This window comes from Actinocorallia lasiicapitis (assembly GCF_054778695.1).
In genome coordinates this window covers 1-42,428 of record NZ_BAAGZI010000009.1, presented here as the reverse complement: position 1 = coordinate 42,428, position 42,428 = coordinate 1, and the positions used below count along the sequence as shown (strand labels likewise).

The following is a 42,428-nucleotide window of genomic DNA, read 5'->3' as shown; positions in this document are numbered from 1 at the left end:
GTCACGATCGTGGGACCGCCCGCCGGACTGTCCAGGGCGAGGGTGCCGCCGAGGACGCCGCGCTGCTGGCCGCCGCCGAGACCGCCACGGCCGAGGCCGAGGAACGCGCCACCGTCGCCGAGGGCCAGGTCACCGAAGCCCGCGCCCAGGCCGAGCCCGACGTCGCCGCCGCCCAGGCCGAACGCGACGAGACGATCACCGAGGTTCGCGGGGAAGCCGCCCGGACGGTCGAGGCCGTGAACGCCGCCGCTGACGTCCGGGTGAAGGAGGCCGAGGAAGCCCGCGACACCGCGATCGCCGCCGCCCGCCAGCAGGTCGAGGAGATCACCGCCAGCACTCGCCGCGAGATCGAGGAGGTCCGCGCCGCGGCCGCCCGCGAGGTCGAGGATGCCCGTAAGGTCCAGGCGCTCGCCGAGCAGGGCGCCGCCCGTGCCGGGCAGCTCGCCGAGGACGCCACCCGCCGGGCCGACGGCCTGGAGACCCGCCTGACCGAGCAGCGCGGCACCTACGAGGAGCGGCTGGGCGAGCTCACGCTGGCCCGCGACGACAACCGTGACCGCGCCATGCGCGCCGAGCGCAGCCTGGACAGCGTCGAGACCGCCCTGGCCGAGCAGAAGGCCAAGACCACCGAGCTGGAGGCCGAGGTCGAGCGGCTCACCCTCGAACTCGCCGCCCGCCCCGCCGTCCGCAAGCCCGCCAAGGGAGAGTGATCTCATGACCCGCATCAACCTGACCAGCGTCCCGCCGATCCCCGCCCGGCTCGTCCTCGACCTGCACGCCACCGGCGACATGTGCGCCGCGATCGTCTACGAGACCGGCAGCGGCTACCGGGTCGCGCTGCCCGGCAGCTGGGGCGGCGTCCCCGAAGCTGAAGGCCGGCAGCTCGCGGTCCTGTTCGCCGAGGAGCTGCACATCGCCCTGGCCGCCGAGCAGGGCGTCACCGCCCCCGCCGTCACCGCTCCGCCCACCGAGGAGTGGGCGCAGGCCTACGCCGCCGGCGAGCTGGCCGCGCTGTTCGTCCGCGAGCTCGACCGCTCCACCGCCTACCGTCTCAGCGACGATCAGTGCCCCACCTGCGCCATGCGGCTCACCGTCGTCCCGGCTCTGGCCGCCTATGGGCCGCTCTGCCTGGCCGAGTGCCTGCGGCCGACCCTCGGCACCGTCCAGATCCCCGAGGTCCCCACCGAGGTGATCGCCGACCTGTGGAAGCAGGAAGAGGCCGACGTCGACCAGAGCCACCATCCCGTGCTCGTCTACACCGCCGCCGGGGAGTTCCGGATCACCAGCGCGGCCGCGCCCCGCCTGTTCACCGATGAGACCGTGATGTCGGGCGCCCACCTGCAGGCGGTCGCCGACCGGGACATGCAGGAGAACAACCTGGAGCGGGGCTACCTGCTCACCGACGAGGCCGGGTGGCTCGCCTACCAGGCGGCCGAGGCCCGCAAGCGCGTCAACCACCCCGACGAGCACGCCCAGGCCGACGCCGCCCGCGCCGAGCTCGCCCGCGCCCTGGCCGCCCTGGTCTCGCTCGACGGCCCCACCAACGACCCCGACCGCGCGCCCGAGATCGTCGTCGACCTCCACAACCGGAACACCGTCGGCGACGAGGACACCGTCTCCGGACTGCAGGCCGGGCACCTGACCTACATCGCGTCCCTGATCCGCCAGGACCTCGAAGAGCGGTACGGCTACGCCGCCGCCCACGGCCACGAAGGGAACCTGCGGTGAGCAGCCGCGGCGGCCACCCCGGAGACCTCGGCGAACAACTCGTCCTCGGGTTCGACGACGGCCAGGACGACGAGCCCGAGACCCGCCCGGTCCGCCCCGCGTCGAGGCCGATCGTCCCCGCGCCGGCGGCCGCCGACATCGTCGAGGAGGTCGTCGAGCGGGTCGCCGCAGTCATCGAGGAGTTCGGGCAGCTCGGCCTCGACAACGTCCCGCGCGGACGCCAGCGCCGCCCCGCGATCAGCAGCGAGGTGTGGGCCGCCCTGCTGGCCGACCCCGCCACCCGCGCCAGCTACGACAGCAAGATCTACCGCGGCACCTACGCCTGCCAGCCGTTCCTCGGCGCGATCTCAGATTCGGGTCACGGCAAGCTGCGCATCTCCCGCAAGCTGCGCACGTCCGTCCAGGTCGTCACCGCCCACGTGTACGGGTGGCAGCTGCACCACGGGATCATCGCCGCCCGCCCGGGCGAGGACCTGGTGATCGCCCACAAGTGCGACGAGGCCAGCTGCCAACGCCCCGACCACTGGGAGCTCCTCCCCCGCGGCGACAACGCCGCCGACTACATGAACCGCCGCCACGGCGGCCCGCTCGCCGACGTCCGCGGCACCCACGGCCGAGCCGTCGCGATCCGCAACGCCATCCTCACAGCCCACGCCACTGGCACCGACGTCGACGCCGCGTTCGCCGCCGCCCGCGCCGCCGGCCTCGACCCCACCCCCGGCCTGTTCTGAACACTGACCCGATCTCGCGGAGCGACGCCCTGGGTATCCGCGCGTGCCCGCGATATAGTATCCACATGGATACTGGAAGCGGGCCGGAGATGGCGGGCCCGACGAACCCGCTCAACGACCACCGGTACAGCGAGCACGGCTGCTGCGCCGAGTGCATCCAGTGGTGGGACAGCCCTGGCGGCCGCAGCGTCTACCGCATGTGGGAGGACCGGCGGGCCGACATCGAGGCCGACCGGGTGGCGCGCCAGCGCGAGCCATGGCGGCGCCGGGAGGGCGAGCTTCACGGCCAGGACCACGCCGACATCGAGCGCGCGGCCCGCGAGGCCGAGCTGCTGCCCGAGGGCTCCCTCGACGACGAGGAGAACGACGACGGGTTGACGACGGGGTATGTGAAGCCGCCGTCGTTCTCGACGGGCCGGTTGACGACGCGGCAGGCCGATGCGGTCGGGGCGTGGCGGGAAGCGCTGATGGCGGGGGGCGAGGAACGACCGAAGGCCTCGACCAGCGACGTGATCGCCGCGGCGATCGAGGAGATGCTGGCCGTCGCCCCGCCGACCCCGGGCGAGGTCGCCTGGTACACCGTCCGCACCAAGCAGGGGCACCGCGCCGCCCGCAAGCCCGCCGCCCAGGGCGGCACCGGCCGGACGTCCCTGGACGTTCCGCGCCACCACCCGGTGACGTTCTTCCTGCCCCAGTGGTTCGCCGACTCCTTCAACGCCTTCCGCGCGACCGTCACCACCGCGGCGGCCGCGGTCTACTTCGACGCCGTGGTCGAGGCGCGCGAGCGGTACCCGCTGCGCCCGATGGCCGCCGAGCGCAACGCCCTCATCGCCGAGCGGATGGCCGCGGCGAACCTGCCCGAGCACCTGCCCAAGTGCCCGCCCGGCATCATCGCCCGCATGGCGATCGACCGGTGGGTCGACAGGCCCGTCTACGGGGTGATCGCGGATGCCGCCGCCTACTCCGCTCGCGTCCACACTCAGCAGCACCGGGCCCGCCAGGACATGCGCAAGGTCAAACGCTGACCAGCCACACTCGTCTCGCCCGCCCCCCCCTTTGAGAGGATCACCCCCTGATGGATCTGTCCGGCTACTTCGGAATTCACGCGGCCGCGGGCAACGCCGGCGCCGAGCGAATCCACGCCGCGATCGCCGAGGTCAAGCGGACCGGTGACGCCGCTCCGCTGTTCGCGCTCATCGATGTCCTGGCCGTCGAGTTCTCGACCGACGCCAAGAGCCAGGCGCAGGTGAAGGAGGACCTGACCGCGTTCGTCTTGTTCCGCGCGTTCTCTGACGCCCAGAGCAAGGGCGACCAGGAGGCCGCGTCCATGCTGGCGTTCACGATGAAGCTGATGGTCAGCGAGGAGACGATCAACGAGGTCATCAACGCCGAGATCGTCGGCGCGGCCGTCCGGGAGGGGACGCTGCCCGCCGACCGGTACGACAAGCTGATGGCCTACTACCGCGAGCGCGACGACCACAACGTCCTGAGCATGATCCGGGAGAACGTCCGCCGCGTCGAATAGCGCGGCCGAGTCAGACGGCCGGGTCGACGTAGGGCGGGAAGCGGCGTTCGCAGGCCGCGACGAGCAACTCGACCTCGGCCGGGCTGTACACGGCGGGCAGGTCACGGATCCAGCTGCGGACCTTCCGGCCGCCCTGCAGCATCGGGATCCCAGAGACCTCCCACCGGTGCCACGGCGTCAACTTCGTCCCGTGGACGACCAGCGCGGCGGGCACCGCGACGTCACGACCGAGCTCGACGGCCAGGATCCGCGCGACCCGGTCCCGCTCGTACACCAGGCCCTGGACGGTCTTGCTGCCGTGGGTGCGGCCGATCCACACCTGCCCGCCGCGTTTGCGCGCTGTGCGCGACTTGCTCCAGTTCTTGCTGTCGGCGACCAGCACCCCGTGCGGGCCGACGATCAGATGATCCAGGTTCGCCCTGCTGTTACCAGCGAGGGCCCGGTCGTGCATGATCACGTAGCCGCGCCGGGCCAGGGGCTTGAGGAGGGCGGCGGTCGCGGCTTCGCCCTCGGCGCCCTGCTTCCACAGCTCGGAGTCGCTCTTGCGGGCCGGGCGGCCGCCGGTCACCAGGACGAGGACGGCGAGGACCAGGACGCCGCCGCCGACACCGATTCGCCACGAGGTCGAGGCGATCGTGAGGGCCAGGGCGACGACGACGAACGCCGCTGCGTAGCCGGCGACCCGACGGCCGAGGCCTCGACCGGTGCGGAGCTGGCGGGCCATCGCCGAGGCGGACGCGCCCGCCTCATCACGTCGTGCGCTCATGGGGTGTTCCTCCGAGGGTCGAGGACCCTAACTGGCGAGTATTGGCGCTAAGGGGTTAGCGCAGGTCAGCGGGGGTTTCTCTGCCACAGGGTGATCGAGGGTTGAGGCTGGTTCTTGGGGTTTCAGGAGTGGACGATCAGGATGGCGCTGTGCTCGTCGGTGTTGGGGTCGAGGGTGTGACTGATGGGTTGGACGGTGAAGCTGAAGCCGGAGGCGAGCAGGACGCCGGCCATGGATTCGATCATTAGGGCGGCGACGCGGTGCAGGAGTGCGTCGTCGCGGCCGTCGTGGATGCGGTTGCCGTCGAGCTGGTCGGCGTCGAGCTGGTAGAAGACTTCGACTTTGTCGCCGCGTCCGCGCAGCCGGAATCCGCCGTCGCTGGTCGATTCCCGTGGTAGCGGGGGCAGGGTGGTGTCGATGCCCTTGAACCCGGCGGAATCGAGCACGGCCCACACGCTGGTGGCGAGTTCTTTGCCGGTGGGGGTGAGGAAGCCCATGGTGGTGTCCTTGGTCAGCGAGTGGCGGGGGCACCGAGGGCCTGCAGCACGGTCCGGGCGTCCAGGGCGTCGCCGAGGGCGCGGTGGCCGCCGCCCAGCGGGAGCCACCGGCCGATCCTGAGCCAGGTCGACCGGGCGTTCATCAGACAGCCCCACCGGTCGGAGCTGGGCAGGAGGGTGGTGTCGAGGCCCGCGTGGCGGTGCGTCGCGGAGATGCGGCCTTTGTCGAAGTCGCTGTTGTATGCGGTGATCTTCTTTCCCTCGACGGCGGCGAGGAACCGCGGGAACACCTCGGCCCACGAGGGCGCGCCCGCGAGCTCGTCATCGGAGATGCCGTGCACGAACCGTGCGCCGTCCTCGACCTCGACGCCGCCAGGGTTGACGAGGGTGTTCAACAGGCACGCGCCGGTCGAGGCGTCGACGACCGCCAGCTCGATCACCACCCCGCCGAGGCCGGTCGTCTCGGTGTCGACCACGACGGCCGCGCCGGGCTCCAGGCAGGCCCGCGCCCACCGGATCACTTCACCGACGGCCGTCGACAGGACGATGTGGTCCCAGTGCTGGGACGCGCCGTAGTGGTCAGAGAGCGCGGCGGTCACCTCGGCTTTGGTCGGGTGGCCATCGGCGGTGTACTCCCAGTCGATCTCCCATTTGTCGCCCGCGTTCCAGAAGTGCGGCCACACCTCGACCGCGTACCGGTCGCCGAGCTCGGCGCAGAACGCGCGGATCACCTCGGCGCGGGCCGCGGGCAGCCGGGTGTACTCGCGGAGCGGGGAGACCTCCCCGGGCTTGACGGCGCGGACGGCTTCCCAGTCGACGCCGGGCACCTCGGCGATCACGTTCTCGAGGTCGCCGACGGAGTACAGCGGGATGTCGACGGTCTTGCGGACGCCAACTTCGCGGGTGACGTGGGTCGCGGCGGTCAGCCAGCCGGCGGCGAGGACGTAGTCGAAATCGCGGCGGCGGATCTCCATGTGCGCGGCCGCCTGATCGGGGCCGAGGAGCTGCTCACGGCGGACCCGCTCGATCAGGTCCTCATCGGCCGTCAGCTCGGCGATGATCGTCCGCTCCCAGCGGCCGAACCGGCCGGGCTTGAGGCCCCTCTCCTTGGTGATCCGTTCCAGGTCGGATGGGTGCCAGTCGAGCCAGCGGGCGGCGTCCTGCGGAGTGATGGAGGCGGCGAGCCAGGCGAGCCGGTCGGCGACGATCTCCTCGACGACCTGGCGGCCGTCGTCGGTGGTGCCGAGGGCGCGGACGGCCGCGACGTCGTACAGCGCCCACTTCTTGTAGTAGTCGACCTCGGCGACCAGCTCGCGCTTGACCAGGGCCCGGATGTCGTCCTCGACGACGGGCAGCCCGGTCAGCTCGGCCAGGAGCTCGGCGCAGCGGGTCAGGCCGAGCGGCTGGGGCGGGATCGCCGCCCGGAGGGCCGCGGCCCGGGCGGTGAGGTCGTCGACGAGCGGGCGCGTCCAGAACGCGCCGAGGTCCGGGTCCGGGATGACGGCGGCTTCGCGGCCGCGGTGCCAGTCCCCGCGGGACAGGCCGAGCGCGTCCTGCAGCTCGGTTTCGGAGTACAGGTCGGGCAGCAGCGCGGCCAGTTCCTCGGCGCGGCCGACGAGGGCGTCGACGGTGGCGCCCTTCCACCGCGGCGTGCTCAGGTCGTATGGGGGGAGGATCCCGCCGGCCGTGACGGCCTTGTCGACCTGGGTGTGGGTCCAGCCGAGCGCGGCGGCGAGCTGCCCGTGGTCGTGGGCTTTGGTGCGCGGTGCCGCAGCGGCGGGCGTGCCGTCTTGGGTGGCCGTCATTTCGCCGGGTCCTTTCCGTGAGCGTCGAGCCGAAATTGCGCGGGCCGGTGGTGTCGAGAACGACGGTAGTCGGCGGCACCGACATTCTGCCGCCGGTCGCCGAAACCCGTGAGCGGTAACAGTCCGCGCGAATCGACCGCCCGCCGGACGGCCATTCCACCCGCGCCGGGAAAGGCAACCGGTAACAGTCCGCGCCGAAAAGTCCTCGGCCGCCTGGCGGCGACCATCGTGGCGGCGCGGCGAGACCCGCGCGGGGGCCGGGGCGGCCGGTTCGCCGACGGCGAGGCGTCCGGCTGATCTTGAGGCCGCTTCGCGCTCGCGCGAAAATCTCCACTGCTGATCTTGGTCCGGATCTCTCCCGTCTGCCTCTGCTGACCTCGGCTCGCTCCGCTTCGCCCTTCACAAGCCTCAACCCCCGTCGCCGTCCCGTCTCCTCCTACTGCCTCACCCCTCCACAAGCTTCACACCGAGGCATTACAATGTTGATGGTTTGTCGATCTTGCTCGCTTCGCTCCGCAAGATCTTTTATGCCCGCCCGCTTCGCGTGCTGGCCAGGGGGTATCCCGCACGCTGCGGGGGTTCGGCCGAGGCCGGGAAGGGGGTGAGGATCATGAGCGTGGTCGCGTCCGTCGCCCGCGGCTACGACGTCGAGTACTACCTGAAGTGCGCCGGGAAGGGCGCCGAGGGCTACTACCTGTCAGCGGTCGCCGAGATCGGCGAACCGGCCGGAATCTGGAACGGCCGAGGGTGTGCGGAACTGGGTCTGGACGTCGGCGCTGAAATCGACGACGAGACGATGCGGCTGCTGTACGGACAATTGCTCGATCCTCGCGACCCGAATTTCCGGGACAAGAACATCAAGGCGGAGGACAAGGCCGCGCTGGGGAAGCCGCCGCGCACTTTCAAGACGAAAGAGGAAATCTTCGCGGCGAAGATGGCGGCTAAGCCGGACGCCACCCCCGAGCAGATCGCCACGATGGAGATCGAGGCCTCGAACGAGGCCCGCAAGGCGCTGCTGTTCCTGGACTTCACCATCTCGGTGAGCAAGTCCGTGTCGGTCGTGCACGCCGGGTACGAGGCCGCCGCCCAGGAGGCCGAGCGGGCCGGGAACATCGAGGCCTCGGAGTTCTACCGCGCCCAGGCCAAGACGGTCGAGCGGATCATCATGAACGCCGTCGAGGGCGGCCTGGAGATGCTGCAGGACGAAGCCGGCTACGCCAGGGTCGGGTACCACGGGGCGATTCCGAGGGATCCGGTCACCGGCCGGAAGCTCACGGAGTTCTCGACCGGCAAGTTCGTGAGGGCCAAGGACTTCATCGTCGGATCGTTTTTCCAGCACACTTCTCGCGATGGTGACCCTCAGCTGCACGTTCACAACTTGATCTTGAATCGGGTGCTGTGCCCGGACGGGCAGTGGCGGACGCTGGACTCGCGGGCGATCCACAAGTGGCGTGCCGCGGTGTCCGAGTACGTTGGCCGCCAGGTGGACGAGGACATGACCACTGAACTCGGCCTGCGGAGCACGGTCCGCAGCGACGGGAAGGCCCGCGAGATCGTCGGGGTGAGCGAGCAGATCCGCGACACGTTCTCGACCCGGCGGATCGGGATTGCCCCGGAGATCCGCAAGCTGGCGGATGAGTACGAGGTCAAGTGGGGCAAGAAGCCGAATGCCCGGGTGCTGTTCAGCATGGGGCAGTGGGCGACCCTGGATCGGGCGAACCGCAAGGCCAAGAAGAAGCACGCGCAGCCGCGCGAGGTATCCCTGGACGTGTGGGAGCAGGCGATGCGGGCCGCGGAGCTCGGCTCCCTGGCCGATATCCCTAACCGCATCGAGGGGCATCTTGACCTGGAGACCCTTCAGGGCATCGCCGGGAAGACGCAGGAGGAGATGCGGCAGGTCATCGACGTCGCGGTCGCCGAGCTGGAGGCCGCCCGGACGTGGTGGACGCGCCCGCAGCTGATGGCCGAGATCTCCAAGGCGCTGCCGGACTACCTCGGTGGCCTGGACAAATACCAGATCCGGGACGTGCTGAACGAGCTGACCGACAACGCTCTGGCGCCCGGGGCCGGGCACGGGGTGTTGCTGCTCAACGCGCCGGAGCTGGTCGCTACCCCGCCCGAGCGGGTCCGTGAAGAGGACGGCCTGTCGATCTACGAGGCGCACGACGTGCGCCGCTACAGCACTACTACCCAGATCGACCGGGAGGAACAGATTCTGGGGGCTGGCCGCCGTCTTGGTGCGCCCTCGGTCGAGAAGGAGAAGGCCGCAGCCGCGTTTGGCACGTCCGCCGAGGAACTCGACTTGCTGCTCCACGGGACCCGCTCCCGGAAGCCGATCGGCGAGCGCGTCGAGGGCGAGCAGGGCGCGGAAGCTCCTGGCACTGCCGAGGAACCAGCGGGGGCACTGGCAGGCACTGGCGACGTTGCCGGGGCACCGGCCAGCGGGACCGCTGAGGCCCCCGGAGGCGGCTCCGAGGTTCCTGGCACAGAGACGGCGGGCGCGGCGGAGCCGGGCGAGGTTCCTGGAACTTCCCAGGTCGGGGGCACTGTGGCACCCGTCGAGGGGGCGCAGGCACCGGCGGGCACCGGCGAGGAACTGCCGCAGGAACCGGCGGAGGTTCCTGACACTGCCAGCGAGGCACCGGCCGAGGTTCCCGGGTCCAGCGCAGAGGCTCCCGGCACCGTCGAGGCGTCGGCGGGCGCGCCGGGTGCGCAGGGCGAAGGACCGGCCAACGCTGATCCTCATGGGGAGCAGGCCGCCGCCGCGGCCACCGAGGTTCCCGACAGCGCCACCGACACACCGACGGCGAGCACCGGCGATCTTCACGAGGCACCGGCCGACGCGGCGGCCGGGAGTCCTGGGGCCAGCGCTGACGGAGCGGCGGGGGCTGGCGAAGTACCGGCAAGCCCCGTTGATCTTGCCGGGGCGTCTGCCGCCGAGGCGGCCGAGGTTCCCGGCAGCGGGTCGGTTGGTTCCGAGGCACTGACGCAGGAACCGAACCAGGTTCCAGACACCGAGACAGGCGGCACCGAGGAACCTGTCGAGGCACCAAACGAGGTTCCAGGCACCGAGACGGCACCCAAGACGGCACTGGCCGCCAGTGCCACGGGCGCCGAGGCACCGGCCGTCGAGGCTCCCGAGATCGCGGCAGCCGTGACGGGCACCACTGAGCGGGCCGAGACGGAACCGGCCGAAGGGGTTGACAGCGAGGACCAGGAAGTTCCTGGCACCGCTGAGGAGACAGCGGGAGACCGCCCGGAACCGACCATGGAACCGCTGCCGTTGCTCGGCGACGGCTCGGCGATCATCGACCCCGCCGACCTGGTGTACGAGGTGAACGGCGAGCGGTTGCGCGGCGACCAGGCCGCGGCCGCCTACGGTGTCCTGACCTCGGGCAGCGAGGTCGATGTGCTGGTGGGGCCCGCAGGCACCGGCAAGTCGATGACCATGGGCGTCTTGTCGGATCTGTGGCGGCAGGAGACCGGCGAGAGCGTCGTTGGGGTGACGATCTCCCAGAACGCCGCCGACGTTCTCGCTGGTGAGGGCTGCGACGAGACATACAACATCGCGGCGTTCCTGTCCGCCTACGACCGAGGCCAGGGAGGCCTGCGGCCGGGCCAGCTGCTGGTTGTTGACGAGGCGTCCATGGTGGACACCGCGCAGCTGTCGGAGCTGCTGCGGATGGCGCAGGTCGCTGGCGCGAAGGTCTTGCTGACCGGTGACCCCGCCCAGCTGGAGGCGGTCGGGGCGGGCGGCGCGTTCCAGATGCTCGCCCGCGAGCACGGGTACTTCCAGCTCACTCGGGTCGCCCGGATGAACGAGCAGTGGGAGCGCGAGGCATCCCTCAAGCTCCGCCAGGGCGACACCGCGGTGCTGGCCGAGTACGACAAGCACAGCCGCCTGGACGAGGGCGACCTTGAGGAGATGACGGACAAGGCCTACCGGAACTGGCTCGCCGACACCCTGGCCGGCCATGACTCGATCCTGCTCGCGCCGACCGGCGATCAAGCCTCTGAGCTGTCGCGACGCGCCCGCGCGGACCTTGTCGCCCTCGACAAGGTCGACGAGAGCGACTTCCAGTTGCGCGACAAGAACTTCGTAGGAAAGCGCGACCGGATCATGGCCCGGCGGAACCACTCGGAGATCGAGAGCGTCGACGGACGCCGGATCACCAACCGCGACGTGCTCCGGGTGGTCGGCTGGGACGAGCAACGCCAGATGATCGCCCAGCGGTACCTCGGACGGGACCGCGAGACCGGCAACGAGCGGTGGGGCGAGACCTACAGGCTCCCCGAGGGCTATGTGCGCAACCACGTCGAGCTCGCCTACGCCGGGACCGTTCACGCAGCTCAGGGACGCACCGTCGACACCGCGCACGCTCTGGTGCAGGACGGCATGGTCGGCCGGGCGATGCTCTACGTGATGATGACCCGGGCACGGATCGCGAACTACGCCTACGCGGTCACCAAGGCCCGCGTGGCCGAGCCGCAGCCGGACACAGTGGAGGCCCCGGAGCTGTCCGTCGAGAAGCTCCGCGCCGCCGAGCGCGCCGTCGACGAGCTCGTCTCGGAACCAGCCGCCGGTGCCGAGGCGCCGTCGCAGGAACCAGCCGAGGCGGCGGACGGAACCGAGGAACCGCGCGAGGCACCGGATCAGGAACCAGGCACCGAGACAGGCGGCACCGAGGAACCTGTCGAGGCACCGAACGAGGTTCCTGGCACCGAGCCCGTTGGTGCCCAGGCACCTGTCGAGGAGACGGTGGCACCGGCAGACACCACCGAGGAACCCGCCACGGAACGGGCTGGGGTTCCTGACACCGTCGAGGTACCGGCCGTGGCACCAGAGCCGAGTTCCACGGAACCGGCGTGGGCACCGGGCGAGTCCGTGACCGTCCGGCGCGGCGATGGTGAGGAGATCCTCGACGCCGAGGGCCGGCCGCTGGAGACCGGGGACGTCCTGCGGGTCGAGGAGGAGCAGCCCGACATCGAGGGCCGGGTGATCGTCACCCGCGATCTCGGCGACGGTGAGTTCAGCGAGCCGTTCACCGTGGTGCCCTTCTCGCTCGACTACTGGACGGCCGTCGGCGAGCTGCCTGCCGCCCCCGAGGCGACCGCGGCCGCCGAGGACACGGCCGAGGACTCCGTCGAAGTCCGCGCCATCGGGGGCCAGGCCACCGAGGGCGAGACGGCCGGGCAGCAGCAGGGCCAGGGGTTGAACGAGCCGGTTCTCGACCGGTTCTCCGTGCTCGGCGCCGCGATGCAGGGTGCGGAGGCCGAACAGACCGCGCTGGAGGTCATCCGGGACGAGCAGATGCTCGCCGGGCACCCCGCCAAGCTCGGCGCCGTCTACAACAGCTTGGTGTCCGAGGGGGCCGAGGGGTACTACGACAACGTCCTCAAGGGCGTGCTCACCGAGGACCAGTACAACCGGCTGCAGAAGGATCCGGAACGCCCCACCCTGTTCCGTCTTGTCCACGCCGCCGACCTGGCCGGCGAAGATCCCGGGCCGTTGTTGATCGACGCGGTGAGCTCACGGGAGTTCGAGACCGACCAGTCGCCCGCCCGCAGCATCGCCGCGGTCCTGCACTTCCGGGTCAAGCAGGCGCTGGGTACCGACCAGCCCGAGCCCCGTCTGTACGAGCGGTTCGCCGACCGGCCGAACCGGATCGTCGACCCGGTGGATCGTGAGTGGGCCGAGCGGCACGAAGAGGTCCTGGACCACCAGGCCATGGTGTTCGGTGAGCAGCTCGCCGAGACCCCGCCGCCGTGGGCGCTCACGAACCTCGGCCCGGTCCCCCAGGACGACCTGATCGCACGCGCCGAGTGGGAGCGCCGCGCCGGGATCGTCGAGGTCTACCGGCAGCAGTACGGTCGCCTCGACCCCGAGGACGCCCTTGGCCGCGGCACTGACAGCCCCGAAGCCGCCGTCGGGCGCAAGGCCGCCTACCACGCGCTGGGCTGCCCGAACGAGCAGCAGGAGGTTCGCGACGTCAAGGACGGCGAACTGTGGCGGAGGACGCTCGCCTACGGTCGTCAGACCGAATGGGCGCCGCCGTCGGTCGCCGACGAGCTGCGCACCGCCGGCCATGCCGTCCGCACGCACACCAACCGCGCGACTCTCGCGGACGCCGAGGCCAGCGTCGCCGGCACCGTCGAGGAGCGGGAGCGGCTGACGGCCGTCGCCCAGGGCCACCGGGACCTGGCCGACCAGATCGAGCAGCGCCGCCAGGAGCTCGCCGAGGTCGATGCCGCCCGCGTGCGCTGGCACACCGAGACCGAGCAGGCCCGCCAGGCCGCCACCGATGCGATCGCCGAACTCGAACGCCGCCACCCCGACGCCGGGTTCGGCAGACTCCACGACGACCCCCGCCCGAACAGCCGTGCCCAGGAGGAGCGGGAGCAGGACCAGCAGCGGGAGATCGAAGGGCAGGGCGCCCTCGACCTCGGCGACACCACCAAGCAGGCCAAGAAGGATGAGAGGGCCGCAGGCCGCGACCGGCCGGTCAAGGAGCAGGCCGCCGAGAAGACCCAGGACAAGAGCGCCGAGCGCGAGCAGGTCGCGGGTCAGACCGAACTCGACCTGACCCAGGGCACCGAGCACGATCAGTCGCGGCCGGCGGTCAGCGCCGAGCTTCGAGACGCGATCGTCCAGGCGCGCAGCGCCCAGGCCGTTCTCGAAGACCGCGCCCAGAAGCAGAAGGCCAAGGAGGCTGCCGAGATGGAGGCCGCCGCCCGGGAGCACGGCGACGACGCCCGCCGACAGCAGCAGGTCGCCGAGAAGGACCGTGTCCGCCAGCAGCCCGAACGCGCCCCGGCCCCCCAGCGCGCAGCCAGCAGAGGCGAAGAGCATGGCCGTAGCCTCTGACACCACGACCGGGCTACGGTGACCGCTATGGGCGACCCACGGCAGATCGTCGAACACCGCATCGTCCGGCCGCGCGAGCACATCAACAACGTCCGCGACGCGGCGCTCAAGGTGGTCACCGACCAGTCCCGGGCGGACCTCCACACCATGGCGTGGGCTCTCGGCGAACGCACAGACGCGCCCTTCACTGGCCACACCACCACCGCCGGAGGGCCGACGCCCGCCGAGGTCACCACCGAGCTGAAGGCCGTCGACGCCGTCGCGGTGAACCGCTATGGCGACCTCCCAGAACATCCCCGCCGCCGCGCCTACGACGTGCAGCGGATCCTTCGCTGGCTGGTCGGCCAGGTCGATTGGCCGCCGATGTACGGAGCGCCGAGTGGTTCGGCCAAGGCGGGTGACCTCGTGGGTGGCCGCGGCGACATCGTCCGCACCCCGACGCAGATCCTGGCCATGCTCAGCGCCGCCCGCCGCGGCTTGGAGGAGCAGGTGCCGATCGTCTACGACGGTGCCGCCCAGGGGATCATCGCGTCTCTGGAGTTCATCCTCGGCCGCCGCAACACCTCCCCCATCAAGAGGACCTTCCATCACGAACTGCCCGACGATGGAGACCTCGACCACGTGGCCGCGCAGGACGTCGCCAACGCGAACGGCCCGTGGGCGGCCGAGTACTCGATCGGTTACGGGCTCGGCGTCATGTTCACCCACTCCTGGCTGACCGGCCGGACCATCAAGCCGCCCGTCGACCGGACCGGGGAAGTCCGCGCCCAGCTCAACGACTGAAAAACGCAGGAGGGCCCGCACCACGTGGTGCAGGCCCTCAGCTCCACAGTTGTGCATGTGGAAATGCGGTTCGTCAGTTCGCGACTCCGGGGACGTTCGCGCGGATGTAGGGGATGAACCCCTCGAAGTCGCCGTATCCGGCGTCGTGGGCGTCGCCGATGTCGCGGAGCAGCTTCTGCAGCATCGGCGGCACGGTGGGGTTGGCCGCCAGGGACGCGGCGGCCGTACGCTGCTGGGGGTTCCACGGCCGGTTCCAGGCGGTGTGCCGGAGCAGGCCGAAGGCCTGTTCGGTGGCCGGGTTGTCGAAGACCGGCATGGCGGCCGACGGGTCGGTCTGGGGTTGCCAGCCTTCACCGGGGACGGAGGGGCCGCGCCCGTGCGAGCACTGGTGCAGGACGTCCTTGATCCTGCTCAGGACGCCGGGGAGCCACCGGTCGAGCCAGTCCATCGCGTCGCGGCTGCCGCGCTCCTCATGGACGAACGCGGCTTGCCACTCGACGTACAGGGACGACAGCTCCCACACGACCGCGCGGTGCTCCGGCCAGCAGGTCCGGATGATGTTGACGGTGTAGTCGGCGTACTCGACCTGCAGGACCTCGGTGACCCAGTCGGCCAGCTCGGCCAGCCGCTGTTCGCGGGTCGCGGCGTCCATCGTGAGCCACGACCATGCGACCGGTTTGGGGGACTCCTCGCTGGCCGCTCCCCCGCCGCCACCCGCACGGCCGCCGCCGGGGGCGGACAGAGCCGCGACGGCGGCGACGAGCCCGTTGATCGTGGTGCCGAGCTCGTTGAGCGCGACGATCTGCGCGGTGTGGCTGGCCAGCAGTTCCCCGTGGCCGTTGACGGTGTCGGCGGTGTCGTTTACGACCTCGGCGACGGCCGTCAGCCGCGAGGTGAGATCACCGAGGGTCTGCTTGACATCCTGCAGCTCGGTGGCCAGGACCCCAACAGCGGGGTGCCGTCCTCCCCCAGCGGGAGAGGACGGCGTCTTACGTTCGGGCACTTACAGCTCACCTTCCGGCGGGTCCCACGGCCGACGAGGCCGGAGCGTACGCGGCGGCTCCGGATCGGCCGGGCGGTACCAGCCGGGCGTCTCGTTGACCGCCTGGGGCTGTTGTACCTGCTGCGGAGGCTGCTGGGGAGCGTAGGGCCCGTCCGGGCGCGGCGCGCCCTGCTGGGGGCCCAGGCCCAGCGGCGGGGCGACGTGCCCCTGGCGGCCGCCCCAGGACGCCGGGGGCCCCTGTTGCTGCCCACGCTGCCGCTCGCGGTGTTCCTGCTCGGCACGCCGCCGCCGCAGGTCGTCCATCGCGACGAGCTCGGCCTGCTGCTCCATCCCCGCGTTGGAGGCCAGGCCCCCGCCGACGGCGACGTCGAGGGAGATCTTCGGCGCGAGCATGAGCGGGACCCGTGCGCCGGCGGACTGCCAGGCCTTGAAGTCCGAGCGCTTCCAGAACCGCTCTTGGCGGACGATGGTCGGCTTGGCCTCCCCGCGGACGACGACGGCGTGCCACTTGGGGATCATCCGGACGGCGTGCGGCGGCAGGACCTCCATGTCGCCGTACTGCGGTTCGCGCTGCATCTTGCCGGTGACGTCCCGGGTTCTGCGCATGTGGGTCAGTACGTACTCGGTTCCCACGACCCGGTTGATCCGGTCGAGGAGGCCGTGTTCCTGGCATCCGTAGTGGACCACGACCGCGCCGACGGTGGACCACAGGGCGTTCGCGCCCCGCTCGCCGTAGCGGTCTTCGATCTGCGCCCAGGTCTGGGAGTAGATGTTCATGCGGATCCCGGACCCCGCGGAATAGGACGACCAGTCGACGATGGGGATCGGCGAGACGTTGGCGATCTCGTCGAGCTCCAGGGTGAGCGGCGGGTCGAGACGCTTGGCCTTGCTCCGGGAGCCGAGGATCACCGCGTAGTGCTTGAGCTCGGCGAGCCAGGCCGTGATGATCGGCGGCACCGGCGAGTTCGCATCCCCGGAGGCCACCAGGTAGATGGTGTCCCGCGAGCGCAGGAACTGGACGAAGTCGATGCTGTGTCCGGGCGGCGGGGTGACCATCCGGACTACGTCTGGGCTGTGCACGAACATCAGGACCTGGGTCAGGGTCTGCTTGACGCTGTCCCGGGTCTTACCGTTCATCTCGATGTAGTTGTAGATGAGGGTCGCGGCCTGCTCGGAGGGTGTGCCGCGCCGTTCTTCGGCGGTCAGGATGTGCCAGGGCTCCCAGTCGCACATGTTGAACCACCGGTAGACGTCCATGATGTTGCGGCCCGCCAGGGCGGCCGCGTGCATGTAGGCCGACAGGGTGAGGGTCGCGGCGTTGTTCCAGAATCCCTTGTCCTCGACTCCGCTGGTGTTGATGGCGTTGACCATGTTCGCGGCCCGCCGCCAGGCGGTGCGCGGGTCCTGGCAGCCCTCGACCGGGTCCCACGCGAACGTCGAGGCGTAGTCGCCGACGCCCTCGGGGTCGAAGACGTGGATCGTGCCGACCATTGCGCGCAGGCCAGCGGAGTTGCGGACCAGGTCGCCGCGGATCGAGGTCGCCACGACCGGGCCGGGCGCGTCCACGATCCTGCCGATTGCCGTGGCGGACTTGCCGCGCTGCGGACCGGCGATCGTCAGGACGATCTCGCCGAAGGTGACGTAGCAGCGCGAACGCCACACCCAGCCCATCGAGGACCAGCCGAGGAACGTCGCGTACTTCCGCCAGCTCTTGCGCTTGCGGTCTTCCTTGGTCAGCGACGGCCGCGAGATCGCGGCGTACTGGCGGGCCCGCTTGAGTCCGTAGTCGGACACCAGCTCCCCGCGGGTGGCGAAGCCCGGACCCAGCGAGGTCCGCCACTTCACCCGCTTCTTCAACTTCATCCGCGGCTTGCGCTGACCGTCGAGGCTGTTCTTGACCTTCTGGTACACCAGGCCCGCGAGGACAGCGAGCGTCAGGCCGCCAGCCGCCATCAGGTAGAACTTGGGGCCGAGGTGCCACGTCGGAAGTTCCGGGTCTCCCTGGGCCGAACCCGTATTGATACGGGATAGCGTTTCGTACACTGCCGCGACCATGTGATCGCGGCTAACGTCCAGTGCGTGGTGCATGGGGTCATCTCCCGTGTGCCAGGGCCGCGGGGGCGCCGGTCGCATGGACCCCCGCGGCCGCCTCTTTGAAGGTGTGCCGCCTCGTGCTTCCCGGGCAGCCGGAGCCGCCCGCGTCGTGCTACTTCGGTACGCCGCGCTTGGTCAGCTCGGAGTGCAACGCTTTGAGCGCCGAGGACGGATGGGCATACCCGACCTTCCCGAACAGCTCCCGCGCCATCGCGCCGACGCCGTCCCGGGTCATGTGCCGCACGTCGCCGGCCTCCCCCATCGCGTCGTACGCCGCGATCAGCTGCTCTTTCTTGGACGCCTCACCCTCACCTGCAGGTTCATCCGTCACGTCATCAATTCCTGACCCACCGTTACCGGCCGTGTCCAGGGCGCGCAGCGCCTCGGCCGAGTCGTCCGGCTGCAACCGCGCCCGCGCGGCCGCCGACCCGTCGAGGATGCCCGCCAGCTCGGGGACGGTCATGCCGTTCAGCTTCGGCAGCTCCGCACCGTTCACTGGGGCGGCCTGAGCCGGGACGAGCGGGACCCGCTCGACGCCGATCACCGGCTCGACCACGGGCGGGTCGAGGTGTTCGATGGCCTGCTCAACGGCGGGTGGTTCCACATGCGGAATTGCGGAACCATCGGTCGCAGGTTCCGCGGGGGCCTTGATCTCGGCGCGGCGGCCGGGGGCCACGGGAGCGGTTTCCTTCACCCAGCGACGGAACCCGCCGAGGGTGGAGAACGGGGCCAGGACCAGCCGCAGGAACCACATCGCGGTGCCCGCGAGCGCCGCATACGCGCTGCCCTCATCGTCGGCGCCGACCCGGTTTGACAGGGCCTGGCGGCGCACGACCGCGATCAGCCGGTCCGACGCCGAGGCGTACAGCAGGGCGGGGAGCACCCACACCACGATGCTCTTGGGGTCCGACAAATCGGCCGACAGCAGGTTCATCACCAGCGAGCCGGTGACGCACGCGACGTTCAGGAACCTTTCGGTAATCGCCGCGCGGCCGAGCCGGGCCTGCGCCAGGGCCAGCAGCGCGAAGATGACCGCTGCGGCGTCGAGGCCGAGGGCCTCCAACGTCGAGGCCAGCGGCTCGCCCTTGATGTTGTGCACGAAGTGGTACTGAGCCCGGTAAGACACGTAGCCCTGCGCCGCGGCCAGCACCAGCAGCAGGAGCGCCGCGCCGCCCAGCAGCCAGCCTCCCAGCACATCCTTGGGCGCCGACGGCTCAGCGGGCGACTCGCCGCCCTCGGCGGCCGCCGCCTTCTTCTTCCACCTCTGCGGGGGGTAGGACACCTTGTAAACCTCCACCGGCCGGCCGTCCGGGAGACGATCAGCACCAGGTCCCAGACTGTCAACGTGACTGCGGTCTGCGCCAGTGAAAAGACTGGTGATGCTCATCAGAACGCCTCTCCTGTAAGGGATGCGGCGCTCTGGGCCTTACATCCCGCGTCGCTCCAAGTACTCCTCGAGAGCGATTCGAAGGACGTCCTGGACGTCCATGTCCTCGGCGGCCGCGGCCATCCTCGCGCGGCGGCGCAGCGACGAGGGGATCCGTCCGCCGAACTGCACGACAGGGTCGTCTTTCGCCGCGGGCGCGGCGGCCACAGCTGGCATCTGATCACTACGCTCCTCCCGTTCCATACGGTCAGGGCGCTTCTCGTCGTTGGCCAATCCCCTACTCCCCTCACACGTGATCCGTTGTGAGGAGCGTACGAGCTGACAACCACGCAGTCACACCCCGCTATGTTGTTAACAATATAGCTGGGTTGGCTTGTTGACAAGTTATCTGGGTTGGGCGCACGCTGGAGGCACGCCAGCACGGGCAGCACGGCCGGGCACCGAGTGAAGGAGACGAGATGGGCCAGGCCGACCCGAAGGCCGAGAAGATCCGCCGACGCCGTGCTCGCCGGCGACATGACGCCGCAGGAGGCCGCCAAGGCCCCGGCGGCACCATCGCCCAGTTCGCCGCCGACTACGTCGACGGCCAGCAGTAGCGCGCCCAGCGCGCGACGGGCCCCAGCAGGCGGTGCAACGCCAACCGAGGCCCTCGACCACCCCGCACCTGACGAGACCCAGGAGTGATGATCTGTGAGCCAGACGAAGCCCGACCCCGACACCAAGTACGACGCCACCGGAACCGGACGGAGCGGCGACGCCGCGTCGACCAGCAGCAACTGGGATCCCCACGGCCTGCTCAAGAACGGCCGCGCCCTCGGTCAGGCCTGACCCGTGCGCCCGGACTGCCCCAACTGCCCGAACGGGAAAGGCACGCTCATCTGGTTCGGCAGCATCGGCGACGCCTTCCGCTGTCCGACCTGCCGTCACGAGTGGCTGGTCACCCCGGACGGCCAGATCGCCCCGATCCCCTGACCGCCCGATCCCCCTCGGAGCCCCGGCCCATCCCCGCCGGGGCTCCGTCGTTTCCAACACGGAGAAATGCCCGCTCGGCCCACGGCGCGCCAGACCGCGCCCGGGCAGGCGTGACCGATCAATAGGGCGATAGTCCAACCGATAGTTCGACCGATAGGGCAAAGCCTTGAAGTCGCAGGCAGGCAGGTAAATCGCCGCATCGCTGAACGGCGACTTGACCCGTTGGTTACGTGCCTGCCGAGGGCGGCGCGTGGGACACTGCCGGATGGTGCAGCCGATGAGACGGCCGCGCGAAGCCTCCACACGGAGTACCCATGACCCACGAAAGTCTCGCCACCTCGGCACTCAAAGCGGGCCTGGCCGAGGTCGTCCGGAACCTGACACGCTGCATCGTCGTGGCGAACGACAAAGGCGGCGTGGGCAAGACGAGTACCGCGTCCAACCTGGCCGCCCTCTACGCGAACCAGGGCTACCAGGTGCTGATGGTGGACCTCAACCGGCAGGCCAACCTCAGCGACGACCTGGGATACCGCGGATCGCCCATCGACGACCAAGGCCTCAACCTGCTGCTGGCCATCCAGCTCGGCCAGCCGCTCGTTGCCCAGCCCGTGCCCGGGCGGCCGAACCTCTTCGTGGTTCCCGGCGGAACCCACCTGAGCTCCCTCACCCCTGTCCTCACGAACATGCTCGCCCAGACCGGGGCGCAGGCCCTCGAAGGCCTGGCCCGGGCACTGGCGCCGATCGCCGGGCCGTACGACATCATCCTCATCGACACTCCGCCCGAGAACCCGATGCTTGTCGACCTCGCGTTGCGCGCCGCCCGATGGCTCCTGATGCCCACCCGCAGCGATGGGGGAGGCCTGGTCGGCATGAAGCTCCTCGCGGAGCGCTTCGTCATGGCGAAGGCACAGAACCCCGCTCTCGCCCTGCTGGGAGTGCTCCTGTTCGGCACCGGCCGCGGCTCCACGGCCATCCACCGCGAGGTGCGGAAAGACGTGGAGGAAGCATTCGGCTCCGCCGGCTCACCCATGCTCGCGACCGTCATCGGCTATGGAGAGGCGATCGCCCGCGCGACACGCAAGCGCGGCCGCGTCGCCCACGAACTCGTCGAGATCGCTAAAGAGCAACCCGACCGGTTCGCAGCACTCCGCCGCAAGAAGGACGGGGAAGACGAGGACGACACCGCCTCAGACGGGTTGCCCATGATTCCGCTTGCCACGGCCGAGGCCGTCGCGAACGACTTCAACAAGCTCAGCGTCGAGGTGTTCCAGATCCTCGCCCAAGCCGAGCAGGCATCGTGACCGTCGCGGGGCTCGGCGACGCGTTCGGGACGGCAGGAGCCACAGGCCTCAACAACATCATTCCGCCCAAGCAGCCCGCCGCGCCACCGGACGATGCTGGCAGCGCAGGCGAACAGGACCCAGAGCACGCACGCCAAGAGGAAGAGCGGATCGCAGTCGCGGCGGAACTTGCCCGCCAGGCGGAGATCAAAAGACTCAGCCTGGAAACCGAGGCCCAGGTCGAGCAGGACCAGGAGGAGCAGGAAGGCGACGGGGACGCCATCGTGACGGCGGCCGATACCTTCCAGGTCCCGATCTACCTCCTACCCGCCGCGATCGAGGCCGCGGTGAAACTCCGCCAGCGGCGCCGCGTCCAGAACGCAACGATCGTGTTCGATGCCCTCGATGCGCGCCGCGACGAGCTACGGCAACTCATCAACGAGCGGCTGACCTCGGCCCAGGGACGACCAGCGAACAGCTTGTTCCCCAGCAGGCCCAGCAAATCAACCCGCACGGCTGCAGCAGCCCAAGGCCGACGCCGCCTGTGGAGCATCCAGGCCACCGAGGCCGAACTCCGGATCCTCGACCAGCTCGCCGAGCAGTCCGGTGCGACGTCCCGCAGCGAACTGTGCTCGGTAGCCGTCGAGGCCCACCTCCTGCCCCGCAGGAGAAAGACCAGCTGAACCGAACCGGGGCCCCGCGATCGACCAAGATCGCGGGGCCCCGGTTCGCTGCTAAAGGTCGAGCGCGCCCTGTTTCACCCGTGCGGTGAAGCCAGCGAAGGCCGCTTTGCCGAATGCCAGGTTCGGCAGGGTCGGGTGCTTGGAGTCGCGGACGCCGACGAGGCCGGGCGCTCCAGCCAGCTCGACACACTCGCCCATGTCGCCCTGGCTATGGGAGCTTTTGCGCCAGGCGGCATCGTCGAACGGGCCCTGCGTTGATCGGGCCGGGCGGTGCTGGGGAAGAGACTGCATGATCCTCACTTCAACTTGCTGATCATGTCGCGCATGAACCGGATGGACGCATCTGGGGCCAGGGCGGCGGCCTGCAGGTGCTGGAACTTCAGACTATGGCTTTCGACATCGTCTGCTTTCTCCAGGTACAGCGCACTTGTCCCCGCTTCGATATACACGATCGCCGGGTCTTCTTCGTAGGTGAGGATCACGAACCCCGAGGACAAGCCGACGTGCAGGCCAGCGGCGAACGGCAGGATCTGCAGGTTCAGCCGGTCGATCACGTCGGTGTCGATCAGGCGCTGGAGCTGTTCCCGCTGCTCTTCCAGCGTGCCGAACGGCCTTCTCAGCGCCGCTTCGTCGATCACCATCCACACATTGGGCAGCTCCTCGAACATCCGCTGCTGCCGAATCGTCCGGAGCTCGACGCGCTTCTCGATCTCTGCGGGGTCGCGGACGAGGGCGGCCCGGGCCAGCGCTCGGATGTAGGCCGGGGTTTGGAGGAGACCGGGGATCACGAGTGGCTGGTAGACGTGCAGGCTGCTCGCTTCTTCCTCGAACCCGACGTAAGTGGCGCTTTCTGGCATCTGCCCGAACTGGGCCTCCCACCAGTCGCGCTGCTTCGCCTCGCGCGCCAACGTCATGAGGTCGGCGGTGGTTTCGGGGTCGGTGCCGTAGAGCTCGCACAGGTCCTTGACGTCTCTGGGGTTCGGCCGCTTCCAGCGGTTCGCCTCCATCCCGCCCAGCTTGCCCGGGGACCAGTCCAGACGCTTGGCCACCTCTTCGACCGTGGAGAAGCCCGCCGTCTCGCGGAGCTGCCGAAGGGCACGGGAGAGGCGACGGCGACGAACCGAAGGGCTGTAGCGGGATTCAGGCACGGTCAGCTCCAGGTCGTCGGGTGGATCCAAGGTGGCCAGCATCGTACGTCTTCCCCCGTTCGCACGTTCTGTGATCCGGACATTAGGACATCAATCAGGGCTGTATCAAACTTTGAGCTTGCAAAGTTTGATGCTACGGGACCATAGTGAGTGTGAAGCACGGCACATCCCCCCCAGCCTTAGGGCGAGCCCCCCATCCAGGAGGAGCCCCGCGTGTTGTCAGGTCGACGCCGTCTCTTTGAGACCGGCTCCCGAGCCGAGGAAGTCCCGCAGGCCTTCGATGCGCCGCGTGTGCGCTTCCGGGTGCGGCCGACGGACCCGCGCCGGGTCCGTCTCGGGGAACTCCTTGTGGGGGTCATCGACGATCAGCGCCGCTTCACTCCGTCCGGACCCGTTCGCGCGGCCGTGATCGAGGAGAGCGACGGCCCGACGCTGCGCGTCTCGAACATTCACGACCACGCGCTGACCACCACGATCACGTGCCGTGAAGTGGCGGCTGGTCTGTGGTGGCCGTACTGGCCGGACGGTGAGCCCGTTGGCCAGATTCACCACGGCGGCGACTTGACCAGCGCCGTCTTCCACATTCGGCGCCGTCTTTGGCCCGCTGGGAAGTGATCACTATGACGACTTTGGCCACGTTGAACGAGGAGTTCCCCGGCTGGAATAGCTGGTCGAGCGACGAGGGCCACCTGTATGCGACCCGCCGCCGTGCGCTGCCGCTGGCGGCCGCGAAGTTCAAGCTGTGGCGCACCCTGGACGCCATCGACCCCGAAGGGCTGCGCGCGGAGCTGCTGCTGCAGGCCGAGCGCCAGGAGCGCGCCGAGGCGATCCTGGGAGATCTCGGATGAGCGCGTCCGCACAGCCGAGGCTCCGCCCGGCACGCGCCCGCTACGTCGAGCTGATCGACGAGGCCCGCGGCGAGTACGTTCGCGGCCAGCAGCAGTGCGTCCGGCTGATGAACACGATGCCGGGATGGCTGGTCATGTGGGGATCCGGCTCCCGCCAGTTCTTCGCCTACCCCGTGAGCTGGCCCAACGTCGCGATGCAGCGCAGCGCGAAGCCGGCCGAGCTCGCCGAGCTGATGCTCGCCGCGCAGATGGCCGGTGGCTGGTCTTCCCGCAATCTCCCGGTCGCCCCCGCTGCGCTGAACGCGCGGGGACGACCGGGCCACCAGGTCTGATGGCCACCGCGACGAGCCGCTGCTGCGCCTGTGGCGCGCGGCTGTCGGCCTACAACCAGAACGCGGTCTGTGGAGTGTGTGAGCGGGCGAGCCGTCCCGAGCTCCAGCAGACCGAAGCGCCGCACCCCGTGCGACCGGCTGAAACCCAGCGGGACGCGGCGCGCACTCCGGTCGGCGAACGCGGCGTCGACCGGTTCCACCAGCCCCAGCCCGGTGAGATGACCACCGGGCTGGGGCTACGTGCTTTCCACGGCCCGCACGTCCCGTCCCGCCGGCACGCCGCCGAGACGATCGACTGGCACCGCGTCCACACCCCCGCCGAGGGCCGGCTGCTGGATTCCACGTGCAGCTGCAGGTCCCCGGTGTGGGAGCTGTGGGCGCACGGCGGGCAGCGGTTCATCCGCCGCACCGGAAACAACCAGGCGCACGAGACACATCCGATGCGGACCTCCTACGCCGATGACCTGTGGCAGCGCCTCGTCCGAGGCGAAGCCCGGTAAGACCCACCCCCTGATCAAGGAGACAGGTGTGACGATCACGCAGGAACGACCCGTCGAGTCCTACACGGACTGGATGGCCGAACTCGAGGTGACCAGGAGCTGCCAGCTGCTGTGCACTGGCTGCTACTCCAACTCCGGGCCCCGCGCGGGCACCGGCAGCATGAAGACCGCGGACTGGCTGACCGTGATCGACGAGGCCGCCGACCTCGGGATCGGGACGATCCAGCTGATCGGGGGTGAACCGACCACCCACCCGGACCTGGGTCTGATGATCCAGCGGGCGCTGATCCGCTCCCGCAAGGTGATCGTGTTCTCCCACCTGGCGGAGACCCCGAGCCACCTGTGGTCCGACCTCATCCACCCCGAGGTGAGCCTGTCGACGTCCTGGTACTCCGTCGACCCCGTCATCCACGACGCGATCACCCGCACCCCTGGCAGCCACGCCAAGACCCTCACCGGGATCAAGGAGGCCCTGGCCCGGGGGATCACTGTCCGGGGACGCATCGTCGACTACGGCCGCGACGGCCAGGACGCCGAAGGCGCCGCCGCCCAGCTCCGCAAACTCGGCGTCACCGACGTGCGGATCGGGTCGGTCCGCGAGGTCGGCCGCGCCTCCCGCAACCTGATCGACGCCGCGCCCGCTTCCTGTGGCATGTGCGGGATCGGACGGCTGGCCATCGACACCCACGGCCAGCTCATGCCGTGCGTACTCGGCGGCCGCCACCTCAAGGCCGGCGACGTCCGCAAAGGCCTGAGGCGCCTGCTGGCCAGCACCCTGTGGGAGACGACCCTCGACGCCGTCGAGCGGCCCGCGGCCGTCCAGGCCTGCCCGCCGGCGGACTCCAACGACTGCAACCCGGCCGTCTGATGCAGTGGCTGGAAGCGGCGGACCAGCTCGCCGCACACGTCACTCTCCCCGGATCGGTCTGGCGTCCGGCGATCGCCTCGATCCCGCGGCACGAGTTCGTGCCCGCGTGGTGGGACGGCACCGCCGAGGGGTGGGCCCGTCGCGTCGGACGCGATGACGAGGCCGCCTGGCGGGAGGTCGCCTACGACCCGCGCCGGAGCCTGGTCACCCAGATCTCCGGCCAGCACGCCGACACCGCCCCCGCCGGGACGCTCATCAAGGTCGGGCGGCCGACCTCAAGCGCGTCCATGCCGGTCGTCCTCGTCCAGATGTATCGGCACATGGTCGCCGACCGGGCCCGCCTCGACGGCCTGGACGTCCTCGACCTCGGCACCGGATCCGGGTACGGGACCGCGCTGCTGTCGAGCGTGTTCGGCGACGACCACGTCACCACGGCCGACGTCGACCCCGAGCTCGTGAAGGTCGCGGCCGAGCGCCTCGACCGGATCGACGTGCACCCCAAGACGTGCGTAGTTGACGGCCTGGCCGATCTGCCGGGCGCGTTCGACCTGATGGTCGCGACGTTCTCCGTCCCCGGCATCCCGACGTCCTGGCTGACCGCTTTGCGGGAGGGCGGCCGGTTCGTCACCACCCTGGCGAATACCTCGATCATCCTCACCGGCAACCGCACCGCCGACGGCGGCGCGCAAGGCTGGGTCGAGCGGGACTGGGCCGGGTTCATGACGGCGCGCCGCGGGCCGGGCGACTACCCGCCCGTCGTGCTCGCCGACGAAGCGGCCGTGACGAACCTGATGGAGGCGTGGGACGGGGTCCCCTCGACCTCGACCCTGCCCGTGGTCGACCTCGACTCGGCGTGGGAGCTGGCCACGATGCTGACGCTGACCGTGCCCGGCATCGAATGGCACTACCTCGACCGCAGCGCCCAGGACGGCCGCCGCTCGCTGCTCCTGGCCCACCCCGACGGGTCGTGGGCCGTCGCCCACACCACGACCGGAGGCCGCGAGTCCCGCATCGTCACCGGCGGCCCTCAAGATCTCTGGCACGAACTCGAAGAGCTGCGCTGGCGGTGGCTGTGCGACGGGCAGCTGCCCTGGCGCGGCGCCGTCGCCACGATCACCCCCGACGGCGAGCTCACGCTCCGCCGGGGCTCTTGGACCCACACGATTCCGCCCATCACCGATCAGGAAGGGTCATGATGACCACCACCACGATGCCCGACGCCGCGAAGGTCGCCCAGCGCGCCAGCCGGATCCTCACCGCCATCAAGGTCGACGACGGGTACTCCCGTCTGGTGAAGACCTGCGGCCTGTACAACAGCGATTGGCAGTGCACCGCGGGGACGATCACCGTCGACCGCTGGGACGTCGCCATCGACGCCGAGCCCCTGCTGGAGGAGGCCCTGCGGGCCCTGGCCCTCAAGGCCGCCGTGCACGACATGACGGGGAACCTGACGGCGGCCGAGCTGCCCGTCGCCCGCCCCGTCGACGAGGTCCTTCACGCCGTCCTGGCCCAGCGGACCCTCACCGAGGAGATCGCCGAGCGCGCCGGGATCTCCCTGATCCACGCCACCGACACCGAACGCGCCGCCCCGCCGTACACGGTCGGCTGCTTCACCCACGTCGCCTACGTCGCGGCGTGGGGCGAGCCGCCCGCCCGCTACTGGATCCCCGCCGACGAGCAGGCCCGCCGAACCGCGATCATCGAGCAGCGGCTCGCTGAGGTCGGCCTGTTCGACCTTGGCCAGCGGCACGCCATCACCTTCGCCGAGGTCGAGCTATTGGCGGGATAGCTCCCGCCCCAGCACCCTGCGCAGCGCCTCCACCACGGGGGCGCTGCCGAACCGGCCGGACGCAGCGGCCTCCGCGACTTCCACCGCGGAGTGCAGCTCGTCCGGCTTCGCTGTTCTCAGGATCGCCACCAGCCAGCCCTCAAGGAGGTCTTCCTGATCGGGGAGCACCAGGTGCTCCGCCGTCGGGGTGAACAGCTCCCGCCGCACCGCCGGCATCTCCACCCGAACCCCCACAGACCGCGGCTTCGCCGCAGGCACCACGGCCTCGACGGGCAGAGGCTCCCCGGCCGAGGCGTAGCAGCCCGCGGGCAGGCCCACCCGGAACGGGTGGACACACACCGCGACGCCCGTCACGGCGTCGACACGGCGGCCGGTCTCCGCATCGAAACGGTGAGAGGGCAACGGCCGGTCAGCAACGTCGAACTCGCCGAGGCCGAGCTCCTGAGCCGGGCAGACCGTGCAGCAGTCATCAGGCCATTCAGCCCGCCGCCACCCCGCCTCGATCGTCATCTCCCCAGTCTGGACGACCCGCGCCTGATCGGCAGCGAAGTCGAGCCGCCCGTCTTCGCCACGCCCTACACCAGGACGGGCACCACGCCGCCGACGAGGAGCCCGGCCCGGGCCGCGGCGTTGACGCGGGTGATTCCCGGATCGTGCGGGCCGGTCGAGGCCAGGTCGAGATTCGAACCGATGAGCAGGACCGCACCGCCGAACGAGGCCGCGAGGTCGTCCCACATCGGGCTACGGACGAGGTCGCCGTCGTAGACGGGGCTCCCGTCCGGCGCCGTCACCACCGCCTCAACCGGAGACGGCAGCCGCACCGACCAGCCCGCCGCAGCGCGCGGCGGGGTACGGCCCGCCGAGGTCGCCAGGTGAAGACCGAGCCGCAAAAAGAAGTACACGACGGCATCGACCCGGTCGCCAGGCGCACTGATGGACAGGCCGTGCGGGATGTCGATCACCAGGACGGGCCGGTGCCCCGAGACCCCGGGCCACAGTCCGGCGACCACCACGGCGGCGACGTCGTCGCGGGCGCGCAGAGCGCCGGGGGCCAGGACTTCGACGGCCGAGGCCCGGCACGTGCGGTGCGCGAGTCTGGCCAGCGTCAACGGCCCGGACCGCTGGATGACCACCGCGGCGGGCCCGTCGGCCAGGACGGCGCGCTGTTCGCATCCCAGGCAGTCGTAGCCGTCGCCGGCCTTCTTCTCCAACTGCGCCAGGTCCTCAGGCGGCATCAGCGCCGCGACCTCTGCAGCGACATCGAGCACGTGCGCCTCCCAGGGGGGTCGAGCCGAACGGCTTCAACCCTACGAGCTCACCGGCGTGGCCGGGCTCCGGAGCAGGCTGGGGCGATCGGCTGCCGCCCGAAGCCGCGCCGCCGACGGTCATGCTTCCGAACGGACGTTGCGGATGCCGTCGAGTACCGCACGGTGATCGGGCGTGACGGACAACAGCGGCGGAAGCGGTCAGCGGAATGGGGAGTTTTCCCTGTTCAGCCCAGACGCGCCCCAACAAAAGCTTAGGCCCTCAGTGATCCACTGAGGGCCTACGTTGCGTGTTGTCGAGACAGCAACAGGGCTGAGCATACCCCGGCAGTGCTCCCGCATCACGGACCATACGCGGTTAGGTGTCCCAGAGATTGCGCCACTGCTGTGACAAGCGCCGGCGGCTCACCCACCGCTGTAGGGCAGGCCTCGGCCGAGACGGGTTACTGGAGAGATCGCCCAGTGAGCCGTTGCCCCGCGATCGTGAGGTTCGGGGTAGAACACGGCAGGCCCAGGCTCAGCGTCCCGCAGAGGGAGCGCGACGGATCGTTCACCGCCCCGACGAGGGGACCGTTGCCGAGAGGCGATCTCACATGCCGCCCTGGCGGACGCTTAACCACGTCCGCTCAGTGAGGCTCCGCACCTTTCATACTGGCGTACGGACAACCACTGACCCTCAGCCCTCGACCACGAGAACGCCCGCATTGGGCGATCTGTCGGGGGCTGGGTCAGATCTCACCCCCCGATCGCCAGGCCCCGGAGCCACAAGGCCCAACCCTTGCGACCAGCTCGCGCACGATCAGCGCTGCGGCCACCAGTCGATCGGCTCGCCATCCTGGCTCGCTCTCGCGATGGCGAGAGCGGTGGCCTCGACCGTGCCGCCCGAGACCTGGCAGAAACTCCACAGCTTGCGGGCGGCTTTGGTGTAGCCGTGGATCACCTGGTCGACCTCGAAGGCGTCCACCTCCCCGGCACGGTGCCGGTCGACGACCTCGGCGACGCGCGCCACCAGTTCGCCCAGGCAACTCTCGTGATAGGCCGCCACCGCCTCGAAGGCGGCCCGCCGCTCCGCCTTGGCCCCCATCCCGCCGACGCTACCGCCCACGCCCGCGCCGCTCGGCTCAGGGCACCCGCTCGACGTCGACGAACCGCCACGCCGTCTTGGAGTCGAAGACACCCCTTCCCGGTCGGCAGCTGGGATGGTCTCGGCCAGGCCGATCGCGTCAAGGGCGCTGCGCGTCACCACGGTGACGGCCGATGGCCGCCCTTGATCCGCCCGACCTGGTCTGAGGTTCTCTTTTTCGCCCCGGGGGAGGGGGAACTGGTTGGGGAACCAAACCCGCGTGGTTCGTTCACCTGTTCGAGGAGTGCGATAGCTTCGCGGCGTGACCGACGAGGCGATTAGCGCGCAGACCGAGGCCGGCCGCCCGGTGTGCATCATCCGGCAGGGCCGCAGTTACGAGGTGAGTGTGATCGAGCAGTGGCAGGAGCCGGGTAGCGGCCGCCGGTTCCGGCTCCGCGTCGAGGACCAGGGCGTGCTCGCCGTCGCCGACGTCGTCCAGTACGGCCGTGGCTTCTGGCTCCGCGGGTGGTGGAGCTGATGGCCACCGCCTGGATCGAGGGCCCGCTCACCGGTCATTGGGGGACAGACATGGTCGCCTTGCACCAGTGGGGCAGCTGGGGTGGATACCGCTACAGCCGCGTGCTGAACATCAGCCAGGGCACCGCTGAGCTGGCCGTCAAGGGCGACTCCGCTCCCGCGCCCGACCCCGAGGAGTACGGGCCGGCGCCCGCCGCGGTCCCACACGAACTCGCCTACTGGTAGCCGTCCGCATCCGGCCAGATGTCCCCAAAACGGGGACAAGCCGGGGCCTGTGTCCCCATAATGGGGACATGGAGAACAGTGAAGACGGCGTCCACGAAGACGCGGCGGTCGAGGCGTTCGAGCGGCTGCGCGGCGAGCTGCGCCAGCCCGAGGTGTCCCGGGCGATCCAGATCCTGGCACTGGTGACCGAACACGCCGTGGTCCGCGAGGCCGATGGCCGTCCGGTCTCGGTCGAGACGCTGCGCGACGGCCTCATGCAGGTCCCCGGAGCCCACCTGGACTTGGACTACTTCGAGGGCCAGCTGATCGCGCTGGCCAGGTCGAAGCGGATGACGTGGCAGGACATCGCCGAGGCCCTCGGCTACGAGCGGCGCACCGCCGCCCAGCTGCGCTACAAGCGGCTACGCGACCGGTTCGGCGATGGCCTGATCGGCGGCCTGGCCGGCGACGACGCGACGCCCGAGGAGGGATCGTGACGCGCCAGGCCAAGCAGATGATCGACCAGGGCCCGCGCGGAACCCGAAAGTTCCGCCGTCCCGAATAGCCACCGCCCGCCAGAACACGCGGGCCCCGGAGGCGGTGCAACGCCAGCCGAGGCCCTTGACCACCCGAACCTGACGAGACCCAGGACAGATGACCCGATGAGCATTCTCGCCCAGACTCCCGCTTCCCCCCACGGCTACGCTCACCACGTGCCGACCTACCCGAACGGCGTCCCCGCGCACCCGGCCCCGTCCGCGTTCGGCAGGGCCCTGGACCGCGCCCGCGAGCTGCGGTACTGGTTCGCGATCACCCTGGCGGTGCTCAACGCGCTCGCTGGAGCCGTCCTCATCCTGCAGGGTGAAAGCGCCCAGGCCTTGCCGATGATCGCCCTGGTAGGGGCCATGATCTCGGTCGCCAACATCACCGTGCCCGAGCGCAGCCCCGCCGCGTGCTGCCCCGGATGGGAGGCCTGGCGATGACCACGATGATCCTGTTCGGCCTGGCACCCGTCACAGTGCTCGCGCTGATCATGGGCGTGGCCATCGGCGTCGACCGGTACCGGGCTCACCACCGCGACCCACGCCGAGGCATCGTGGCCGTCGTCGACCGGCGCACCTACCGCGACGCCGCCCGCGCCGCCGATCAGCTGATCGCCCTCGGCGAGATCGTCAAAGCGCACCACACGATCATCGGGATCGAGCTCTGGCTGCGCGGCGAGATCCAGATCGGCCCCCGTCGCCGGCGGATCGAGTACGCCGCGGCGTTGGAGCAGTGGCAGCTCAAGGACGAGCCGCTTCGCCTCCAGCTCGGTCTCCCACTCGACCGGTAGCGATTAGCGCAGGTTCTTCAACCCGCCCGGGTGAGCATCGTTCAGGGCCACCAGAACCTTGGCCACCGCGGCGTACACCCGGGCGTGGTCGTAGACGCCCAGCCCGCCCGTCGCCACCTGACCGGCCAGCAGCTGCAGCACGCTCTGCCACTCGCGCGCTGTCGCCGGTTCGAGCGGAACCCGCGCCTCCCGGACCGTCTCGACAACCCGCTCGACCTCGACCACCTGGCGGATCACCTCCCGAACGGGGTCGGTCCGGACCAGCCCGGCCGCGACCTGGCGGCCGATCCGCGCCTCGACCGTCCGCAGCTCGCTCGCCCTGTTCCGGTGGTTCTTGCTGCAGTACCGCCTCGGCCGGCCCGCCCCGCTGTAGACGATCTCGACTCCGCACCAGGCGCAGCACGTGGCCACGGGATGCTCAGCGACGACCTGGCCCTCGACGGCGGCCGCAAACTCCGGAACGTCTTCCGCGTCCTGGCCGTGCTCGACGGCGGGCGCGCCGATGGCGTCCCGCTGCTCTTCCTCGGTGCCGTCGACAAGGCCGGCGAACAGCTCGCCCTGGCCCTCGATCCGTGCCGGTTCCCGTCCCAAACAGCCTCCCGATATCGTCCCTTGTGTACCTTAACTTTCGTCCCAGGCGTAATTGGTGTTCGAAGTGCAAGAGGTGTCTCGTCGGGCTGTTTGTGAATTTCTGTTCTGTTCATGAACAGTGGGCGTTCCGCGGGTGGAAGCAAGCGGGCGGACGTCCGGAGTCAGCGAGCTGACGGCAGGCGTGCGCGTCCGAGGGTGCGGCCGGACGTGCGGACTCTTGCCGAAGGCGACAGGCCGGGCGCACGATGGCGGGGGAGGAGAGGAGCGAGAGATGCGGCCGCAGGACGTACGGATCGCCGAGGGCTACCGCGTCCAGGTTCCGCAGCGCCTGCCGCGCTCCCGCTACCCGCCGACCGAGATCGGCTGGCCCTGGGCTCTGCGCATGATCGGGTTGCAGGGCCGCTACTTCGAGGCGACCGTCGTCGAGGTCACCGAGACCGTCCTCGGTCCGACGGCCGAAGTGCAGTGGGTCAGCAACCGCCACCAGGTCGAGCTCGACCTGTCCCTCGACCAGGTGATCGCCCTCGGCCTGCCCGCCGCCGGGCACTACCGCGTCCGCGGCTACCTGACCGACGACGAGGGGCGCGGCGTGAAGCTCCCCGAGGTCGAGACCATGCTCGTTCCCGTCCGCTGGCTCCACCCGCTGACCGACCCCGAGCCCGCTTGGCCGTCGCTCCCGCTCGACCGATTCCGTTAATAATCTACAACGTAAAGGTGTCCGGCCTCACGATCATCAATCGTGGTGGAATTGTGTGTGGCCAGTAGTGAGCCGACTTGCACCAGAGTGACTGTTCGCGAGAAAGGCGGCCGGATCAGTGAGGCCGCACGAACGGCTGGACGCGGTACTGGCGGTCGCTTGGAAGCCGACTTTCGGCATCGCGACCGTACGCCAGCCATGTCGTAAAAGAGGCTTTGAGGGGTTCGGTGCGGGGGGCGCGGTCGGAGCAGTGACAGTGTGTGGGCCGGCCGAGCGAAGGCATGTCCGAGATAGTCAATTCAAAAGATCTTCGGGTTCTGCACGTTGCGGTGGTCCGCATGGTGCGGACGAGACTCGGATGCATGTCGTCGCAGCGGTCGGTGTAGTTGCGTTCGAGGTAGCGCTGCACGATGGGTTACGGCGCGGACCGGTGGGAGAGCTTGGGGCCGCGGTCGCTGCGCGCGGGTGATTGGCGCAGGTGTGGCCACTGGGCCGAGTCGCGCGGCGCGCGACCCCAGCGTAACAAGCGAGACGACACGGTCACGGTGAGTTGAGCAGTTCGGCGGGTTACAGGCCGATGCCGTCGAGGGCGTTGTCGTCCCAGCGGTCGGCGTCCTCGAAGTAGGCGAGCAGGCTCTTGGATCCGTCGGTCCAGCCGCCGTGTCGGCCGACGCGGACCAGGTCGTGCTTGGCGCGGCGGGAGGCGGTGGCGAACCCGCGCCGCAGCGAGTGCCCCGACCAGCGCGGCGGCAGCGCCCCCGGGGTCGACGAGGCGGAGGCCAGGCCCGCGGCGAGCGCGGCCGCGGCGATGATGTCGGCGACTGCCCCGTCCGACAGCCGTCCGTCCGGGTGGCCGATCACCTTGCCGTTGCGCTTGAGGGGGACGGCGAAGCGGCCGTGCCGGTCGATCCGCACGAACAGCGGCCCGCTCGTGCGTCCCTCGGCGGCGAGGATGTCGCGCCAGCGCTGGAACGTCCGGACCGGGCAGGTCGCCGCGTGCTGCCCGTACAGCACCGCGACCTGCTGCACGGTGCGCTTCTTGCCCCGGTACACCCGCACGTCCAGGCCCTCGACGGTCTCCTCGACGTCCTCGAGGTTCACCTCGACCAGCTCGCTGCGCCGCGCGGCGACCGCGAAGCCGAGCACCATCAGGCAGGCGTCCCGCGCGTTCTTCGCCGGGGTGGAGTCGAGCGCGCCGACCATCAACTTCAGACTCGTCGGGACGGCCGGCGCGGCGCGGCGCGGGACGGCCCGCGGCTCGTTCCGGGTGCGGGCGAGCTCGTCAGCCCAGCCGGAGATCACCTTGCGGGCGCCGAGGAGGTCGGGCTGCGCCGGGTAGCCGGCGGTGCGGTGCACGACGCGGATCGACGACAGCGCCCGCGAGATCGTGCCGGGCCGCAGGCCCTGGCCCTTGAGGAAGGTGGCGTACTCGGTGATCGTCTCGGCCGTGCACGGTAGCGCCTTGCGCGCGACGTCCGGCGAGGAGCACCAGGCGGTGAACCGGCTCCAGTCGCCCGCGTACGCGCGCCGGGTCTCCTCCGGGACGCCCGCCGCCACTGCGGCGGCCGCCTCGACCGACAGCCCCCGATCGGTGCCGAGTTCGCCCGCGGGAACCGGGGCCGGGTTTTCAGGCGCCGGAGCCGACGGGACGAGGGCCGCGGTGGTGGTGGTGGGCCCGGCTGATGCGCTCATGGTGTGAACGTACTCGCGAGGACCGACAACGCAGGCGGCCGGAGACGGCTTTTCAGGCCCCGGTCCCCGACCCGTTTCGATCTTGATTCTGACTGCCGATAAGGACTCTTACCGGGAGCCAGAACGGAGCGAGGCCCGATCTGCGGCGAGGAGTCCGGGAACCGCCGTTATCGGCGAGATGGATCTTCGGGTGGTGGGGTGATCCGGTCGACGCGCATGATCGCGATGAGGTCGAGCTCGGTGTCGATCTCGTACTGGACCCGGTAGTCGCCGACCCTGAGCCGGGCGTAGCCGCCGCGGACGAAGGCCTCCGGCGGGGCCGGGTCGACGGCGAGGCCGTTCACGGCCGCGACGATGGCGTGCATGGCGTCCTGGTCGTGGAGGTAGCCGCGCATTTGGGCGCGCGCCTCCAGCGTCCATACGATCTTCACGGGGCGTCGTCGCCGAAGAGCTCGGCCATGAACTCCTCGTGGGACATCGCACCGGGCATCCCGGCGGCCTTCCACTCCTGATACTCGGCGTGGTGGGCGTCCATCTCCGCGTTCTCGAGATCCTCGGGAGTCGCGTTGGCGGCCAGAGCGTGCAGCCGCCGGTATTCCTCGATCGGGACCACCACGGCGACGGCCTGGCCGTCGCGCTGGATCACATCATGATCGGCGACGACATCGACGCGGGGCTCAACGGGTTGCGCGGTCACGATCTCCCCTGCCTTCCTCGGGCCCTTGCTGCCGGTCTCCCCAGCGTAGCGATGATCTGGCAACGGCGGCGGCGACGTTCTACTTAGCGCTCGGCAGGCCGGCGGGCTCCGCATCCTGGGGAAGGTCTTCGAGGAGGTCGTCGAACTCGCCGTCCTTGACGCCCGCGACAAAGGCCTCCCACTCGCCAGGGGTGAAGTACAGGATCGGCCCATCGGGTTCGGCGGCGTTCCGCATGGTGATCGCTTCCTCCCCGGGAAGGAAGATCTTGTTGTCTTTGCGGTACTCGTCAGGGACTTCTTCCGACGGGATGAACTCGATGATCACGCCGTCGTTCTCATCGCCGTAGATTTCAGTGCGCCGCTCGCTCATGCCGCGAACGCTACCGAATGCCGGGTGCCGTCGATCGGCGGTGTGCGACGATCACGGCCATGAATCAGGAGCCGAACGGTCGCGTCGTGGCGCCAGCGGTCGAGGCGATGTTGCGCGACCACACCGCCTCACGCAGCCGTGTCGTCGACGACCACATGTTCATGGTCCCGTTCGGTCGCCGTCCCGCCTCGCTCCGGTTGCAGGTCTTCACCGCACCGGACGCGCTCCCCGTCATGGTCGCCATCCAGACCGAGGGCGAGGGGCCGTCGCTGACCAACGCGGCCGAGACCTACGTCGAAGCCGCTCGGAAGCGGTTCTTTCCCGAGGGGCCGTCGCCGCTGTGGATCCAGCGCTACGACTTCCCCGACCTGTTCGACGGGTTCTCCCTGGTCACCTTCCCACCGGACGGTGGGCCGGAATGGTGGACGGTCCCCGACGAATGGATGGCCAGGCTGGTCGGCGGTCCGGTCGACCGCGACCGCGGAGCCGGGTTCGTCCCCTGCCCGCCCGAGCCGGAGCAGGTCGACGAGTTCACCGTCGCCCGGGTGGCCACCCTCCCGCGTCCGACGACGTGCAGGACCGAAGGATGCATGCCCGCGAACGGCATCACCCGGCTGGCACGGACCCTCCGGCAGTTGCGCCCCGACCCCACCGCCCGCGCCTGCTGCTGGTATCACGGCGGATCCTGGGAGGCTGTCAACCAGGCGGCAATCGGCTTCCTGCGCCAGGCCCGCGCCGAGGGCGTGGCTCGCGACGAGGTCGGACGCCGTATCCTCGCGCTCGCCGAGCTGGCCGGCCTGCCCGAGTGGGAGCACGAAGCGCTCTACAGCTTGGTGAGGGAGCCGATCTTCCCCGTGGGAAAGGGCCCCATTCACTTCGTCAACGGCTGCCACCGCTCCCAAGCCATGCTCGACCAGGGCGTCCGGCACGCTCTCGTCCAGCACGCTGTTGACGCGCCCGACCGCGCCGAGCTGCAAGCTGCCTACGACGCTTGGATGGACGTCTACGCCCAAACACCGAGGGCCTCCAACAACATGGCCTCTACCAGGGCGAACGCGACAGAGCACGCATAATTACCTGTTATGCGCACTGGAGGTAGTCCGCGCGGGCGAGCGGTCTACGCACAGGGGGCGAGCTTGTCGTGCTCGACCAGCCAGGCCCGCGCCGCGGCGAGCGGGAAGGTCGGGCTTTCCTCGGTGCCGCCGTTCGGCTCCGGGAAGTCGGGGGAGCGGCGCCGCCAGTTCACGACGGCGACGCGGGCGACGCCCGCCATGCGCGCGATGTAGGCGAGGTTGATCGGATCGGGCCACACGGGCGGCTCGATCTTGGCAGGGGAGCTCGGCGCGGCGGTGTCGACCATGCCCACCACCTTCCCAGGCAGCGATCAGCGAGGCCGCCGGTTCGGGGAAGGTCCTGCTTCGACAACGGCGGAAGCGCCAGCCGGGTGGTCATCTCACCTGACTGGCGCTGATTGGAACCGGTCGTCGCCCTGCACCGTCGACCGGGCCCCGTGGCCGCTGTCCCGCTGGGCTATGCGCCGGTCGGACGGGAGACGGCCAAGATCACGGTGCTACTCGGTCCAGCCCTCGGAAGTGCCCGCCCGTTCCGCGGTGGCGCGGGCGATGGCGCCGTCGACCAGCTTGCGGGTCCGGGCGACGGCACCGGCCATGGTGGGCAGGTCGGCGACGCCGACGGCTTCCAACTCCGCAACCTCGACCGCGGCCCGCGCCTCGCTCTCGGTGAAGAGGACCCCGTCGACGCCGATGCCGCTGACAGCCCAGCGCGGCTCGGGAGCCGGCGGGTCCGAGGCGACGCCCTGGGCGGGGTTGATCAGCGTCTCGATCCGGTGGGCGGCCACGGTGTGCACCGCCGACGAGGTGATCCGGTAGACGAGCCCGGTCGTCTCGTGCTGCTCCTCAATCAACATGCGAAGACCTTCCTGGCTGGTCAGCCGAACAGGGGCGGGGGAGTCTGGTTCCGACGGCCCGACCAGCCGCCCTCGGGCTCCTGGATGTCGCGACGTCGCGACGGCCGGGGCGTCGACCACAGGGAAGCGGTCGAGACCCGCGGCGCCGAGAAGCCGCTCGCCGACGACGGGCCCGACGGCGTCGAGCCGACCGGGCCGGGCTGTGCCCACATCGGCCGGGGCGCCTGGCGGCCCCCGCCGGACGGCTCAGCCGACCGCGCCCAGAACGGCCCATTGCTCCCACGCTGGGCACCGGAACCCTGGGACCAGCACGGCCCGCTGCCGGCCCGATCCAGCTGATTGGCCCGCACCCCGCGGATCGTCTGGCCGCCGACCCGGACCGTGTAGCGGCCCCAGTTGTCGGCGCCGACGACCACGCCATAGCGGTTAGCCGACACCCCGCCCAGCATCGGACCGACTGCCGATCGCGTCCGCACCCCATCACCGCGCCTATACGTCATGCCCCTCATGGTGAGTATCCGACCGGCTTCGCCACAAGAGTCCCAGGTGTACAACCGTGCAGGTCACGCGGTGTACACCGTCGCCGATCGGTGTACACCCAGGCCCTTCCCGGTCGGCGGAGACCGGCGTCCTCCGACAGCCGCGAGGACGTCGCCGAGGTCGCCGTCCGCGTCGGTGTACACGCCAGCCGGAGCCTGCCGGATCGCTTGCCCACTCACGGCAATGCAGGCCAAACGGGTGCCCACTTGCATGATCGGCGTCGAGGCAGGCACGGTGTACACCATGGGGGAAGCCGAAGAAGCCGGGCCGCAGGAGGCGACCGCCCCCGCCGAGATCGGCATCAAGGACGCCCGCAAGGTCGTCGGCACGCTCGCCCGCGACGCCGGCGAACGCGACCAGATCACCTATCTCACCTACAGCGGCGACCGCCTCGCCGCGATCGTCCCCGTCGAGGCCGCCCGCACTCGCGCCGAAGCCGCGGCTGACGCCGCCGAGCTCGACCAGCTCCGCGACGAACGCGACGCCCTCCGCGACGAACTCAAAGAGCTTCGCGCGGAACTGGACGCCGAGATCGAACACCTCTACCCCGAGGTCGCACGGCTGCGCCGCCACCTCACCGAGGAACGCCGGGAGTACGCCAGCCGACTGGAATTCCAGGAGAACTACTGGGCCAACGGCATCGCCAGCCTCTGGCAGATCATGGAGTTCTACTGCCGCGAGCTCGGCCGCGACCAGGACCTCACCGACCCCCGGATGGCCCGCATCGCAACCAAATACCGCCACGCCCGCGAGATCCTCGACGGGCGCGTGCGAGCCCGAGACGCCTGACGCCGGACCCTGCAACGACGCCCAGGCCGAGGGCGACCGTGATCACGCGTGGCGGAAGGTCACGCACCGCCCGCTCGCCGCTTCCGCGCGGCCTCCCGCTCCCTCCGTGTGTCGAGGCTCGGCGGAGGCCCGCCGGTCAACCACCACGGCGCGCCCTCGTACTGCCGGGACGTCTCCATCGTGATCGTGTGCCAGCGATCATCCCCGCCATCCACCAGACCTTTGCAGCCCGCCAGTGGCCCCTCGGTGCTGCGGATCGCCTGCAGCGTCGGCAGCAGGTGGTCCCGATGCCAGGCCGACGGCCCGGTGCCACCCGCGCCGCTCTCCGCCAGGTCCAGCCACGACAGGTACAGCGCGTGCAGCTGCGCCGCCACCGACGGGTGCTCCCACCACTGCGAACACCACCGCGCACGCCCCGTCGACTCCTGCACATACGTCGGCACCAGCACCGCATCCACCCACGACACCAACTCGACCAACGCAAGCTCCGCCGACTTGCGATCCATCATCGGCAAGAACCGCGCCGCCCTCTTCGGCGCCACCGCGCCGCCCAGCCCATCATTCCCAGTCGTCATGAGCCGAGATCGTACGACCGCCTGCCGACAAACCCCCAGCTCACCAGGGGCAATCGAAGTGCGCGCCCGCTGTTAAGTATCCATGTGGATACTTAACAGCGGGCGCCCGAATGGCCGGCTGGTGGATGGATCTGGAGTGTCGGATCAGTCCGGAACGACGCGGCCTGCCGCCCGGGCGCGGTAGGCCACGATCCACTCCTGGACGGCGCCTTCGGGGTGGCCGGTGATCTCTGCCAGGCGGTCCAGCGGGAGGCCGGCTGCGGCGGCTGCGACGGCTGCGCCGCGGATCTCTGGCGCGAGGTCCGCGCCAGCGGCGGCCTGTTCGCACATCTCGATGACCAGGGCTTCGGCACGCTTCACACGCTCATCCATGAGGGTCATTCTGGCGGGTGATCGGGGGTTTCTTCGCGGATCTCTGCGGTGTCCCACATGTGCGGCGTGATCGGGGTCGTCCAGGTCGTTCCGCAAAGACACCAGCCCTGAAGGTGATCGTCACCGTCATCCCAGGTCAGGGTGTACAAGACCGTTGCGCCGCAGTCAGGACAGGCCACCGTCGTCAGGTGCGTCTCCTGGCACTCCAGGCAGTCCCACCACAGGCGGAATTCGCCGCCCATCGTCCGGCTGTGCTGGGGTTCGTGCTCGGTCACATCGCCCACGCTAATCGGCGGTCGCGGCATGGCACGTCTACCCACTCTTGTCACATCCGACACGCCGAGATTCTTGCGGTACCGCAGCCGCGCGCCCGGATGCGCAATGATCAGTGCCATGGCGAATGTGCGAGTAGGCGCGCAGAGAGGCCGGCGGCAACACGGCGCCGGGCCCCGCGTCGACGTCGAGCAGTCGACGCGACCCCCCAAGCAGCGCGGTCTGATCCAGACCAGCGCTCGCCTCGACGAAGAGGAATACCTCAAGGCCCACACGGCGGCGAAGGCCGCCGGGATCAGCTTCGCCGCCTTCATCGGGATGCTGATCCGCCGCTGCGAGGTCGACGAGAACGGACGCCCACTGTGGGCGGACGAGGCGCAGGCCCAACTCGCCCTCACCGAGGCTGCCTCTGAGGACGCCGCCTGATGAAGCCGACCAGACCAGGCACGAGCCCCCCACGGAGGACGGCCAGCTAAAGCTCTGATCCGGGCAGGCCCCGGAAAACCAACAGGCCCCGAGCGCTACAAACCGGCGACCAACCGAAGCGCAGGGGACCTGTTTCCCAACACCCGAGCACCGAGCGGGCTTTCGCATGCCCGATGTCCGGTGTCGAACGTCTGGAGCATCAGCATAGCTGACCACTCCCGGCGTGGTCAGCTTCGTCCTTTTACGGGCGAGTCGTCGCAGCTCAGCGACGTGGCCACCGCCGGTCACCGCGAGTCCACCCTTGTTGAGCAGCGGGTCGCCGAGGACGTCCTCGGTTCCGCCCTGGCGGCTGTTACCAGCCGCGCCGAGGGTGGGCGTGGACTACAACATCTTCCTGATTGCTATGGGCGGCCGCGGCCGCGCCGGACGGCGGAGCCGTGCCCGCGGCGGCGTAAGCGCACCGCGGCGTACGGCGACGCGGACGCGATGCCGGAACTGCCGACCGACGTGTGGTTCCACCTGGTCAGCGTCATGGTCGCCCGCGGGCAGATCGACTCGTGCCAGGAGCGTCTCGCCAAGCACCTGACGCATCACGCCGATGAGGCGGGCCGGATCACCGAGGTCGAGGACACGGTGATCCCCGGCTACTTCAACCGGCACGACATGTCGAGGAAGACGTTCTACAACGACTGGGACCGGCTCCGCGACGCCAAGCTCGTGCGCCAGGTGAAGGCCCCGTGCCCGGGCCGCACGGCCGTCTACCAGCTGTGCGCGCCCACGCAGCTCCCTGGCGATCTGCCCACCGCGCTCGGCCGCAAGCTCCGCGCCCTGTGGGCCAGGCCGACGACGACCGGCAAGAAGCCGGCCAAGGCCAAGCCCGCCGTGGCGAAGGCCCCGTCTCCGGTGAAAGCCACCGAGGCCATCCGGGTGCGGATGCCGATCGCCGAGCAGCACCGGCTCCTGGCGGACTGCGTCATGGTCGGCTACGGCGCCTCACGCCACCCCAAGCCGCTCTACTCCCAGCTTTCCTGTGGACGACTGCACACGTTCCCTCTTCTTAAGAGGGCCCTCCCCCACCCCCTCCGACTCAGGCCAGGAAGGGGTCTGAACGCCTCTGAGAACGACGCGACTGGAGAACCTCTCTACGACGAGGGGGATTTGGTCAGCCAGGTGATGACCCTCTGCAGGACCCGATGGGGGCCCAAGAGGGCCGCAGGACTCGACGACGATAGCGCGGATCGGCTCGCGCCCCTGGTCAACGGCGCGCTGCGGTACCTGACGACCTCGGACGTGGTCGAGGCGATGACGACCCGCGTCGACTCGGCCCGCGACCTGGGGGCCGTCCTGGCCAAGCGGCTCCGCGCGATCATCAAGTCCGCGCGCCGGGCCCGGTACCTGCCCGTCGACGAGGACCGCGCCGAGCGGACCTGGGCCGAGGCGGCCACCGCGGCCGCCGCCAACCACGCCCGCCCC

Annotated in this window: 51 protein-coding genes and 1 pseudogene; 29 read left to right on the top strand and 23 right to left on the bottom strand. The window is 70.2% G+C overall.

Annotation, left to right across the window (positions count from 1 at the left end; translation table 11 throughout):
- From ACYVE7_RS02420 to ACYVE7_RS02400, 5 genes are all read left to right on the top strand, one after another.
- Positions 1 to 710 (top strand): hypothetical protein (locus ACYVE7_RS02420; protein ID WP_460362800.1); only part of this gene is annotated, 710 nt, incomplete at its 5' end.
- Positions 711 to 714: 4 nt separating this feature from the next.
- Entirely contained in the window at positions 715 to 1,728 is a 1,014-nt protein-coding gene (locus ACYVE7_RS02415; protein WP_460362798.1) for a hypothetical protein, read from the top strand.
- Positions 1,725 to 2,459, top strand: a complete 735-nt coding sequence (locus ACYVE7_RS02410) for an HNH endonuclease family protein (protein ID WP_460362796.1) — start codon at positions 1,725 to 1,727, stop codon at positions 2,457 to 2,459. Before ACYVE7_RS02415 ends, ACYVE7_RS02410 begins: the two co-directional genes overlap by 4 nt.
- A 65-nt stretch (positions 2,460 to 2,524) precedes the next feature.
- Entirely contained in the window at positions 2,525 to 3,484 is a 960-nt protein-coding gene (locus ACYVE7_RS02405) for a hypothetical protein (protein ID WP_460362794.1), read from the top strand.
- A gap of 50 nt (positions 3,485 to 3,534) precedes the next feature.
- On the top strand, positions 3,535 to 3,984 hold the full coding sequence (locus ACYVE7_RS02400) for a hypothetical protein (protein ID WP_460362792.1): 450 nt from the start codon (positions 3,535 to 3,537) through the stop codon (positions 3,982 to 3,984).
- A 10-nt stretch (positions 3,985 to 3,994) separates the two neighbouring features.
- Here ACYVE7_RS02400 and ACYVE7_RS02395 read toward each other — a convergent pair whose 3' ends face one another.
- From ACYVE7_RS02395 to ACYVE7_RS02385, 3 genes are all read right to left on the bottom strand, one after another.
- Entirely contained in the window at positions 3,995 to 4,750 is a 756-nt protein-coding gene (locus ACYVE7_RS02395) for a nuclease-related domain-containing protein (protein ID WP_460362791.1), read from the bottom strand.
- A gap of 122 nt (positions 4,751 to 4,872) precedes the next feature.
- Positions 4,873 to 5,247, bottom strand: coding sequence for a hypothetical protein (locus ACYVE7_RS02390; RefSeq protein ID WP_460362789.1), 375 nt, complete (start codon positions 5,245 to 5,247; stop codon positions 4,873 to 4,875).
- A gap of 14 nt (positions 5,248 to 5,261) precedes the next feature.
- A complete protein-coding gene (locus ACYVE7_RS02385) occupies positions 5,262 to 7,052 on the bottom strand; it encodes a 3'-5' exonuclease (RefSeq protein ID WP_460362787.1) in 1,791 nt (596 codons plus the stop codon).
- 610 nt (positions 7,053 to 7,662) lie between these two features.
- On the opposite strand from ACYVE7_RS02385, the gene mobF reads away from it, so the two are divergent.
- A complete protein-coding gene (gene mobF, locus ACYVE7_RS02380) occupies positions 7,663 to 13,917 on the top strand; it encodes a MobF family relaxase (protein WP_460362784.1) in 6,255 nt (2,084 codons plus the stop codon).
- Positions 13,918 to 13,944: 27 nt separating this feature from the next.
- Positions 13,945 to 14,700, top strand: coding sequence for a hypothetical protein (locus ACYVE7_RS02375; protein WP_460362783.1), 756 nt, complete (start codon positions 13,945 to 13,947; stop codon positions 14,698 to 14,700).
- 73 nt (positions 14,701 to 14,773) lie between these two features.
- Here ACYVE7_RS02375 and ACYVE7_RS02370 read toward each other — a convergent pair whose 3' ends face one another.
- From ACYVE7_RS02370 to ACYVE7_RS02355, 4 genes are all read right to left on the bottom strand, one after another.
- Complete coding sequence (locus tag ACYVE7_RS02370; RefSeq protein ID WP_460362780.1) at positions 14,774 to 15,703, bottom strand: hypothetical protein; 930 nt, start codon at positions 15,701 to 15,703, stop codon at positions 14,774 to 14,776.
- Positions 15,704 to 17,656, bottom strand: a complete 1,953-nt coding sequence (locus tag ACYVE7_RS02365; protein WP_460362779.1) for a type IV secretory system conjugative DNA transfer family protein — start codon at positions 17,654 to 17,656, stop codon at positions 15,704 to 15,706. It lies immediately after the preceding gene.
- A gap of 253 nt (positions 17,657 to 17,909) precedes the next feature.
- Positions 17,910 to 19,079 carry a hypothetical protein gene (locus ACYVE7_RS02360; protein ID WP_460362777.1) on the bottom strand — a complete coding sequence of 390 codons (1,170 nt, stop codon included), beginning with the start codon at positions 19,077 to 19,079 and terminating at the stop codon, positions 17,910 to 17,912.
- A gap of 144 nt (positions 19,080 to 19,223) precedes the next feature.
- A complete protein-coding gene (locus tag ACYVE7_RS02355; RefSeq protein ID WP_460362775.1) occupies positions 19,224 to 19,400 on the bottom strand; it encodes a hypothetical protein in 177 nt (58 codons plus the stop codon).
- Positions 19,401 to 19,642: 242 nt separating this feature from the next.
- On the opposite strand from ACYVE7_RS02355, the gene ACYVE7_RS02350 reads away from it, so the two are divergent.
- From ACYVE7_RS02350 to ACYVE7_RS02330, 5 genes are all read left to right on the top strand, one after another.
- Complete coding sequence (locus tag ACYVE7_RS02350) at positions 19,643 to 19,780, top strand: hypothetical protein (RefSeq protein WP_460362773.1); 138 nt, start codon at positions 19,643 to 19,645, stop codon at positions 19,778 to 19,780.
- Positions 19,781 to 19,874: 94 nt separating this feature from the next.
- Positions 19,875 to 20,012, top strand: a complete 138-nt coding sequence (locus tag ACYVE7_RS02345; RefSeq protein WP_460362771.1) for a hypothetical protein — start codon at positions 19,875 to 19,877, stop codon at positions 20,010 to 20,012.
- Between the two features lie 3 nt (positions 20,013 to 20,015).
- The gene (locus ACYVE7_RS02340; protein ID WP_460362769.1) at positions 20,016 to 20,156 is read left to right on the top strand and encodes a hypothetical protein; all 141 of its coding nucleotides are present in this window, start codon (positions 20,016 to 20,018) and stop codon (positions 20,154 to 20,156) included.
- Between the two features lie 314 nt (positions 20,157 to 20,470).
- A complete protein-coding gene (locus tag ACYVE7_RS02335; RefSeq protein ID WP_460362767.1) occupies positions 20,471 to 21,457 on the top strand; it encodes a ParA family protein in 987 nt (328 codons plus the stop codon).
- Positions 21,454 to 22,119: a hypothetical protein gene (locus ACYVE7_RS02330; RefSeq protein ID WP_460362765.1), complete on the top strand. Its 666-nt coding sequence runs from the start codon at positions 21,454 to 21,456 to the stop codon at positions 22,117 to 22,119. The genes ACYVE7_RS02335 and ACYVE7_RS02330 overlap by 4 nt, the downstream gene beginning before the upstream one ends.
- Before the next feature lie 51 nt (positions 22,120 to 22,170).
- Here the strand turns inward: ACYVE7_RS02330 and ACYVE7_RS02325 are convergent, their stop codons facing one another.
- Together ACYVE7_RS02325 and ACYVE7_RS02320 are read right to left on the bottom strand one after the other, a co-directional pair.
- On the bottom strand, positions 22,171 to 22,410 hold the full coding sequence (locus ACYVE7_RS02325) for a DUF397 domain-containing protein (protein WP_460362763.1): 240 nt from the start codon (positions 22,408 to 22,410) through the stop codon (positions 22,171 to 22,173).
- 5 nt (positions 22,411 to 22,415) lie between these two features.
- The gene (locus ACYVE7_RS02320) at positions 22,416 to 23,309 is read right to left on the bottom strand and encodes a helix-turn-helix domain-containing protein (protein ID WP_460362761.1); all 894 of its coding nucleotides are present in this window, start codon (positions 23,307 to 23,309) and stop codon (positions 22,416 to 22,418) included.
- A gap of 306 nt (positions 23,310 to 23,615) precedes the next feature.
- On the opposite strand from ACYVE7_RS02320, the gene ACYVE7_RS02315 reads away from it, so the two are divergent.
- From ACYVE7_RS02315 to ACYVE7_RS02285, 7 genes are read left to right on the top strand one after another with little or no spacing between them, the layout of a single operon-like run.
- Positions 23,616 to 23,882, top strand: a complete 267-nt coding sequence (locus ACYVE7_RS02315) for a hypothetical protein (RefSeq protein ID WP_460362760.1) — start codon at positions 23,616 to 23,618, stop codon at positions 23,880 to 23,882.
- 5 nt (positions 23,883 to 23,887) lie between these two features.
- Positions 23,888 to 24,115: a hypothetical protein gene (locus tag ACYVE7_RS02310; protein ID WP_460362758.1), complete on the top strand. Its 228-nt coding sequence runs from the start codon at positions 23,888 to 23,890 to the stop codon at positions 24,113 to 24,115.
- Positions 24,112 to 24,447, top strand: a complete 336-nt coding sequence (locus tag ACYVE7_RS02305) for a hypothetical protein (RefSeq protein ID WP_460362756.1) — start codon at positions 24,112 to 24,114, stop codon at positions 24,445 to 24,447. Before ACYVE7_RS02310 ends, ACYVE7_RS02305 begins: the two co-directional genes overlap by 4 nt.
- Positions 24,447 to 24,947 carry a hypothetical protein gene (locus ACYVE7_RS02300; RefSeq protein ID WP_460362755.1) on the top strand — a complete coding sequence of 167 codons (501 nt, stop codon included), beginning with the start codon at positions 24,447 to 24,449 and terminating at the stop codon, positions 24,945 to 24,947. Before ACYVE7_RS02305 ends, ACYVE7_RS02300 begins: the two co-directional genes overlap by 1 nt.
- Positions 24,948 to 24,975: 28 nt before the next feature.
- On the top strand, positions 24,976 to 25,815 hold the full coding sequence (locus tag ACYVE7_RS02295) for a radical SAM protein (protein WP_460362754.1): 840 nt from the start codon (positions 24,976 to 24,978) through the stop codon (positions 25,813 to 25,815).
- Positions 25,815 to 27,011 (top strand): methyltransferase domain-containing protein, encoded by a 1,197-nt coding sequence (locus tag ACYVE7_RS02290; RefSeq protein ID WP_460362753.1) that lies wholly within the window; start codon positions 25,815 to 25,817, stop codon positions 27,009 to 27,011. Before ACYVE7_RS02295 ends, ACYVE7_RS02290 begins: the two co-directional genes overlap by 1 nt.
- On the top strand, positions 27,008 to 27,604 hold the full coding sequence (locus ACYVE7_RS02285; protein ID WP_460362751.1) for a hypothetical protein: 597 nt from the start codon (positions 27,008 to 27,010) through the stop codon (positions 27,602 to 27,604). Before ACYVE7_RS02290 ends, ACYVE7_RS02285 begins: the two co-directional genes overlap by 4 nt.
- Here ACYVE7_RS02285 and ACYVE7_RS02280 read toward each other — a convergent pair.
- From ACYVE7_RS02280 to ACYVE7_RS02270, 3 genes are all read right to left on the bottom strand, one after another.
- A complete protein-coding gene (locus ACYVE7_RS02280; RefSeq protein ID WP_460362749.1) occupies positions 27,590 to 28,114 on the bottom strand; it encodes a hypothetical protein in 525 nt (174 codons plus the stop codon). The two genes, ACYVE7_RS02285 and ACYVE7_RS02280, sit on opposite strands and share 15 nt — an antisense overlap.
- A gap of 65 nt (positions 28,115 to 28,179) precedes the next feature.
- Complete coding sequence (locus ACYVE7_RS02275; RefSeq protein WP_460362747.1) at positions 28,180 to 28,872, bottom strand: hypothetical protein; 693 nt, start codon at positions 28,870 to 28,872, stop codon at positions 28,180 to 28,182.
- 796 nt (positions 28,873 to 29,668) lie between these two features.
- A complete protein-coding gene (locus ACYVE7_RS02270; RefSeq protein WP_460362745.1) occupies positions 29,669 to 29,953 on the bottom strand; it encodes a hypothetical protein in 285 nt (94 codons plus the stop codon).
- 301 nt (positions 29,954 to 30,254) lie between these two features.
- On the opposite strand from ACYVE7_RS02270, the gene ACYVE7_RS02265 reads away from it, so the two are divergent.
- The 5 genes from ACYVE7_RS02265 (at position 30,255) to ACYVE7_RS02245 (ending at position 32,006) form a co-directional block, all read left to right on the top strand.
- Positions 30,255 to 30,470, top strand: a complete 216-nt coding sequence (locus ACYVE7_RS02265; RefSeq protein ID WP_460362743.1) for a hypothetical protein — start codon at positions 30,255 to 30,257, stop codon at positions 30,468 to 30,470.
- Positions 30,470 to 30,694: a hypothetical protein gene (locus ACYVE7_RS02260; protein ID WP_460362741.1), complete on the top strand. Its 225-nt coding sequence runs from the start codon at positions 30,470 to 30,472 to the stop codon at positions 30,692 to 30,694. Before ACYVE7_RS02265 ends, ACYVE7_RS02260 begins: the two co-directional genes overlap by 1 nt.
- Positions 30,695 to 30,762: 68 nt before the next feature.
- Complete coding sequence (locus ACYVE7_RS02255; protein WP_460362739.1) at positions 30,763 to 31,170, top strand: hypothetical protein; 408 nt, start codon at positions 30,763 to 30,765, stop codon at positions 31,168 to 31,170.
- A 216-nt stretch (positions 31,171 to 31,386) separates the two neighbouring features.
- On the top strand, positions 31,387 to 31,656 hold the full coding sequence (locus ACYVE7_RS02250; protein ID WP_460362738.1) for a hypothetical protein: 270 nt from the start codon (positions 31,387 to 31,389) through the stop codon (positions 31,654 to 31,656).
- Positions 31,653 to 32,006, top strand: coding sequence for a hypothetical protein (locus ACYVE7_RS02245; RefSeq protein ID WP_460362736.1), 354 nt, complete (start codon positions 31,653 to 31,655; stop codon positions 32,004 to 32,006). The genes ACYVE7_RS02250 and ACYVE7_RS02245 overlap by 4 nt, the downstream gene beginning before the upstream one ends.
- Positions 32,007 to 32,009: 3 nt before the next feature.
- Here the strand turns inward: ACYVE7_RS02245 and ACYVE7_RS02240 are convergent, their stop codons facing one another.
- Positions 32,010 to 32,597, bottom strand: coding sequence for a hypothetical protein (locus ACYVE7_RS02240; RefSeq protein ID WP_460362735.1), 588 nt, complete (start codon positions 32,595 to 32,597; stop codon positions 32,010 to 32,012).
- Between the two features lie 271 nt (positions 32,598 to 32,868).
- Here ACYVE7_RS02240 and ACYVE7_RS02235 point away from each other — a divergent pair, with 271 nt between their 5' ends.
- The gene (locus ACYVE7_RS02235) at positions 32,869 to 33,294 is read left to right on the top strand and encodes a hypothetical protein (protein WP_460362733.1); all 426 of its coding nucleotides are present in this window, start codon (positions 32,869 to 32,871) and stop codon (positions 33,292 to 33,294) included.
- A 567-nt stretch (positions 33,295 to 33,861) separates the two neighbouring features.
- Here ACYVE7_RS02235 and ACYVE7_RS02230 read toward each other — a convergent pair.
- The 4 genes from ACYVE7_RS02230 to ACYVE7_RS02215 form a co-directional block, all read right to left on the bottom strand.
- Complete coding sequence (locus ACYVE7_RS02230; protein ID WP_460362731.1) at positions 33,862 to 34,986, bottom strand: tyrosine-type recombinase/integrase; 1,125 nt, start codon at positions 34,984 to 34,986, stop codon at positions 33,862 to 33,864.
- 167 nt (positions 34,987 to 35,153) lie between these two features.
- Entirely contained in the window at positions 35,154 to 35,417 is a 264-nt protein-coding gene (locus tag ACYVE7_RS02225; RefSeq protein ID WP_460362729.1) for a type II toxin-antitoxin system RelE family toxin, read from the bottom strand.
- Positions 35,414 to 35,683, bottom strand: a complete 270-nt coding sequence (locus ACYVE7_RS02220; RefSeq protein WP_460362727.1) for a hypothetical protein — start codon at positions 35,681 to 35,683, stop codon at positions 35,414 to 35,416. The genes ACYVE7_RS02225 and ACYVE7_RS02220 overlap by 4 nt, the downstream gene beginning before the upstream one ends.
- A gap of 79 nt (positions 35,684 to 35,762) precedes the next feature.
- Entirely contained in the window at positions 35,763 to 36,053 is a 291-nt protein-coding gene (locus ACYVE7_RS02215; RefSeq protein WP_460362725.1) for a DUF397 domain-containing protein, read from the bottom strand.
- A 59-nt stretch (positions 36,054 to 36,112) separates the two neighbouring features.
- On the opposite strand from ACYVE7_RS02215, the gene ACYVE7_RS02210 reads away from it, so the two are divergent.
- The gene (locus ACYVE7_RS02210; protein ID WP_460362723.1) at positions 36,113 to 37,126 is read left to right on the top strand and encodes a hypothetical protein; all 1,014 of its coding nucleotides are present in this window, start codon (positions 36,113 to 36,115) and stop codon (positions 37,124 to 37,126) included.
- A gap of 44 nt (positions 37,127 to 37,170) precedes the next feature.
- Here ACYVE7_RS02210 and ACYVE7_RS02205 read toward each other — a convergent pair whose 3' ends face one another.
- The 3 genes from ACYVE7_RS02205 to ACYVE7_RS02195 all read right to left on the bottom strand — a co-directional run bounded on the left by ACYVE7_RS02205 (position 37,171) and on the right by ACYVE7_RS02195 (position 38,417).
- A complete protein-coding gene (locus tag ACYVE7_RS02205; RefSeq protein ID WP_460362721.1) occupies positions 37,171 to 37,413 on the bottom strand; it encodes a hypothetical protein in 243 nt (80 codons plus the stop codon).
- A 210-nt stretch (positions 37,414 to 37,623) separates the two neighbouring features.
- Positions 37,624 to 37,980 carry a hypothetical protein gene (locus ACYVE7_RS02200; RefSeq protein WP_460362719.1) on the bottom strand — a complete coding sequence of 119 codons (357 nt, stop codon included), beginning with the start codon at positions 37,978 to 37,980 and terminating at the stop codon, positions 37,624 to 37,626.
- A gap of 20 nt (positions 37,981 to 38,000) precedes the next feature.
- Positions 38,001 to 38,417, bottom strand: a complete 417-nt coding sequence (locus tag ACYVE7_RS02195) for a hypothetical protein (RefSeq protein ID WP_460362717.1) — start codon at positions 38,415 to 38,417, stop codon at positions 38,001 to 38,003.
- Positions 38,418 to 38,763: 346 nt separating this feature from the next.
- Here ACYVE7_RS02195 and ACYVE7_RS02190 point away from each other — a divergent pair, with 346 nt between their 5' ends.
- The gene (locus tag ACYVE7_RS02190; protein WP_460362715.1) at positions 38,764 to 39,309 is read left to right on the top strand and encodes a hypothetical protein; all 546 of its coding nucleotides are present in this window, start codon (positions 38,764 to 38,766) and stop codon (positions 39,307 to 39,309) included.
- Between the two features lie 59 nt (positions 39,310 to 39,368).
- On the opposite strand, the gene ACYVE7_RS02185 is transcribed toward ACYVE7_RS02190, so the two are convergent.
- The 3 genes from ACYVE7_RS02185 to ACYVE7_RS02175 form a co-directional block, all read right to left on the bottom strand.
- Complete coding sequence (locus tag ACYVE7_RS02185; protein ID WP_460362713.1) at positions 39,369 to 39,884, bottom strand: DUF4913 domain-containing protein; 516 nt, start codon at positions 39,882 to 39,884, stop codon at positions 39,369 to 39,371.
- Positions 39,885 to 40,028: 144 nt separating this feature from the next.
- Positions 40,029 to 40,256 carry a hypothetical protein gene (locus ACYVE7_RS02180; protein ID WP_460362711.1) on the bottom strand — a complete coding sequence of 76 codons (228 nt, stop codon included), beginning with the start codon at positions 40,254 to 40,256 and terminating at the stop codon, positions 40,029 to 40,031.
- A gap of 5 nt (positions 40,257 to 40,261) precedes the next feature.
- Entirely contained in the window at positions 40,262 to 40,651 is a 390-nt protein-coding gene (locus ACYVE7_RS02175) for a hypothetical protein (protein ID WP_460362709.1), read from the bottom strand.
- Between ACYVE7_RS02175 and ACYVE7_RS02170 the strand changes: the two genes are divergently transcribed.
- Entirely contained in the window at positions 40,650 to 40,955 is a 306-nt protein-coding gene (locus ACYVE7_RS02170) for a hypothetical protein (protein WP_460362707.1), read from the top strand. The genes ACYVE7_RS02175 and ACYVE7_RS02170 overlap by 2 nt on opposite strands.
- A 270-nt stretch (positions 40,956 to 41,225) precedes the next feature.
- Positions 41,226 to 42,428, top strand: a pseudogene (locus ACYVE7_RS02165) (hypothetical protein); the annotation flags it as partial.

What these genes read in the sequence shown, in the direction of transcription:
- ACYVE7_RS02185 (WP_460362713.1), bottom strand. Translation starts at nt 39,884, where the DNA reads ATGACGACTGGGAATGATGGGCTGGGCGGCGCGGTGGCGCCGAAGAGG.
- ACYVE7_RS02200 (WP_460362719.1), bottom strand. Translation starts at nt 37,980, where the DNA reads ATGTTGATTGAGGAGCAGCACGAGACGACCGGGCTCGTCTACCGGATC.
- ACYVE7_RS02180 (WP_460362711.1), bottom strand. Translation starts at nt 40,256, where the DNA reads ATGGATGAGCGTGTGAAGCGTGCCGAAGCCCTGGTCATCGAGATGTGC.
- ACYVE7_RS02270 (WP_460362745.1), bottom strand. Translation starts at nt 29,953, where the DNA reads ATGGGGGCCAAGGCGGAGCGGCGGGCCGCCTTCGAGGCGGTGGCGGCC.
- ACYVE7_RS02175 (WP_460362709.1), bottom strand. Translation starts at nt 40,651, where the DNA reads ATGGCACTGATCATTGCGCATCCGGGCGCGCGGCTGCGGTACCGCAAG.
- ACYVE7_RS02300 (WP_460362755.1), top strand. Translation starts at nt 24,447, where the DNA reads ATGGCCACCGCGACGAGCCGCTGCTGCGCCTGTGGCGCGCGGCTGTCG.
- ACYVE7_RS02235 (WP_460362733.1), top strand. Translation starts at nt 32,869, where the DNA reads ATGCGGCCGCAGGACGTACGGATCGCCGAGGGCTACCGCGTCCAGGTT.
- ACYVE7_RS02405 (WP_460362794.1), top strand. Translation starts at nt 2,525, where the DNA reads ATGGATACTGGAAGCGGGCCGGAGATGGCGGGCCCGACGAACCCGCTC.
- ACYVE7_RS02320 (WP_460362761.1), bottom strand. Translation starts at nt 23,309, where the DNA reads ATGCTGGCCACCTTGGATCCACCCGACGACCTGGAGCTGACCGTGCCT.
- ACYVE7_RS02305 (WP_460362756.1), top strand. Translation starts at nt 24,112, where the DNA reads ATGAGCGCGTCCGCACAGCCGAGGCTCCGCCCGGCACGCGCCCGCTAC.
- mobF (WP_460362784.1), top strand. Translation starts at nt 7,663, where the DNA reads ATGAGCGTGGTCGCGTCCGTCGCCCGCGGCTACGACGTCGAGTACTAC.
- ACYVE7_RS02215 (WP_460362725.1), bottom strand. Translation starts at nt 36,053, where the DNA reads ATGAGCGAGCGGCGCACTGAAATCTACGGCGATGAGAACGACGGCGTG.
- ACYVE7_RS02210 (WP_460362723.1), top strand. Translation starts at nt 36,113, where the DNA reads ATGAATCAGGAGCCGAACGGTCGCGTCGTGGCGCCAGCGGTCGAGGCG.
- ACYVE7_RS02400 (WP_460362792.1), top strand. Translation starts at nt 3,535, where the DNA reads ATGGATCTGTCCGGCTACTTCGGAATTCACGCGGCCGCGGGCAACGCC.
- ACYVE7_RS02290 (WP_460362753.1), top strand. Translation starts at nt 25,815, where the DNA reads ATGCAGTGGCTGGAAGCGGCGGACCAGCTCGCCGCACACGTCACTCTC.
- ACYVE7_RS02230 (WP_460362731.1), bottom strand. Translation starts at nt 34,986, where the DNA reads ATGAGCGCATCAGCCGGGCCCACCACCACCACCGCGGCCCTCGTCCCG.
- ACYVE7_RS02190 (WP_460362715.1), top strand. Translation starts at nt 38,764, where the DNA reads ATGGGGGAAGCCGAAGAAGCCGGGCCGCAGGAGGCGACCGCCCCCGCC.
- ACYVE7_RS02285 (WP_460362751.1), top strand. Translation starts at nt 27,008, where the DNA reads ATGATGACCACCACCACGATGCCCGACGCCGCGAAGGTCGCCCAGCGC.
- ACYVE7_RS02260 (WP_460362741.1), top strand. Translation starts at nt 30,470, where the DNA reads ATGGCCACCGCCTGGATCGAGGGCCCGCTCACCGGTCATTGGGGGACA.
- ACYVE7_RS02335 (WP_460362767.1), top strand. Translation starts at nt 20,471, where the DNA reads ATGACCCACGAAAGTCTCGCCACCTCGGCACTCAAAGCGGGCCTGGCC.
- ACYVE7_RS02365 (WP_460362779.1), bottom strand. Translation starts at nt 17,656, where the DNA reads ATGGCGGCTGGCGGCCTGACGCTCGCTGTCCTCGCGGGCCTGGTGTAC.
- ACYVE7_RS02395 (WP_460362791.1), bottom strand. Translation starts at nt 4,750, where the DNA reads ATGAGCGCACGACGTGATGAGGCGGGCGCGTCCGCCTCGGCGATGGCC.
- ACYVE7_RS02390 (WP_460362789.1), bottom strand. Translation starts at nt 5,247, where the DNA reads ATGGGCTTCCTCACCCCCACCGGCAAAGAACTCGCCACCAGCGTGTGG.
- ACYVE7_RS02375 (WP_460362783.1), top strand. Translation starts at nt 13,945, where the DNA reads ATGGGCGACCCACGGCAGATCGTCGAACACCGCATCGTCCGGCCGCGC.
- ACYVE7_RS02325 (WP_460362763.1), bottom strand. Translation starts at nt 22,410, where the DNA reads ATGCAGTCTCTTCCCCAGCACCGCCCGGCCCGATCAACGCAGGGCCCG.
- ACYVE7_RS02415 (WP_460362798.1), top strand. Translation starts at nt 715, where the DNA reads ATGACCCGCATCAACCTGACCAGCGTCCCGCCGATCCCCGCCCGGCTC.
- ACYVE7_RS02245 (WP_460362736.1), top strand. Translation starts at nt 31,653, where the DNA reads ATGACCACGATGATCCTGTTCGGCCTGGCACCCGTCACAGTGCTCGCG.
- ACYVE7_RS02385 (WP_460362787.1), bottom strand. Translation starts at nt 7,052, where the DNA reads ATGACGGCCACCCAAGACGGCACGCCCGCCGCTGCGGCACCGCGCACC.
- ACYVE7_RS02350 (WP_460362773.1), top strand. Translation starts at nt 19,643, where the DNA reads ATGGGCCAGGCCGACCCGAAGGCCGAGAAGATCCGCCGACGCCGTGCT.
- ACYVE7_RS02310 (WP_460362758.1), top strand. Translation starts at nt 23,888, where the DNA reads ATGACGACTTTGGCCACGTTGAACGAGGAGTTCCCCGGCTGGAATAGC.
- ACYVE7_RS02280 (WP_460362749.1), bottom strand. Translation starts at nt 28,114, where the DNA reads ATGACGATCGAGGCGGGGTGGCGGCGGGCTGAATGGCCTGATGACTGC.
- ACYVE7_RS02255 (WP_460362739.1), top strand. Translation starts at nt 30,763, where the DNA reads ATGGAGAACAGTGAAGACGGCGTCCACGAAGACGCGGCGGTCGAGGCG.
- ACYVE7_RS02355 (WP_460362775.1), bottom strand. Translation starts at nt 19,400, where the DNA reads ATGCCAGCTGTGGCCGCCGCGCCCGCGGCGAAAGACGACCCTGTCGTG.
- ACYVE7_RS02170 (WP_460362707.1), top strand. Translation starts at nt 40,650, where the DNA reads ATGGCGAATGTGCGAGTAGGCGCGCAGAGAGGCCGGCGGCAACACGGC.
- ACYVE7_RS02205 (WP_460362721.1), bottom strand. Translation starts at nt 37,413, where the DNA reads ATGGTCGACACCGCCGCGCCGAGCTCCCCTGCCAAGATCGAGCCGCCC.